Source organism: Haloflavibacter putidus (assembly GCF_006546625.1).
Lineage (GTDB): Bacteria > Bacteroidota > Bacteroidia > Flavobacteriales > Flavobacteriaceae > Mesonia > Mesonia putida.
Map to the genome: position 1 here is coordinate 57672 of NZ_VIAR01000010.1, position 57671 is coordinate 115342.

Genomic DNA, 57671 nt, shown 5'->3' on the forward strand with positions numbered 1-57671 from the left:
ATTATTACTTTTTACAAGACGAAGGCTTTCAGCTTTTTGGTTTGGCTGGTATAAATTACAGTCAAATAGAGGTAAAATCTGATGTGGATTTTGGCCCTTACGGGGGAAGTTATGAAGCTAGCGATGGTAAAATAGGCCTAAACTTAGGTGCAGGAGTAAACCTAGACTTAGGAGACAACATCATGCCTTTTGCCAATCTTAAATATGTAATAATAGATGATGGCCAGTTGGTAATTGGTGCCGGTGTGAAGTTTAAAATTTAAACTTCCTTTTAGAAAAAATAGAAACTATAAACACATAAAAACAAATACGATGAAATTTATTCGACAAAATTTAAAAATACTGCTTCTAGCCTTTAGTTTTACTTTTGTAGCTTGTAGCAGTGACGACGATGGTGGCCCTTCCGGACCGGGAGATCCAAATAATGCGGTAAGCTCTTATGACATAACTATTGAAGGAGTTGGAGAGTACAGCAAAACCTGGAATTTAAACGAAGAATACCAAGATGGTGGTATGTCTGCCGTATATCTCAACGATCAAGAAGAAGGACAAGAGGTGATAACTGTTTATTTAAATGACCAAACAAACAATTTAAATATGTCTGGCGGTTTAGTATTATCTAACGGACAGCCGTTACCTTTAGGAGATCTTGATAATGGTTGGAACGAAACATTAGACGTATCCGGTTTGGTTTTTACTTTCGACAGTTATACAAGTGGCTACAGCTCTCTTTCCGGTACTGTAAGCATTAGCAATTTAGAAGTATTCGATGTCTCTACAGCCGGCGGCGCAGCATCTTTTGATATGCAATTAGACGGAACCTTTGATGACATTACTACTCAAGAAGTAGAGCAAATAAATATAACCGGGACATTCCGTTTTAATTCCGGACTATTTTAAACAATAATTACAAAACTAAACTTACCCGTGTCAACCAATAATCTTAGTGTTTTGGCACGGGTATTCTCTAAACCAATTTAACAACAACAATTAATTTTAAGAATGAAAAAATTAACCTTTATGAAAAGTAACATTTTTATCTTATGTATCAGTCTATTCGTTTTAACTGCCTGTAGCAGTGATGATGCTACTACTAACCCTGGACCAGACGATTTTAACCTTCTAACTCCCAACAACAGTAACAATGTAGACTTACTCCCAGAATTAACATGGGAAGCAGCAACACACCCAAATGACGATAATATTACTTACGATGTCTATTTAGGCACTCAAAATCCGCCACAAAATATAATTGCTACTAATCATACTTTTAATTTTTTAGATCTAGAAGAAGAGCTAGAGCCAGAAACTACTTATTATTGGCAAGTTGTAGCTAAAGATAGTAATGACAATACCAGTACAAGTAACTTGGCGTCTTTTACCGTTAGAGAAAAAACTACCGAAGAATTACTAAGAGGCAAATGGTTTTACGACAGTATAGAAGGAGAAGAACCCTTAAACACCTGTCAAAAAAATAGCTTTTTAAACTTCAAAGAAAATGGATCTTTAGAAATAAAGCGCTTTAACATAAATAACAATCAAGAATGTGTTTTTGACACCTCCATTTTAATGTATCAAACTACAAATGAAATACAGATAGAAGTTTCAATGGGTGAAGTTTCAGAAACCTGGAACATTGTTAATCTGGATGCTGGAAATTTAAGTATTGATGCTGAAGGTATCCTTTTAAATTTAGTAAAAGAATAACTAAAAGGTCATTAAAATAAAGCTTTATAATGAAATATATGCTAATGCTAAGCACTTTTTGTTTGCTATTTATCAGTCAGTTTTCATACACACAAGACTTACAAGGAAAATGGATTATGGCTAAGAAAAATAATAAGAACTCTTTTTTAAACGTGCACGTTATGCAGTTTACTAAAGACAGTCTTACGCATTATAATTTTGATCAAAAATTTTCGGCAACACGGTATTCCGTAAAGCAAAACCGTATAGAAGTAGATACTGCTGCTATTGGAGGTTTTAGATTTTTAGATGCAGATAGGTTCCGTTTAAAGCCGGAGAGAATAAGTGATTCTATAGATTTTGTGAGAATAAAACCTACAGAAACCAATTTGTCTTTCGAACAAATTAAAAAAAAGCACTATGCTATAAATTATAGAGGAAGAACGCTTATCACAGATTTTAATGATACTCTAGAAAATAACGGACCAAGCACTCGCTTAGAAAAAATAAGTGACACTTATTTTCTTTCAATTTACAGAAACGCAAGAAGATTAGGCGCAATACCTATAAAGAAAGCTACTAAACAAGAAATAGTAGTTTACGGTTTCCCCGAAATACCGTATCAAATTTTGGGAGAAGAGAAACCATAAATTGGCTCTAAAAATTTATTTAACAAGGCTTAATTAACCAAAACTTTTTGCCAAAAAAATATTAAGCACTCCATTACAAGTGAAAGCAAGGAATTTGTGTTTTATGTTAGGGAGTATAGTTAGTAATTTGCAATACCTTCGCAATAACTTGGGAGTGCTTTTTAATTATTTGTAAAAAATGCTTCAAGCTTAATATGTTTGAAATAAAAAAATATTTTAAAATACAAACTTCATAATTTCTTAAAAAAAAGCTTAGAGCGTAAATTTCATATAAACAGTTTATATTATTTTAGTTCTTCTTCGGTATAGATAAGTTTTTCTGTACAGAATTTTCATCCCTAAATAGTTTTGGGCTTGCTTCGTTTTAACCTGTATCTTACGAGCGGTAACCAGAGGAATACACAGTAAAGAAAATGAACAAAGAGTTTATTGGAACGCAAGTTTTCTATTGTCTTATAAATTTTTCAATTAAAAAGCTTATTACTTTTCTAACAATTATTAACTAAGTCCTTTCTTACTATTCATAGCCAAAAATTTCGACAAGTTTAGTATTTTTACGCACAAAAATAAGCTATGAATTGGCAACAACTTCTCTCTTTAAACCGTTACGGAGATACACAACCGCGTTTACGAAAAGATCAAGACGATACCCGCTTGGGTTTTGAAGTAGATTATGACCGTGTTATTTTTTCTTCGGCTTTTAGAAGCCTGCAAGATAAAACGCAGGTTATTCCGCTTTCTAAAACAGACTTTGTACATACGCGTTTAACACATAGCTTAGAAGTTTCTGTGGTGGGCAGATCTTTAGGAAGAAATGTTGGAAAGAAAATCATTGAAAAATATCCTGAACTTTCTAAAACTTACGCCTATAAATTTAACGATTTTGGTGCTATTGTAGCAGCTGCTGCTCTAGCACACGATATTGGCAACCCTCCTTTTGGGCATTCTGGAGAGAAAGCAATTGGAGAATATTTTAAATCCGGAAACGGCAAACGTTTTAAAGAACAACTTACCGAAAAACAATACCAAGACCTCACTAATTTTGAAGGCAACGCCAACGGTTTTAAACTCTTAACCCAAACCAAAGATGGTATAAAAGATGGTTTGAGACTTTCATATGCTACTTTGGGGGCTTTTACAAAATATCCTAAAGAATCTCTACCGCATAAACCAACCAAAATGGTAAGCGACAAGAAGTTTGGTTTTTTTCAAAGCGAAAAAGATATTTTTGATACCGTTGCCACGGAATTGGGAATGAAAAATGTTTCTAAAGATAACAACATTAGATACGCTCGGCATCCATTGGCATTTTTGGTAGAAGCCGCAGACGACATTTGCTACACCATTATAGATTTTGAAGACGGCATTAATTTAGGTCTAATTGAAGAAGATGTAGCTTTAGAGTTTTTAATAAAACTTGTAAAAGACAAAATTTATACAGAAAAATACAACCAATTAACCACCACTAATAGCAGATTAGGTTATCTACGATCTCTTGCCATTAGCACTTTAATAGAGGAAGCAGAAAGAGTCTTTATGGAAAATGAAACTGCTATCTTAAATGGTAATTTTGATACTGCTCTTTTAAAGAAGACAAGATTTACCGCGCAAATAGATGACATTCTCAGCATTAGCAGACAAAAAATCTATGAAAGCAAAGAAGTAACAGAAAAAGAAATTGCCGGTTATAAAATAATTGCTACCCTCTTAGATGCCTACACCAAAGCTATAGAAAACAGCATCAATCAAAATTCTGGAAATTACGACAAATTGCTTTATAAAAATTTTCTAAAAGACATTCCTTTAGAAAAAACAGATACTTATACTTGGTTAATATCTTTGTGTAGTCAAGTCGCCGCTTTAACAGATGGCAATGCGTTACGAGATTACAAAAAATTATCTGGATTACACGTTTTTTAAAAAAGTGTAGTAAAAAAAACATTTTTAACAATTGTTAAGTAGGAATACCATATTTATTTGTATATTTTTAGCGAAAATTTAACATTTCAAAACTTAAATTATGTTGAAAAAGTATTTTTCAAGCCTTTTAATTGCGCTAATGCTCGTCCCCATGGGTGTTATAGCCCAAGATATAGAAATTAGTACTATTCAGGGCTATTTATCTTCTAACTCCTCGTTAAAACAAAGTGATATTGCCGGTATAAAAATTAAAGACCAGCATTTCTCTAAAAGTCTTAACGGCCAAATGGTTTATGTACAACAGCACCATCAAAATGTACCGGTATTTAATGCTATGGGTAGTTTTTTGGTAAAGAATGGTCGTGTAACCCAAGCAAAAAATAATTTTATATCAGATTTAAGCACGAAAGCAAATACTACGCAAACCGCTTTTGGCCCCACACAAGCAGTAAATAAAGTTGCTGCTGCTTTAAACCTTAATCCAACAGGTTTAGAACTTCTCTCTTCTGAAGAAGGCATTTATGAATTTAACAATGCAGGAATTTCCGCTACAAATATCCAAGCAACTAAAGTTTATTACCCTTCCGGGGAAAATATGCGCCTGGCTTGGGAAGTTAGTTTACAATTAAAAGACGGTTCGCATTGGTGGAATATTCGCTTAGATGCAAGTAATGGAACAATTCTGCACCGCGATGATTGGATTGTTTCCTGTAATTTCGATACAGAAAAGCACAGTACACTAGCACATCGTATGCACGCAAATGCGGCTAATCAATTTGGTTTTAAAGCGGCAAGTTCTCCACAAGATGGTTCTATCTATAATGTTTTTCCTATGGCTGCTCAATCTCCAAATTTTGGTACGCGCACTTTAGAAAACAATCCAGCAAACGCTTTAGGTTCTCCTTACGGATGGCATGATACAGACCAAGTTGTTGGTCCAGAATATACAATCACACGCGGTAACAATGTTTTTGCATATGAAAACAGAGACGGCGATAACGCAACAGGATATGCTCCCGATGGCGGAAGCAACCTAAATTTTGATTTTGCCTTAAACTTACAACAAGATCCAGATGGTTACATAGACGCCTCGGTAACTAATTTATTTTACTGGAATAATATCGTACATGATTTATGGTATAACTATGGTTTTGACGAACCCAGCGGTAATTTTCAGCAAAATAACTATGGAAGAGGTGCTACATTTACAGCTAACGATCCTGTTTATGCTAGAGGTCAAGATGGCGCAAACCAAGGCCCCGGAAATAATGCCACTTTTGGAACACCTCCAGATGGTCAAAGTCCGGTTATGCGCATGTTTACTTGGGCACCAACTGGTGCTCCGCAAGTTTTAACCGTAAATTCGCCTTCTAACTTTGCAGGTAGTTATACAGGAACCACAGCCAATTTTGGTCCGTCAATTCCGGTAACCGGAATTACCGGAGACTTTGTAATTGCAGAAGATGATAATGCAGGCAACTCGATAGACCCTTATGATGCTTGTGATAATATTACCAATGCAAGTGCAATAGATGGTAACATAGCTATAATACGCAGAGGAGAATGCTCTTTTGTTGATAAAGTAAATGCAATGCAACAAGCCGGCGCCATTGCTGTAATTATTGTAAATAACGAGTCTGGACCTCCAATTAATATGGGTGGAAACTCTGGAACCATCACAATTCCATCAATTATGCTTACTTTATCAGATGGTTTACCAATGATAAATGCTATTGAAGCTGGAAATACTATCAATGGTACTATTATAGAAAGCGGACCTTATCAAAAAGACGGTTCTTTAGACGGTACAATTATAGCACACGAATATGGCCACGGAGTTTCTAACAGATTAACCGGCGGTAGCGCTAATGCCAGCTGTCTTTATTCTTGCGAAGAAGTAGACGAAGACGGCAATTGTATACAATATACAGAACAAATGGGCGAAGGCTGGAGCGATTACATAAGCTTAACTATGACTATGAAGTCTGGTGATCAAGCTACAGACCCTAGAAGTATTGCTACTTATGCAATTGGACAAGATGCTAACGGTACAGGACTTAGAAATGCTCCGTACTCAACAGATTTCTCTATCAACGACTTTACTTATGGAGACACAAACAATAGTTTCCAATTAAGCGCTCCGCACGGGGTCGGTTTTGTTTGGGCTACTATGTTATGGGATATGACTTGGGGTTTAATAGACGAACACGGTTTTGATCCGGATATTTATAATGGTACAGGAGGTAATAATATTGCTATGCAATTGGTTATAGATGGTATGAAATTACAAGCTTGCAACCCTGGATTTATAGATGGGAGAGATGCTATTTTACAAGCCGACATGGAAGCTAATAATGGAGAAAATCAATGTATAATCTGGACCGCTTTTGCCAATAGAGGTCTAGGTTACAGTGCAGATCAAGGCAATCCTTTAGATCGTGCAGATCAAACCGAAGCTTTTGATATGCCACCGGCTAATGTATTAGATTGTAGTATGGCTGCACAAAGTTATAATAACGAGCAGTTTATTATTTATCCTAACCCGGCAAGCAATTTGGTTAATATTAAAACCAAAGCTGCTGCAGGAAATACTAAAGTGCAGATTTTTGATATCAATGGGCGTTCGGTAATGCAGCGCGATTTGGGTGCAGAACAAACCCAAATAAATGTTTCTAACCTTACGACAGGAGTATATATCTTAAAGATAGCTAACGATACAGCTTCACAAACTGAAAAATTGATTATAGAATAATTGAGTTAGAAGCTTATTTAAAAAAACCGAGGCGGTATTTCTACTGCCTCGGTTTTTTTATGGAATTGGTAAAGACTATATTAAGTAAGTAAGAAAAAATTCTTTATTCTCATGCTACAAAATAGCTATAAGCCAACAATCTTTCTCCCAGAGACCCAACCAGAAATTATTTTACGGAAGAATTTTATTTAACCGATTTAGAGACTTAGGTTTTACCTTTCGTTGAAATATTAAAGTGAGTTCGGCAGAAAATTCAAATTATTTTCTTCTTTTTCTCCAACCTTATTCCTTCAACAGGTCTTGAAACAACTCTAATAACTTTTGTGTAGAAATTCCGCACAAAGCGTGCAGCTCTTCTACTTTACCGTGCTGCACAAAGGCATCGGGCACACCCAAATTAATGATTTGATGCAAATGCGGGCCGCTGTTTAAAAAACTGCCAATTGCCTCGCCAACACCGCCAGCAATAACGCCTTCCTCTATAGTGATAACAGTAGAAAATTTTTGCTTAACGTAATCTAGCATTTCCTTATCTAAAGGTTTAATGCTTCGCATATCTATAATTTCAATTAAAGAAGGATTCTCTAATTGTTTGCGAGCTTCTAAAGCATTTTCTACAATAGTGCCAACGCTTACTACTGCTATTTTTGTTCCTTTCTTAATAACCTTTGCTTCCCCAAAAGAGAAAACCTCAAAAGACTTCCGCCAATTCAAAAGTTTACCCCTGCCCCGCGGATATCTTATACAAATTGGGCCATTACTATAAGTAGAAGCAGTGTATAAAGCATTTCTTAATTCTATAGCATTAGAGGGAGCCAAAATTATAAGGTTGGGTATAGAGCGCAAATATGCAATATCAAAAACCCCGTGGTGCGTTGCGCCGTCTTGGCCAACCAACCCGGCACGATCTATGCAAAAAACAACCGGTAAGTTTTGCAAGGCTACGTCGTGAATTACTTGATCGTAGGCGCGTTGTAAAAAAGTAGAGTAAATGGCGCAAAACACTTTAAAACCCTGCGTGGCCATTCCTGCAGATAAGGTTACTGCGTGTTGTTCTGCTATACCCACATCTAAAGCCCGCTCAGGAAAAACTTGCATCATATATTTTAAAGAGCTTCCGGTAGGCATAGCGGGAGTAATGCCAATTATTTTTTTATTTTCTTTTGCCAAATCTACCAAAGTCAAGCCAAAAACATCCTGAAATTTGGGTGGCAGATTTTTATTGGGCGTTTCTATAATTGCGCCGGTGGTTTTATCAAACTTCCCCGGTGCGTGATAACGCACTTGATCTTCTTCGGCTTTTTGTAAGCCTTTACCTTTTTTGGTAATTACATGTAAAAATTTAGGACCATCCTTATCTTTTAATTCCGCGAAAGCGTTAATAATAGCATCTATAGAATGCCCGTCTATTGGTCCGGAATAATTAAAATTTAATGCTTCTATAATATTGGCTTGACGTGGCTTTTTACCAATTCCGGCTTTGGTTAAATAATCTTTTAAAGCGCCAACACTGGGGTCTATTCCTATTGCATTATCGTTTAAAACAATCCATAAATTAGCTTTGGTTACCCCGGCGTGGTTTAAACCTTCAAAAGCCATTCCGCTGGCAATAGAAGCATCGCCAATAATGGCAATATGATTTTTTCTATAATCGCCTTTTAATTGCGAAGCCAAGGCCATTCCTAAAGCCGCAGAAATACTGGTAGAACTGTGGCCAACCCCAAAAGTATCGTAAATACTTTCTTCTGGTTTAGGAAAGCCACTTATGCCATTAAGTTGTCTGTTGCTGCCAAAAACATCTCGTCTTCCGGTTAATATTTTATGGCCATAAGCTTGGTGACCAACGTCCCAAACCAACAAATCTTTGGGCGTATCAAAAAAGTAATGTAACGCAATGCTAAGTTCTACAACCCCTAAACTGGCGCCCAAATGCCCTTCTTTTGTAGAAACTATATCTATGATATATTCGCGTAGTTCTTTTGCTAGCTGCGGAAGTTTCTCTTGTTTGAGCTTTCGTAAATCTGCTGGTATGTTTATCGTATGTAAAATAGCATCGTTCATGCTTACAAAGGTAAAGTTTGAATTTGTATTTTTGCTAAATGTTACAAGCTTTTGACGATTCTTATTTTATGAAAAAAGCGCTTGAAGAAGCGCAACGCGCTTACGAACGTGACGAAATTCCTGTTGGAGCCGTTATTGTGCACCAGCAAAATATTATTGGCCGGGCGCATAACTTAACCGAGTTGCTAAACGATGTTACCGCTCATGCCGAAATGCAGGCTATAACCGCAGCTGCAAATTACTTGGGTGGTAAATACTTGCGCGATTGTACAATGTATGTAACCCTAGAGCCTTGCCAAATGTGCGCCGGCGCTTTGTATTGGAGTCAGTTAAGTAAATTGGTAATTGCCGCTCCAGATAAAAATCGCGGCTTTAAAGCAATGGGCGCAAAATTACATCCTAAAACCAAGGTGATTGAAGGTCTTATGGAAGAAGAGGCCGCGCGTTTACTGAAATCTTTCTTTATTGAAAAAAGAAATTTAAACTAAGCCTAATAGCAGTGCTTTACGGAATTTTTTGAGTCTTTATTTTACCGGCAATCAAGCTCTTAACTACCTACTCGTTTTTTAGTAAAGTTTTAGCAAACAGCGTTAAACTATAACTAAAAAGCTTTTTTAAAAGGTGCCCACTCCCTACTTTAGAGAAACCAAACCACTAACACCATTATCATGACGGCCTATCTAACTACAAAGGAAATTCAGACTTCCTTACAGACCTTAATTAAAGAATATATTAGACAATGTAAAGAAGATTCAGAGTTATGCGAAGATTTTAAAACCTTGCTTAAACATTGCTTTAAAGCAAAATATGCCCTAATTAATAAAGAAGGAAAAATAGAAATTGGGATTAAAAACCCCGACTCTAATGCTTTGTATAACAACTTCAGACAAGAAGATTATGCATTAGATGAAATAGAAAAAGTCTTAAACCGTAAGGTTCAATCGGCTCCAGAGCAGCAGATAAAATATTATGGTAATTTTATTAATGCTACGAAAAAAAGCCCTGCTAAAGAGGTTATTTTTATAGGTTGATTTTTTATAAATAAAACGAAAAAAACTCTGACTCTCTCTTGGCTGTCGGAGTTTTTTAATGTTTCTTGATGGAAGAATATTTACACTTTACGGAAATAATTTTGGTCGTCAACTTGGTAAGAAATTTTCTGGCTTTGAAACTTAGAATTAGAAACCTACTTAAGAAAACAGTGTATAAACCATAACTACTTTTTCCATAATTTAATACTCCAAAAAGTGACATTTGTCATATATCTATTAAGAGCGATACTTTACTTTTAACCCAATTTTAGCAAAAGATATTGCTAATCAATTTTATACCGTATCTATTAATTTAAGTTGCTCGTTTATTTTATCTACAACTTGCGTTTGTGCGAAATTTATGTTGGTAAAAAACACTTTCTTAATTCCGAAAAGAGATTTTTATTTCTTACATACTGTATTGTTATTTTTCTACTTAAACATTTTATTCTTCAACCTATTTATTTAAAAAATTAAATTAAAAGCACGATGAACTTGCATCAAGAAATAACTCAACTAAAGAAGCAGAAAAACGCTGTTATATTAGCACACTATTACCAAGTTCCGGAAATTCAAGAAGTAGCAGATTATGTTGGCGATAGTCTTGGTCTGGCGCAAAAAGCAGCAGAAACTAATGCAGAAATTATTGTTTTTGCAGGTGTGCACTTTATGGCCGAAACCGCAAAAATATTAAACCCTAACAAAAAAGTTTTGTTACCAGATTTGATGGCAGGTTGTTCTCTTGCAGATTCTTGCCCTCCGGAAGCATTTAAAAAATTGGTAGACGCCCACCCAAATCACGTAGTTATTACTTACGTAAATTGTTCGGCAGAAGTAAAGGCTTTAAGCGATATTATTTGCACCTCTTCTAATGCCGAAAAAATTGTAAACTCTGTACCAAAAGACGTTCCTATTATTTTTGCCCCCGATAAGAATTTAGGAAAATACATACAAAAACAAACTGGCAGGGAAATGCTGCTGTGGGATGGCGCTTGCATCGTGCACGAAGCTTTTTCTTTAGACAAGCTTTTAAAACTGCACCAAGAGCATCCGGAGGCAAAAATAATTGCTCACCCCGAGAGTGAAAGCCACATCTTACAAACCGCCTCTTACGTTGGCTCTACTGCCGGGATGATAAAGCACGTAAAAACAAATCCTGCAAAATCTTATATAGTTGCTACAGAAGCAGGAATTCTTCATAAAATGCAACAAGAAGTGCCGCAAACTACACTTATTCCTGCCCCGGCAGAAGAAGATAATACTTGTGCGTGTAGCGAATGTGCTTTTATGAAAATGAACACCTTACAGAAATTATACGACTGTTTGGCAACCGAAACGCCAAAAATTGAAGTTTCTAAAACAATTAGAGAAAAAGCTATTTTGCCAATAGAGCACATGCTCGAATTATCAAAATAATGATTAAAACTAATTTTTTAATTATAGGGTCCGGTGCTGCAGGATTAACGCTAGCAGTAAAACTCGCTGCTAAATTTTCGCATAAAAAAGTAATGGTGGTTACCAAAGCCAGTCAAGCAGAAAGTAACACCAAATACGCACAAGGCGGTATAGCGGCAGTTTTCAATTTAAAAAAAGATTCCTACCAACAACACATTCAAGATACACTAAAGGCCGGCGATGGACTCTGTGATAAAACAGTAGTAGAAATGGTCATTAAAAATGGTCCGCTACGATTAAACGAATTGATCTCGTGGGGCGCTAATTTTGACACCAACCCTAATGGTAAACTTAATTTAGGTAAGGAAGGCGGACATTCAAAATACAGGATAATTCACCACAAAGACGCAACCGGTAACGAGATAGAACATACACTGCTTAAACGCATCAAAAAGTTTAAAAATATACAAGTCTTGCCCCATCATTTTGCTATAGATTTACTTACCAATCGTTTAGTAAACAAAAAAGACCGTAAAGAAATAGCTTGCCAAGGCGCTTATATAGCAGATCAAATTTCTGGCGATTTTTTTACTATTCAAGCAGATTTTACCACTTTGGCTTCGGGTGGCATAGGACAAGTATATGGCCACACTACAAATCCTAAAGTTGCTACCGGAGATGGGATTGCAATGGCTTACCGAGCGAAAGCTAAAGTAAAAGATATGGAATTTATACAATTTCATCCCACAGCTTTTTACGATGGTAAAAATGGTGTTTCTTTTTTAATTTCGGAAGCTTTACGCGGCTATGGTGCCTATTTAAGAAATAAAAACGGAGAGCGTTTTATGCTAAATTACGATACGCGCGCAGAACTAGCCTCCCGCGACATTGTTTCCCGGGCTATTCATTCTGAAATGAAAAAACTTAAGCATAATAATGTTTACCTAGATTGTACACATCTTTCTATAGATGATTTAAGGCTAAAATTCCCAACTATCTATAGAACTTGTATTTCCAAAAATATAGATTTAAAAAAAGATTGGATACCCGTAGTACCCGCAGCTCATTACTTGTGCGGAGGCATAATGGTAGATATTAATGGTAAAACCTCTTTAAAAAATCTTTTTGCTTGTGGCGAATGTGCCCGCACCGGGTTGCATGGTGCAAACAGGTTAGCTTCTAACTCTCTATTAGAAGCCCTGGTTTATGCCGACAGAATATTTAAGTATATAAATAAAAAAGCTGTTATACCTCATCCTGTTTCTGTGGAAGTTATAAGCAACGATTTACCCATATATGGGAATTTAGAGAGTATTATGCAAAAAAGAATAGAATTGCAGTATATAATGCGAAATTATGCAGGTGTGGTTAGAAATTATTACGATTTGAAAATAGCTGCGCTTCAAGTAGAAAAGCTACATAAAACTACAGAAAAACTCTTTCAAGAATATAAGTTTAACGCAGCTTTATATGAATTTCGTAATATGATAGAAGTAGCACGTTTAATAATAGAGCATTCCCTAAATAGAAATGAGAATAAAGGCGGTTACTTTAATAAAGATAATGCCATAGATTCTCCTATAAAAACTGAAAGTAGTATTGAATAAATAAGCACTTCATTTCTTTCTAAAGTTGTACACCAAAATTATCTGGTAGCTATTAAAACCTATCTATTTAGAAACCTAAAAAATACCCCTTAAGGCTAAGAACCAGTAACTTAAATATTTATTTTTAAAAATCTTCTTTTAATATCATTAATTTAGTTATCTTTGTTAACCAAATGGTTAAACCAAAAAGTTAATAATGCCAAAACAGAAGACTGAAAATACCGAAAAGCAAATTTTAGATGCCGCTGAAAATATCTTTCAAACCAAAGGGATGAGTGGCGCGAGAATGCAGGAAATTGCCGATAAGGCAGGAATAAATAAAGCGATGCTGCATTATTACTACCGCAGCAAACAATCGCTGTTTGAAGCGGTTTTTAAGAAAGCTTTTTCTTTATTGGCACCTCAACTCAACGCCATTCTAAATGACGATTCTTCTATAGAAAATAAAATCACCAATTTTACCCATAACTATATTACGTTTATTTCCAAACATCCCTATATCCCAAATTTTATCATTCAGGAATTAAACCGTAACCCCGGCTTTATTGAAAAGATTCAGGAAAACAGCGCTTTTCCGTCTTTGGATAAATTCAATGCGCAGGTAGAAAAGGAAGTAAAAGACGGTGTTTTAAAACCTACCGACGGAAAACAGCTTTTTATTCATATTCTCTCGCTCAATATTTTCCCTTTCGTTGCCACACCCCTGGTAAAAGGCTTTTTAAAATTAAATGACAAAGAGTTCAAAAAATTGATGGAACAACGTAAAACCGAAGTTTCAGAATTTATTATTAATTCCATTAAAAAATAAGCGATGAAGAAGTTGGTGTTCATACTAATTGGTGTTTTGTCTATTAAGGCTTCTGCCCAGCAAACATTGAGCTTACAAGAATGTTATGCGCTTGTCGAAAAGAACTATCCGCTGGCATCTAATGCCAATTTACTGGAAGAAAAAGCAAATTTCGATATAGAAGTATTGAAAAAAAACCGTTTACCCAAATTGGATATCAATGCTCAGGCTACTTACCAGTCAGAGGTGATCGAATTTCCCGGCGATATCCCAAATGCCAATTTTGAAACACCGAATAAAGATCAATACCGCGCCACACTGGATGCGAACCAACTTATCTACAACGGCGGAAGCATTGCGGCAAGAGCCAGTTTAAAAAATGCCGAAATGAAAACCCTTCAACAAGAAGTTGCGGTTAATCTATACGGATTAAAAGGCCGTATCAATAAAAATTACTTCAACGTCTTGCTATTTCAGGAACAAATAAACTTGTTGCAGTCTAAGATGGAACAACTGAAAGCACGTGCAAAAGAAGTGGAGAGCGGCGTGAAATATGGTGTCGTTTTGGTTTCTTCCCAACAGGTGCTGCAAGCCGAAATATTAAAGTTGGAACAACAAGTTACCGAAGCAGATTTTGCCAGGAAAAAGTCCCTAGAACATTTGTCGCAACTTCTGGCAACCAATTTAAACGAGCGTACAAATTTGGTTAAACCGAATATATTAATCAACGCTGCTAATAATTCGGCTCGACCGGAAGTAAAACTTTTTGACTTGCAACAACAGCAACTGGAAACCTCGAAAACAGTGCTTGAAAAAGCCAACTACCCCAATTTATTTGGGTTTGCCCAGGCCGGTTATGGCAATCCGGGCCTCAATATGTTAGAAAATTCGTTTGAGGATTTTTATATGGTGGGTCTAAAAGTGAACTGGAACATCTTTGATTGGGGCAAGACAAAACAACAGAAAAAAGCGGTGGACGTTTCAAAAGAAATGATAGCAACCGAAAAAGAAACCTTTGAGTTGAACAATAACATTGAAGTTAAGGGAGCTATGAGCGAGATTAATAAATACCAGGAATTGCTGCAAAGCGACTCCGGCATCATAGAAATGCGCAAAAAAGTACTGGAAGCTACCACTGTGCAATTTCAAAACGGGGCGATCACTTCTTCGGAATATATTACTGAATTGAACAATCTTTATGAAGCAGAGATTAACCAGGATTTACACGAAGTGCAGTTATTACTCGCAAAAGCGAATTACAAGGTAATAAAAGGAGATTTAAATTAAATAGAAGAAATGAAAAGTGTAAAAATAATAATTGCAGTAAATATTTTTAGCGTACTGATTTCCTGTTCAGATACTGAAAAAGCCGATGGTTATGGCAATTTTGAAGCTACTGAAATCACGGTTTCTGCTGAAGCAAACGGCAAACTTCAATTTTTAAATGTGGATGAAGGTCAAGTTTTAGAAAAAGGACTGCTTGTAGGTTTGGTAGATACGCTTCAGCTTTATTTAAACAAACAGCAGTTACTGGCTTCAAAAGAAACAGTTGCTTCAAAATCTGGCGGAGTTTGGTCACAAATAAGTGTCTTGCAGGAGCAATTGCAAACCGCAAAAACGGAACAAGAACGGGTTAAAAATATGTTTGATGAAAGCGCTGCAACCCAACGCCAAATGGACCAAGCTAATAGTCAGGTAGATGTGCTAAAAAAGCAAATAGAAAATGTGGAAACGCAAAATTCGCCTATTGTAAACGAGGTGAAAGCCATCGACGCCAAAATAGCGCAAATCAACGATCAGATTGAAAAATCTAAAATAGAAAATCCCGTAAACGGTACAGTTTTAACCCAATATGCCGAACCAAGTGAAGTTGTTTCGTTTGCAAGACCGCTTTATAAAATTGCCAATTTAGATGTCATGACTTTGCGCGTATATGTAAGTCAACCGCAATTGGCCAATATTAAAATTGGTCAGGAAGTTACCGTAAAAATTGATGATGGGGAAGAACTAAAGTCTTATTCAGGTAAAATTGATTGGATTTCAGATACGGCAGAGTTTACCCCTAAAATCATTCAAACAAAAGAAGAACGCGCAAATCTTGTATATGCGGTCACCATTAAAGTTAAAAACGACGGCAGCCTGAAAATAGGAATGCCGGCAGAAATGTGGATAAATTAATAATAAAAATCAAACACTATGAAAAAAACAATTTTAACAACGCTATTTCTTTCAGCTTTAATGATAGGCTGTCAAGATAACAAAACTAAAAACAACGAAACTTCGGAAACTACAGAGGAGGTTCAAAATCATAAAGAGAAGAAGATCACTAAAGACGCTAAAGGTCAGGCAGCAGTCTATAAAAACGCCTGGGTAAACGAAATTGAACTCGACAGCGGTGCCAAATGGGAAGCTAATTTAGAAACCAATGAAGGTGTAGAAAAAATGCTGAAATTGGTAGAAGCCAGTGATCCCACAAGCGTGGAAGACTATCACAGCTTGGCTTCAGAATTAAATGAAGAAAACAATTATGTAATTAAAAAATGTACAATGACACGACCTTCTCACGATAACCTGCACGTTTTCCTGCATCCACTTATCGAGAAAATCGCGGCCCTGGGAGAAGTTTCCTCTACAGAAAAAGGAGCTAAAATCACAGCGGGTATCAAAAAAAACCTGGAAGGTTATTACGATTATTTTAAATAGTAAAACAAGGAAAAAAGACAATTAGACTCCGAGAAACGCTTTAAAAGCCAGCTTTTTGCCTAATTACATTTCTTAAAACAAGAAACGAGTTTAAATCGAATATTAGTAATTAATTAAAATCAAATATTATGAGCAATTTAAATGAAATTGGTTTAAATACCGAAAAGTCAAAAAACAATGCCGAAAAATTAAATAAGCTTTTGGCCAATTATTCCATTTTTTACCAAAATACCAGAGGTTTTCACTGGAATATAAAAGGCGATAAATTCTTTGAACTTCACGTAAAGTTTGAAGAGTTGTACAACGATTTAAAAATAAAAATCGATGAAGTTGCCGAACGTATTTTAACCCTTGGATTTACGCCAGAGCATAGGTATTCAAAATATGACACAGTATCCATTATAGACGAAAGTGAATTAATTTCTGATGGTTTGGAAGCTGTAGAAAATATTTTGAATTCTTATTCTACTATTTTAACGATGCAACGGGAAATCCTCGATACGGCAACCGATGCCAACGATGAAGGAACCGTGGCCTTGATGAGCGATTACATTCAGCAGCAAGAAAAAGAAGTTTGGATGTATTCTTCCTTATTAAATAAATAGAAATATGGGTATTTCCCTGCGCAACATCGACAAATCCTATAAAAAGGTAAAAGCCGTTGAGGACATTTCGTTCGAGGTGAAACCGGGCGAATTGTTTGGGCTGATTGGGCCCGATGGCGCGGGGAAAACTACCATTTTTAGAATACTCACCACCCTTTTAATTCCGGATAACGGCAGCGCAAAAGTAGCAGGATATGATATTATAGACGATTATAAAGCCATACGGAAATCGGTTGGCTATATGCCGGGGCGCTTTTCACTTTATCAAGATTTGACGGTAGAAGAAAACCTAAATTTTTTCGCCACCATTTTCGGGACGACCATTGAAGAAAACTACGATTTGATCGAGGATATTTACGTGCAAATTGAACCTTTTAAAGACCGCCGCGCCGGAAAGCTTTCAGGAGGAATGAAACAAAAATTGGCTTTGTCCTGTGCTTTAATACACAAACCAAAAGTGCTTTTTTTGGATGAACCCACCACGGGCGTAGATCCGGTTTCACGGAAAGAATTTTGGGAAATGCTTAAGCGTTTACAGAAAAAAGGGATTACCATTCTGGTCTCCACTCCCTATATGGACGAGGCGGCTTTATGCGATCGGATTGCCTTGATTCAGGATGGGGGAATATTGGAAATTGACAGTCCGGAAAACATAGTAGATAAATTTCCAAAGACCATTTACAATGTGGGTGCCGACAATATGTATAAATTGATACAAAGCCTTCAACATTATGAACACGTGTACAGCGTATTTCCTTTTGGGGAATTTGTGCACTACACCGATAAACGGGATGCATTTGAAACAGAAGATTTAAAATCATATCTAAAAAAAGAAGGTCTCACGCAAATAAACATAGAAGCCACCCAACCCAATATTGAGGATGCCTTTATGGAATTAGCCAAATAATGAAAAATAAAAACGTCATAGAAGCTGAAGAGTTGACCAAAACCTTTGGTGATTTTAAAGCTGTAAATGCCATTGGCTTTGAAGTAAAAAAAGGGGAGATTTTTGGTTTTCTAGGAGCCAACGGTGCAGGAAAAACCACAGCCATGAAAATGCTGATAGGAATTTCTAAACCTACTTCAGGCAAGGCAAAGGTTGCAGGATATGACGTGTATTCCCAAACCGAAGCCATTAAGAGAAATATTGGCTATATGAGCCAAAAATTTGCGCTTTATGACGACTTAACGGTAAAAGAAAACATTACATTTTTTGGGGGTATTTATGGTTTATCGAGAAAAAGAATAAAGGAGAAGAGAGCACAATTGATCGCCGAATTGGGTCTGGAAGAAATCAGCAATAAATTGGTGGGATCGCTGCCCTTAGGCTGGAAACAAAAGTTAGCTTTTTCGGTATCGCTATTACACGAGCCCAAAATTGTTTTTCTGGATGAACCCACCGGTGGTGTTGACCCTATTACCCGCCGACAGTTTTGGGAAATGATCTATAAAGCAGCCCACGGAGGCACCACCATTTTCGTAACTACCCATTATATGGATGAAGCCGAATATTGCGACCGGGTTTCCATAATGGTAGAAGGCAAAATAGAAGCGCTGGACACGCCCAAAAAACTAAAAGAGCAATTTGAAGTTGATTCTATGAACGATGTGTTTTTAAAATTGGCAAGGAATATTGAATAACCCAAACCTCACAGGTATCAGAGACCTATGAGGTCTATTGATCACAAGTAATGAAAAGATTTACAGGTTTTATAAAAAAAGAATTCTACCATATCTTTCGGGATAGGCGATCGCTGTTTATCCTTTTTGGGATGCCAATTGCTCAAATCTTGCTTTTCGGATTTGCCATTACCAACGAGATCAATAATGTGGATATTGCCATCTTAGACCATTCCAAAGATGCTACCACAGAAGAAATTATCAATAAGATTTCAGCATCAAAATATTTCAGTATAAAACAGATGATTGCCCGCGAAGCGGAGATTGAACCCGCTTTCAAAAATGGAAAAATTAAAGCGGTATTAAATTTTGAAAATGATTTCAGTAAAAATCTCATCAAAGAAAGACAAGCGAAAATTCAAATAATAACCGATGCCACCGACCCAAATACAGCCAATTCCATCACTAACTATATCAATGCCATACTTCAAAACTACCAGCAATCAGAAAACAAGGGAATTCAAATAGAATATCAGATTATCCCTAAAACCAGAATGGTTTACAACCCCGAACTTAAAAGTGTATTTATGTTCGTGCCCGGAGTAATGACCATTATTTTAATGCTGGTTTCGGCAATGATGACTTCCATCTCTATTACTCGGGAAAAAGAATTGGGAACGATGGAAATTTTATTGGTCTCGCCGCTAAAGCCTTTCCAAGTAATTATCGGAAAAGTAGTGCCATATATCTTTCTATCAATTATCAACGCTGCCGTAATTGTACTCTTGAGCATTTTTGTATTTGGGATGCCGGTTCAGGGTAGCTTGTTTTTATTGGGTGCGGAAAGCGTGCTATTTATCATTACGTCATTGGCGCTAGGAATTTTAATCTCAACCATAGCAGAAACCCAGCAAGCAGCAATGATGATTTCCCTTATGGGCTTAATGCTGCCCGTAATCCTGTTATCGGGATTTATTTTTCCGATTACGAGTATGCCGCAACCCCTTCAAATAATTAGCAACATTATTCCCGCCAAATGGTTCATTATCATCATTAAAGGAATTATGCTAAAAGGAATTGGAATAGCCTATATCTGGAAAGAAACACTGATTTTAATTGCAATGACGGTGTTTTTTATTGGGTTAAGTGTGAAAAAATATAAAATACGGCTGGAGTAATGAAGATCATAGGCTATATCATACAAAAAGAGTTTAGGCAAATCTTTAGGAATAAAGGGATGTTGCCCATTATTTTTATCCTGCCCATATTGCAGTTGCTCATCCTATCGAATGCGGCTACTTATGAAGTGAAAAATATAAAATTCGCTTATATTGATAACGATCATACCTCCACCTCCCGCGCTCTGGTCGAGAAATTTAGCGCTTCTACCTATTTTGATGTGTTGACTGATTTCCCTTCCAACGAAAAAGCCAGTTCGGCAATGTTGGCAGGAGAGGTTGACGTGATACTAGAAATCCCCAATAATTTTGAACGTAACTTACTTACGGAGAAATCGGGTGAATTATCAATTATTATCAATGCGATTGATGGTGCTGCAGCTGGGGTGGAAAGTGGCTATATAAACCAAATTGTGCAAAATTTTAACCAGGAGGTTAGATTGAACATAATGCAAAGGTCCGAAAAAGGAATACAACCAGTACAAATACAAGCTATTCCTTCTTTTTGGTACAACATCACTTTAGATTATAAAACTTTTATGGTGCCGGGCATCCTGGTTTTATTGGTAACGATGATCACTTTATTCCTTTCCGGAATGAACATTGTACGCGAAAAAGAAATAGGCACCTTAGAACAAATAAACGTAACACCAATTGGCAAAGGCCAGTTTATTATCGGGAAATTATTTCCGTTTTGGGTTATTGGTATGGGCTTATTGACCATTGGTTTAATCCTCGCAAAAATCATTTTCAACACGCCAATGCTAGGTAGTTTATTACTGCTTTATGCCTACACTTCGGTTTATATTTTAGTGATTTTGGGAATGGGCTTGTTTATTTCCAATTTTACTGATACGCAACAACAGGCTATGTTCATCGCCTGGTTTTTTGTAGTGATTTTTATTTTGATGAGCGGTTTGTTCACGCCCATAGAAAGTATGCCCAAATGGGCACAGATCATTACCGAATTCAATCCCATTAAATACTTTGTAGAAATTGTACGAATGGTATTGCTGAAGGGTTCCGGTTTAAAGGATATTTTTCCACAGTTGTGGAAAACAGTTTTATACGCTATTTTAATGAATGGGTTGGCAGTATGGAGTTATAAAAAAACAAACTAATGGAAAGAAAAAAAGTAATTAGAATAATCATCGCATTGGTGTTATTTCTTTTCGCAGCTGTAACCTTATTTATGAGCAGTGCTGTTTTATTCGATTGGTTTGGTATTCGTGCAAAACAAGGAAATTTTGTGCCTTTTATAGTCAAAACCAATCTAACAGCAGGGGTCTTGTATTTACTTGTTCTTTATGGTTTTTTAAAATCAGAAAAGTGGGCGTTTTGGGTTATGCTTACCGTAGCCTTAATCCTTCTTTACGCTTTTGGCCTGTTTTACATCCATATTCATACCGGCGGCTTATATGAAAATAAAACTATTGCAGCGATGGCTTTTAGGATTTTGCTCACGCTAATCATTAGTGGATTTATTTACATAAACCTTAATAAAAGAACTTAAAAAAGGCGAAATTCTACGATTTTAAAATACACAAAATGGAAAAAGACAGCATAGCAATTGTAAAATCTAGTGGAGATAGTGAAAGTTTTAACGTTGAAAAACTAAAAACTTCCCTTAGGAGAAGCATGGCTTCGGAAGAAGAAATAGAATTAATTGCAGCCGAAATAGAGTCGATGCTCTACAACGGTATGTCAACAAAAAAGATCTACCGAAAAGCTTTTTCACTTTTAAAAAAATACAACCGCATTTCGGCTTCCAAATATAGTTTAAAACGTGCTATTTTGGATTTGGGTCCCACCGGTTTTCCTTTTGAACGCCTAATTGGCGCACTTTTAAGCCATAAAGGTTTTAAGACAACTGTGGGTGTCATTCTGCAAGGTAAATGTGTTACACACGAAGTGGATGTTTTGGCAGAAAAAGAAGGAAACACCTATGCCATTGAATGTAAATTTCATTCAGACCCCAAAGCTGTTAGCAATGTAAAAGTGCCTCTTTATATAAATTCCAGATTTTTAGATATTCAAGAGCATTGGAACAATAAACCCGAAAAAGAATCGCATTTAAAACAAGGCTGGCTAGTAACCAACACTCGCTTTTCTAAAGATGCTATTGATTATGCCACCTGCGTAGGCTTGCATTTATTAAGTTGGAATTATCCTAAAAACAATGGTATAAAACACAACGTGGATGAGTTTGCACTCTATCCCATAACTACCTTGACCACCTTGACAAAACGGGAAAAAGATCTCATTATAGAAAACAATATTATTCTCACGGAAGAGTTGTTCGAGTCAAAATTTATACTAAAAAAAATAGGTGTTTCAGAGTTACGCCAAAAAAGAATATTAGATGAAATAAAAAACCTCTGTAATTTGTAGACGATTAAGTAAATCATTTAGGAGCCATCTATTTTTGAAGGCTTCTTAGTCGATTTTTTTCCTGTCCAATCCTTCACTTTTATATGGACAAGCGGCAGCATTCTTAAAGTGTTTATCTTTTTTCTGTTAAAAAATTTTTTACGAAAAGTGCGGGAGGAGCATCGCAAAATCCGCAAAGATTATAAAATTTTAATAATCAAAACTCTGCGATTCTTTGCGTTTTTTACTTTGCGAGCTTCGCGTGAAACAACTCTATGTTAATCAATAAATCAAACACACTGATTAGTTCCTCTAAATCATAATCTCCCTAACGGTATTTAACTTCGGGATACTCACCTTCCAGTTATTTTCATCCTGCAATTTCACACGCAAAGCATCTTGCGCCGTAGGTTCGCCGTGAATAAGGAAAGTTTCTTCCGGAATGTTCTTGATTTCGCTTACCCAATCTAAAAGTCCGTGTTGATCGGCGTGCGCCGACAGGCTTTCTATATGATGTATTTCTGCTTTCACAGCATGATACTTTCCGAAAAACTTTAACTCCTGCGCGCCTTCCAACAACTGTCTTCCACGTGTTCCTTCTGCCTGATAGCCTACCAGCAAAACCGTAGTGTTCGGCTTGTCTATCATTTGTTTTAAATAGGTTAACACCCTTCCCCCGGTTACCATACCGCTTCCGGCAATAACCACTTTTGGCTGCGAATTGTCTATGGTTTCCCAAGTTTCTTTATAGGAAGTAATAATATTCATCCTGTTGTTCATCGCCCTAAAATCTCGCATTGGTATTTTATGCCAATCGGGAAAGCTATCAAAAACAGAAAGAACATTATTACCCATAGGGCTATCTATAAAAATTGGGATATTCGGAATTCGGTTTTCATTGTAGAGTTTCCAAAACAAAAACATTAAAGTTTGCAAGCGTTCTACTGCGAATGACGGAATTATTAAATTGCCGCGGTTATGGATGGTTTTATTAATAAGCGAGACTAGTTTTTCTGAAACGCTTTCTTCTGGATGGCATTTCCCGCCGTAAGTGCTTTCCATAAAGAGATAATCTGCCCATTCTGGTTTCTGTGGCGGGTAAAGTAATAGGTCTTCTTCCCGACCAATATCCCCTGAAAAAACAAAGATTTTACCGAAGATCTCCAACTCGATAAAAGTCGCTCCAATAATATGCCCGTTATAACGGAATCGGTATCTGATATTTTCCGATAGTTTTAGCCACTTATCTTTTTCTTCATACTGAAAAAAACCTAGACTAAACTCGGCGTCTTTAATGGTATAGAAAGGCTCTGCGGGATGATGTTTAGAATAGCCTTCTTTATTGGCACGTTCAGCTTCTTCTTCGTGAATTTTAGCACTATCCAACAATATAATTTTAGTTATTGCTAGCGTAGGCGAGGTGCCGATAATTTTTCCGCGAAAACCCTGTTTTACCAATCGTGGTAAATAACCCGTATGGTCTAAATGACCGTGCGTCAATAAAACCACATCTATTGCCGAAACATCTATTGGCAGGTCTTCCCAATTTTTTTCACGCAGTTCTTTTAAGCCCTGAAACATTCCGCAATCTATCAAAATGTTCTGCTCCGGTGTTTCCAGATAGAATTTAGAACCAGTCACTGTTCCCGCAGCTCCCAGAAAATGGATTTTTATGTTTTTCATATCAATAGCTTTTATATAAAGGCGTTGTTTTCACCATAGACTACATTGATTATTTTAATTTATTAGTAGAACCCCGAACTATCCTTGAAATAATTCCGCTTTGATTTGTGAATTCTGCCATGACTACACCTCCAATGTGTAATGCAATAAATGCTAGGAGATAGTAAATGCCAAGAACATGGATTTCTTCCATAGGTTTTTTCAAATCTTTTGGCCCCAATTCTATAATAAGCCCTGTAACTAATGACACTACCACACATACATAAAAAATGATGTACGTCCATTTCTGAAACTGCTGTTTAAAGGATAGATTTTTATCCAGTGGGTTTTGAAACTTCATAGTTCCGAAAAAAGGTAAAATAAAGCGCAAACTGAATAAACCCACCAAAACATATCCTAAATAAATATGCCAATCCCACATTGGTGCTCTTATCTGTTTTGCAAGAACAATAAGCTGATCACGGGAGAGTGATTGGTCGGTACTAGCTAGATAAGTCTGAATAATATCTGCCATATTGTATTTATTCATCCAGGTCAACCTTAGAAAAATAGTCACCAACAAAAGCAAAAAAGTAATTGCTATTGTCCAATGGATAATTCGGTAGATTCTAGAATATTTCACCGTTTCCATACTATTTTATTTAAGTTTAAGCTATAGAGCTTTTATATACTTTGAATAATTTTAGCCAATTTCTCTTGGACGTCTTTGGCAATTTCTCCCAACTCATCATTTTCTACAGCCGTCATAGAAGCTGCAGGATCTACAGCCGAAACCTCAACGGTACCGAGTTCTTTTTCCTGTACTATTACATTACAAGGCAGCATTGTTCCTATCTTATCTTCGGCTTTTAGGGCTTCATACGCCATTTTCGGATTGCAGGCGCCTAGAATCGTATAGTTATAAAAATCGGCATCCAATTTCTTTTTCAGGGTTGCTTTTAGATCTATTTCGGTCAATACGCCAAAACCTTCTTTTTTTAAAGCTTCGGTAGTTTTTTCAATAGCTTCTTTAAAACTTGCGTTTTTTAACGTTGTGCTTATATAATATTTCATAATTCAATAATTTTAATAGTTAAGTTTAAGATACAAATAAAAACCTGTTTTTCTGTAACTTACATCACAAAAGAACGTCTTAATGGCAAAGTTTATTCCTGGAGCAAAATAAATGCGCCCTTGGTCAAAAAGTTGGCCTCTGAGTTTAGGTTTTTATTGGTTTTAAATGCGGTAAAACCCTGGTAATTTCCTATAATTTTTACTTCTACGGAATTAAATTCAATGCCTTTGTTATCTTCAGCAGTAACTTGTAAAACATATTTTTTTCCATCCAATTCTACCACAGCATTTTCCGGCAGTGCCATATACTCCGATTCTCCGGTAATAATTTTGGCATCCACAAACATTCCGGCCGTAAAATTATAAGCGTCTTTTTCAGCAATATGACCGTGAACCATAGCAATACGTCTATTTTGCTCAATGGTAGTTCCTACCAAATGAACTTCGCCCTTAAATTCTTGTTTGGAAGCTTCCGGAATCGTAAAGCTTATTTGCTGTCCTTTTTTAAGGTGCAGCAAATCTTTTTCAAAAACCTTCAATTCTAAGTGAATGTGGTCGCTGTTCATAATTTCCATAATCTTATCTGCCGGGGAAACATAGGTTCCCATATTCACGAAAACCCGGGTTACATTGCCATCAATTGGACTATAAATAGCTACTTGCGAAACAATAGTTCCAGCTTCCACCAAAGCAGGATTGATATTCAGCATTTCAAGGTTTTTCTTTAAACTGTTCTTTCTTGCCAAATTAGATTTATAGTCACTTTCAGCTTTTAAAAAACTTTTTTGGGAAGTGATTTTTTCCTCCAGCATAATTTTCTGTCGCTCATATTCGGCTTTGAGGTACGAAAGCTGTTCCACCACCTCCAGATAGTTTTGTTGCATCGTGATAAACTCGGGGTTTTCCAGAGTTACCAAGCGCTGCCCTTTTTTAACTTGATCACCTACCAACAAAGGAGTGTCCTTAATATAACCGCCGGAGAAAGCACTTATTATTGCTTTACTCTGCGGCGGCACATCTATAACACCGGTAGTTTGTACAGTTTCAGCAAAGCGTTTTTTAGTAAGTTTTCCCAACGCCATTTTTTCGCCTTCAAATTGTGCTTTAGAAAGATAAATGCGCTCTTTTTGGGTTTCTTCGGAAGTTGTTTCGGTAAGATTTATCTCTTTTTCTGAATTGTTGCAAGACCCTAATAATAGGATTAAAAGCAACGGGATAGATTTTATAAATTTCATAGCTAATAAGTTTAAAGGGTTAGGTAATTGATGGCGATTACAGCCTGGTTGTAATTGTTGAGATTTTCAAGGTATTGTAGTTCTATCTCATAGGCATTTTCAAGACTTTGTATGTACTGAAAAAAGTCTATTTCGCCATTTTTATAACTGATAGTTGCCGTGTTTAAGATTTCTTCGGAAAGGGATTTTCCATCGGTTTCATAATACTCAAGGGCTTCTTCGTATTTTGAAACTTCGTTTAGCAGCTGTATTTTTCTAGAATTCAACTGCACTTTATAATCGATAGCTTGTTGCTTGCTCATTTCCACAGCAATTTTTGAAGCTTTTATTTTTGAAGCATTTCCGCTGAAAAGCAACGGAATTTTAAGACCAACCTGGTAAGCATACAAATTTTGGTTCAAGCCAGAATTACTCCCCAGCGAATAAGAAAAACTAATATCGGGAAGTAAATTTTGCTTTTCCAAACTGCGTTTTGCTTTAAAGAAAGCACTTCTTTCTTCATAATAACTTAAAGCAGGATGTTCTTCCAGGCTTGGCAGTAATAGTTGCAATTTTTGCAAAGGTTCTTCAGCAATAGTCAAACTATCTTTAGGTTGTACGATCTGTTTTAAACGGTTTCGTGCAATTTGCACATCTTCCTTGCTTTGCTTATAATTGGTTTCCAGTTGCCGCTGTTTGGCACGGGCGGTAATTTTTTCTAGATAATTGGTTTCGCCAAGTTCAAACCGACGCGTCGCGGCTTGCGAAAAGTCTTTGTAAAGACTGTCCAAACTTTGAAAAACGCGCTCCTTGTTTTTTTCAAATTGAAACTGGTAAAATGCAGCAGCAACCATACCTTTGGTTGTTCGGCTTTGAAGTGCATATTGGCTCGTTTGCATTTCAAACAGACGTTGGTTTACATTTTTTTGAGCAAAATAAACCGTAGGAAAAAGAAAGTTCTGTTGCACTCCAAAAACCTGTAAAGGCTCATTGTTAAGCGCCAGGTTGTTTTGGTCGTACTCATAAAATACGCTGGTTTTTTCAAAAGTGAAAGCGCTCCCAATCAATGCTGCTGCTTCCTCTTTTTGAAATTCGGTAGCCTTTAAACCTGCATTGTTCTCCAAAGCCATTTCTTGTAAATCCATCAGGTTTTTAGGGCTTTCCTGCGCCATTCCCGAAAACCCGAGAAAGAATACTAGGAGAATTGCGGGCAGGATTTTTCCGTTAGATTTGAGTTTTTTTTCTTTTTTATCCGAATCAAAAATTGAAAATAAAACGGGCAGCACGATCAAGGTTAATATAGTTGCTGTGACCAAACCACCAATAACTACCGTGGCCAGAGGGCGTTGAACCTCAGCACCGGCACTGGTTGAAACGGCCATTGGCAGAAATCCGAGAGCAGCCGCAGAAGCTGTTAACAGTACCGCTCGAAGTCGGTCTTTGGTACCTTGTACAATAAGTTCGGTTTTATTTTTCATTCCTTCTTTTTTAAGTTCTTTAAAATGTTCTATCAAAACGATTCCGTTGAGCACCGCGATTCCAAAAAGGGCGATAAACCCGACGCCCGCCGAAATGCTAAACGGCATATCCCGAAGCCACAACAACAAAACGCCCCCAACGGCCGCCAACGGGATTGCTGAATAAATCATTAAAGCTTCCTTTACGGAACGAAAGGCGAAGTAAAGCAGTACAAAAATGAGTAACAAAGCAACCGGAACTGCTATGAGGAGTCGGTCTTTTGCACTTTGCAGATTTTCGAACTGCCCGCCATAATCTATAGTGTAGCCAACGGGAAGTTTTATATTCTCAGCAATTAGTTTTTGTACATCGTCCACCACGCTTTGTAAATCGCGATTACGTACATTAATGCCCACCACAATACGGCGTTTGGTATCGTCGCGTGAGATTTTTGCTGCACCTTTGGTGTATTTTATTTCGGCCAGTTCCCGCAGCGGCACTTTTTCCCCGGAAGGGGTATCTACATATAAGTTTTGCAGGTTCGAAAGGTCGCGACGCTCATCCTCATTTAGTCGAACCACTAAATCAAAACGTTTTTCGCCCTCAAAAATGCTACCCGAAGATTTGCCGGCAAACCCCATAGCTATCATTTCATTTAAATCGGCAATGTTCAATCCGTACCGGGCAATTTTAGCACGGTCAAATTTCACGTTCATTTGTGGCAGGCCTACTACCTTTTCGATAATAATATCTGCGGCGCCATCAACGTCTTCGACAAGGCCTTTTATTTCATTGGCCTTTTTGTTCAGTATATCCAGGTCTTCCCCAAATATTTTAATAGCAATATCTGCCCGTACCCCGGTAATCAATTCGTTAAAGCGCATCTCGATGGGCTGGGTAAATTCTACTTCCATCCCCGGAATTACGGCGAGTGCTTCCTTGAATTTATCGGCCAATTCATCTTTGCTTTCTGCCGAAACCCATTCACTCTTTGGTTTTAAGGTGATAATCACATCGCTTTCTTCCATAGACATCGGGTCTGTGGGAACTTCGGCAGCACCAATACGACTTACCACCTGATCTACTTCCGGGAATTTTTCAATCAGAATATTTTCAATTTTGGTGGTGGCTTCAATGGTTTTGCTAAGGGAAGTCCCCGTTTTTAACACCGGCTGAATTACAAAATCCCCTTCATCTAAAGTGGGCACAAATTCTCCGCCCATTGTGGTAAAGAGATAAATGGTGGCCGCTAAAAGTAAAACTGCAATGCCCAAAACAAGTTTTTTCGCACCCAGAGCCCAACGAATCGAGGGTTCGTAAAAGCGATTTAGAAATGCCATAATACGCACAGAAATGTTTTTCTTAGAGGGAACGGAAGGTTTTAAAAACACAGAGGCTGCCACAGGTACATAGGTAAAACAAAGTAGCATTGCTCCAATTAGCGCAAAGCTGAATGTCTGCGCCATTGGCCGAAACATTTTGCCCTCTACCCCACTAAGGGAAAGGATTGGGATAAAAACAATTAAAATAATCAATTGACCAAAAATGGCCGAATTCATCATTTTTGAAGCACTAGTTACGGTGAGTTTATCCTTTGTAAGTTGTTTTTCTTCGGAAGAAAGTTTATTTAAGTGCGAAGCGTTTTTAGTAACCTGAAAAGCTACAAATTCAACTATAATTACAGCCCCGTCAATGATAATTCCAAAATCTATGGCACCAAGGCTCATCAAATTGGCATCGATGCCAAAAATATTCATCATAGAAAGCGTAAAAAGCAGCGATAAAGGAATTACGGAAGCCACAACCAGCCCAGACCGGATATTACCCAATAGAAGTACCACCACAAATATTACAATGAGAACCCCGAGAATCAGGTTTTCTGCAATGGTAAAGGTAGTTTTGCCAATGAGTACACTACGGTCTAAAAATGGATTGATATAAACACCTTCTGGCAGGGAGCCGGAAATTTCGGCTACTCGGTCTTTTACCGCTTCAATTACCTTGTTGGAATTGCCGTCTTTTAACATCATTACCTGGCCAAGGATTTTTTCTCCTTCGCCATTTCCGGTAATCGCGCCAAAACGCAGCGCACTTCCAAATTTAACTTCAGCAACATCTTTTATATAAATGGGGAAGCCATTTTCGGTTTTCACCACAATATTCCGGATATCTTCCAGCGAAGATGCTAAACCTTCCCCGCGAATAAAATAGGCCTGGTTTTCTTTTTCAATATAACCGCCACCAGAAACACTATTGTTTTTTTCCAGAGCTGTAAAAACCTCTTGGGCAGTTATATTCATGGCGTTTAGCTTGTTGCTGTTTATGGCAACTTCATATTGTTTTAAGTGGCCGCCCCAGGTATTTACTTCTACCACGCCGGGAATTCCGGACAATTGCCTTTTTACAATCCAATCCTGAATGGTACGAAGATCGGTGGTGGAATAAGTGTCTTCATAGCCCGGTTTTACATCGAGGACATATTGGTAGATTTCGCCCAAACCGGTGGTTATTGGCCCCATTTCGGGAGAACCAAAGCCTTCCGGTATATTTTCGGTAGCCGATTTAATTTTCTCGGCAATAAGCTGGCGCGGCAAATAGGTTCCTAAGTCTTCCTCAAAAACGATGGTTACCACCGAAAGTCCAAATTTTGAAGTAGAACGTATTTCTTTTACCCCTGGTAAATTGGCCATTTCCAACTCTACAGGATAGGTAATAAACTGCTCCATATCTTGCGTAGAAAGGTTACGGGAAGTGGTAATTACCTGCACCTGGTTGTTGGTGACATCTGGCACCGCACCTATGGGTAATTGGGTGAGAGAATAGACTCCAAAGCCCATCAACACGACCGTAAACAAGCCGATGATGAGTTTGTTATTTATACTGAATTGAATGATTTTTGATAGCATAACTAACTAAAAGTTTGCTTTTCGATAACAAAGGATCGAAAAATTAAATAATAGAAATGAATTGTAAGCACTTTAAAAAAGCGGAATAGGATCTTTCCAGAATAGATTTTTTAGGCTATGCTAACTTCGGCGGTTGAAAAATGGAGGGTTTTTCAATAAAAGAGTAGAGATTCTTATAGTGAAAATTAGAAGTAGTTGAAGAGGGAATTATGGATTTAGAAAGAGGGACTTCAAAAGTTACCAGTACCACATCTGTCATCAAATGATTACTTGAATTATGCTGGAAAGGAAGTTTTTCGTGGTCAGATTTCTCTTCTTTATCGTTTTTTTGATGCTCGGCTTTTAACGAACCATAATGTTTCTCAAAAAAATTAAAAAAGTTGTCGCCGTGTGTTTCAGCGTGGTATTTTGCGTGTTCTACCAATTCATCCATTACCAGAATATCAGAAACACCAATTCCTACGCCTTGTAAAAGGACGAGGAAAGATAGCGATATGGTGATTATGGATTTCATTTGGATCAAAGTTAGATAAAAATAACGAGTTAAATTATGACTAAGGTCAGTTTATCTGCTTAGTTTTCGCGTGCCCCCGTGACCACCGGCCACAATAAGAAGCACTTTTACGCTCAAATAGATAAATTTGAAAAACTGAATGATGGGGTTCATCATAAAAAATCGCTTGGTTTTAGATATTCTACGTGTCATAATATTTTTTGTATTAAATCGTTAAATTTTATTCGGGAATCAAATACCAAAAGGGTTTCATTTTGGCTTTATATATAAAAGCGTAGTGCAACATCAGCTTGAGCCAATGGCCTGCCAGACCTATTTCTCCAAAGGTTTTTCCTAATTTTCTTCCCATGGTATCAGGGTATTTTTTATAATCAGGAACTATGGGAAAGGTAGTAATACTAACCCCACTGCCCTTTGTCATGCCAAAGCCTGCCGAGGCGATACAAGCGGCACCCATATTGCCCATAGAACCTTTGTGGTGCAAGCTTTCTTTTTTATTCTTTATGCTGTCAATAATATTATCTGCAACCAATTTGGCGGTAATTCCTGAAGGCATTCCGGTTCTTGGTGGCGCTGGGAAAATTTCAGTTCCATTCGGACTTTTACGCGGTTTGGAAATACTATGTGGTGGCGCAAAAGCTATTCCGGGCGCAAAAATATTTTTATAATTCGGATTTTGGTAAGTTTCCGGCCAATCTTGTACAGTCCAATCTTCATATGGTTTTGGCGTATAATCAGCATCCACAAGCATAAAGCCTTTAAAAAGTTTCTCGGTAATGTCTCGATGGTTTTTATCGAAAGCCTTAAAACCGTGACCAGAGAAAGATGGAATCAACATTGCAAAATCGTATGCAATTGTTTTCTGCTCTCCTTGTAAAGTTTCGTAATGTGCCAGACCGTTTTCAATTTTATTTACACCGGCACCCAAAATCCAATCTATATCGCGGTCTTCAAAAACCATTTCAATCATCTCATGCGATTTCATTATATTGCTGCCGTAGCTTAGCAGCATCCCATCCATTCCAAAATCGCCCAACTCATACTCGTTAGAAATCCAGGTTATTTTTGCTTTGTCACGTACTTTTTGACGGCGTAGTTCCTGTTCTACATTCAAAATATACTCAAAGGCAGCACCTTGACAGGTTGCCTTGGCGTGACCCGTGCCAATAACTATTCTTGCTTCTTTTCCCTTCTTCATTTCAGCAATTAAGGCTTGCAAACCTTCATTTGCGTGATTTGCGTGCGTATAAGTACAAACGGAAAATGTTTTATTGGTCCCGGGATTCAAACCTTCGGTGGCTTCAAAATTAAGTTTAGGGCCAGTGGCATTTATCAAATAATCATAAGTTATTTTTTCGGCTTCGCCTCTTTTTTCTTCGGAAACATATTCGGCTATCACAAATGGTTTCTCCGTTTCGCTATCGCCTTCGGGGTAAAAAGACGTTACTTTTGCTTGTTTAAAACCTATTCCTTTCTTCTTATATAAAGGTGCAAGCGGAAAAAGCATTTCCTTAGCTTTCATCCTACCAATACCCACCCAAATATTGCTGGGTATCCATTGGTAATTGCTATTTGGCGAAACTACAACCACCTCATGGGTTTTGTCCAGTTTTCTGCGAAGGTGTGCTGCGGCCACATGACCTGAAATTCCCGCACCCAATATTACAATTTTTGCCATGACAATGAGGTTTTAATTAATGGGTTCCTTTAAAAAATAGTAAATCATACAAATATTATGTTGAAATGTTACCCGAATTTAAGTTAATAATTATATATTATTCGTAACCTTTGTTACAGAAGCTTAAGAAAATGAAATTGACCTTTCTCTGTCTATTTTAAATCCTACAACGAATAAACCCAAAAAACCTATCTTTGTATAAAAACTAACTATTGTGTTTCAATTTACCGCCAATTATACAGATTTGTACCAAATAAGTATGGCACAAGTCTATTTTAATCAAAACAAACACGAGCATACCGCCGTATTTGATTATTTTTTCAGGAAAAACCCGTTTAAAGGCGGCTATACCATTTTTGCCGGTTTAGAAGAATTGTTAGAAGTTATAAGCAATTTACACTTTTCGGAAGAAGACTTGGCTTTCTTAAAAAAACAGGGCTTTACCGCAGATTTCTTAGAATATTTAAAGAACTTTAAGTTTAAGGGCAATATCTATTCCGTAAAGGAAGGCGATGTAGTATTTCCTACGCGACCGGTTTTGCAAGTAGAAGCCAACTTTGTAGAAGCCCAATTAGTAGAAACACTTTTGCTCAATTTACTCAACTTTCAAAGTTTAATTGCTACCAAAGCAAGCAGGATACGCTTGAGTGCCGGTAATAAGAAGATTTTAGATTTCGGATTAAGGCGTGCGCAAGGCCCCGGCGGTTATTTTGCTACAAAAGCTGCTATAATCGGTGGTGCAAATGGTAGCAGTAATGTAAAGGCTGCCCAAGATTATAATTTGCCGGTTGCCGGTACAATGGCGCATTCTTTTGTACAAAGCTATGACGATGAGCTCACCGCATTTAGAGATTTTGCAGAAGGCCGACCAAAAGATTGTGTGCTTTTGGTAGATACTTACAGTACTTTAAAAAGTGGCGTACCCAACGCCATTAAAGTAGCTAAAGAAATGGAAAAACGAGGCGAAAAATTAATGGGTATTCGCCTAGACAGTGGAGATTTGGCCTATTATGCAAAACAAAGCAGGGCCAAATTGGACGAAGCGGGATTAGAATACGTTAAAATTGCGGTTTCTAACCAATTGGACGAATATGTTATTAAAAGTTTAGAAGATCAAAATGCTCCCATTGATGTTTTTGGCGTGGGCACCAATATGGTAATCGGGAAACCGGATGCGGCTTTAGATGGCGTTTATAAATTGGCTTTTTCTAACGGAAAACCACGTATTAAAATTTCCGAAAATATCGCTAAGATCACTTTACCGCACAAAAAACAAGTCTACCGTATGAGCAAAGAAAACGGAATGTTTAGCGGTGCCGACGTGATTACGATGGCTTCAGAAAAAGAAGTAGATAAAATGTACCATCCATTTGAAGCACATAAAGAATTAAACTTAAAACCATTTAAACACGAAGCTTTATTGCAACCGGTAATGAAGGAAGGCCAAGCTATCTTAAAACATCAAAATCTTACAGAGGTAGCAGATTTTGCCAAATACCGCTTGAGTTTATTACCCTTGGAATATAAACGGTTTGATAATCCGCATATATATAAAATTGGTTTAAGCGCTGCCTTGAAACAAGAACGCGACAAACTAATAGCAACCTATAAATTGAAATAATATGAATGCTTTATTATTGATAGATATACAAAATGATTTTATGCCCGGCGGCTCGTTAGAAGTAGCAAACGGTGATAAAATTGTAGCCATCGCCAACACTTTACAACCCCAATTTGATTTGGTACTTGCTACCCAAGATTGGCACCCTAAAGACCACGCAAGTTTTGCAAGCAACCACAAAGGTCAAAAAGAATTTGAAGAAATAGACTTAGACGGACTTATACAAACTTTATGGCCGGACCATTGTGTACAAGGTACTAAAGGAGCAGAATTTCACTCTGATTTAGATACCCAGCACATTGAGGCTATTTTTAGAAAAGGCACCAATAGTACAATAGATAGTTACAGTGCTTTCTATGATAACGCCCATAAAAAAAGCACGGGTTTAAGCGGTTATCTAAAAGAAAAAGGCGTTACCACTTTATACGTTATGGGGTTAGCAGGAGATATTTGTGTTTATTATTCGGTTAAAGATGCCTTGCACGAAGGTTTTAGCTGTGTGCTGATAGAAGATGGCACCAAAGCTTTAGATCAAGAAACTTTCAGAAAACAGAAAAAAGAATTACAAGAAAAAGGCGTAGATTATGTATATGCAAAAGATGGTTTGTAAACTTTTTTGATGAAAGTTTTTAAGGCATTTTATAAGGTTTTTTTAATCCATCTCAAGTATTTTGTCAATATAACAAGCAGATTTAATCTATATGCAAAGCCTATGTAAAGGTTATGCAAAGGTTATTGGAGTGTTATAGCAAGCTTTAGGTGTTAGGAGGTAGGCTTTAGGTCTTAGGTGTTAGGCATTTTTTTTAAATAAATGAACCAATAAGCAGAAAATGAGAAACCACCGGCTGGTCAGATTTTTCAGAATTACAGTTTTTGATATTTTTTGAAGCGATAGCGAAGAAAAGGCAGTGTATCGAGACCTCTGATTGAGCAGAGTCAAAGAGCCAAGGAGAAAAAAATAGAATCAAGACCATAGAAGCTGTGTAATCAACAAAAAACGCCAAACGAAAAACCAATACTCGAATACACTCATCACAATTTAACCAATAAACTAAAAACGATAAACCAAGAGATTATGAATAAAATCTATATGAAACTAGAATCTAATGCATCGATACAAATTCAGAAACCTATAGAGGAAGTTTTTGAAGCGATTGTAAATCCAGCTAAAATGACCAACTATTTCATATCAGAAAGTAGTGGAAGACTAGAACCTGGAAAAGAAGTGGTTTGGAAATTTCCCGAATTCGATGATAGGTTTCCTATAACAGAAATTATGATTGAAACAGACCGTTCTATTTCTTTTGTTTGGGATCCGGAAACTGTTGTGAAAATTACGCTAGAAAAATTACCAGATTACAGTACCTTAGTCAAAGTAAACGAAAAGGAGAAGGAACTTAATGAAAATAACCTGAAATGGGCTTTAGAAAATTCGGGAGGCTGGGCAAATTTCCTGGCTTGTTTAAAAGCCTATTTGGAGTATGATATCAACCTGCGTAAAGGCGCATTTAAATTTATGATAAAAAAATAAACATACCATAAATACATTAGCATAACAATAAGCCCAAAAGTTTTAAACAAGAAAATAATTTTTCCATTTCCGTAAATACCATCGGTCAAGATGAAGCTACAAGAGTATTTAATGCATTAGCTGAAAACGGCAAAATAACTGTGCAACTTTTCAAAACATTTTCGGAATCTTATCTTGGTATGTTAACAGATAAATCTGGCGTTAACTGGAGGATTAATTATAATTTGCCCTAGCATAAAATCACCAAATAAAGTCTGGATATGAAAATAGCGATTGCCATAGATATAAAAGCATCAAAACAAGAGGTTTGGAATGTAATTACAAATATTGAAAATTCTGAAAAAACAATTTCTGGAATTGATAAAGTTGAGATTCTGAATAATCCTAAAGACTCTATGATTGGATTAAAATGGAAAGAAACTAGAACACTATTTGGTAAACCTTCTACTGAAACAATGTGGATAACAGAAGCCGTAGAAAACAAGTATTACAAAACAAGGGCCGAAAGTAATGGAGCTATCTATCAAACTATTTTAAAACTTTCAGAAAAAGAAAATACAACATCATTAACTATGGAATTTAATTCTGAAGCCATTTCTTTGAAAGCAAAAATCATGGCTTTTATTTTTGGCAGAATAATAGGTAAATCAATGAAAAAACTCATTAAAAAAGATTTAATCGACATAAAAACTGCATCGGAAAATAAATAATTATGAAAGTTACAGCTAAAAAAAACGAAACAATTGCCAAAATGACTTTGGCATCTGTTTATCCGCATTACATAAATAGATTAGAGAAAAATGGTAGAACGAAAGAGGAATTCCACCAAGTAATAGAATGGCTAACTGGATTTGACGAAGAAAAAATACTAGAATTGATTGAAGAAAAAGCAACTTTTGAAACATTTTTTCAAAAAGCAGAATTGAATCCTAATGCGCACCTCATTAAAGGTGTAATCTGTGGCTATCGTATTGAAGAAATACCAGACGAATTTGAATTGTATAGAAAATGTAGATATTTAGATAAGTTGTATGACGAACTAGCAAAAGGACGTAAAATGGAAAAAATTTTACGAGCAGAAAAGAAATAAAAACTTGCACTATTACCGTGGTTTTCCATTCGGGTTTTATTTGCTAAATTACGTGCTTAATCACGCAACTAATCAGGCATAAACACATTATGTGATATTGGACTATTGTCCTACGGTACCAATTAGACATTTATGGCAGCGATAAAAACAAAACAGACTAACGCAAATGTGGAAGATTTTATCAACACATTTGCCAATACACAACAAAAGCGAAAAGACGCTTTTGAATTGTTGAAAATGATGAAAGACTTTACGGGTTACGAACCTAAAATGTGGGGTCCCAGCATTATCGGATTCGGACATTATCATTACAAATCTAAAAAAAGCGCACAGGAAGGAGATTGGCCGTTGGTTGGTTTCTCGCCACGCAAAGCAGCTATTTCATTGTATGTTTACTCTGGCTGTCCCGGCCAGGAAGATTTGCTAAAAGAATTGGGGAAATTTAAAATGGGAAAAAGCTGTATTTATGTCAAAAAACTATCCGACATTAATCAGGAAACACTTAAAAAGATAATGAAATCAACTATTGACTTTCTGCAATCCAAATACAGTTAAAAAATATAGATAAGGCAACAGAACAAGGATAGAAAATCCAAGAAATCCCCTAAATAAAGAACAATGAAAAACATAAAAATAGAAATTAAATGGGCAATTATTTTTTCAATAGTAGGATTACTTTGGATGCTATTGGAAAAACTCAGCGGACTTCACAGCACTTATATTGACTACCATCTCTACTTGACCAACCTATTTGCAATTCCTGCCATTATCATGATGGTTATGGCATTAAAAGACAAAAAGAAAAACTTCTACAACGGAAAAATGAACTATAAACAAGGTTTGGTATCAGGTATTATATTATCAATAATTATTGCCTTGCTTAGCCCGTTGACCCAATGGATTACTTCTTATGTTATCACACCCGAATATTTCCCAAACGTAATAAAGCGTTCTGTTGAATTAGGTTACTACAGCAATACGGAAGAAGCTCAGGCAAATTTCAACTATAAAAATTATGCGATACAAAGTGCAGTCGGTGCATTAATAATGGGTGTTGTAACAACAGCAATTGCAATGATTTTTATACGCACAAAAAGTAAGTGAAATGCGAAACCTAAGATTCAAAATTAGAATAAGTACTTCCACAGAAAAAGTATGGAAATACCTTTGAGAATTGGAAAGTTGCACAAAATGGAATTCCGTCTTTGGTGCAGGCAATTATTATAAGACCGAAAACTTTGCACAAGGCAACAAAATACATTTACTAACGCCAAACGGGGAAGGAATGTACAGCATTTTAGACAAAATTATAGAAAACGTGTTAGTGTTTTTAAACATTTAGGAGAACCAAAAAACTTTGAAGAACAATGCATTGACGCAAAAACACAAGCATGAACAAATGTTTTTGAAAGTTATGAATTAAAACCATTAGAAAACGAAACAGAACTTATTGTACGCATTAAAACTGTAGAGCAATACGTTGGTTGACCATAGGAACAAGACATTTCCATTGGCATTGCAAAAATAAAAAAATAACAGAAAATTAAATAACATTAAAACAAACAAAAATGGCAACAGTAAACACTTATTTGAATTTCAACGGCAATTGCGAAGACGCATTTAACTTCTACAAATCAGTATTTGGAGGAGAATTCACCTACATCGGAAGATTTGGCGAAATGCCCGAAGGAGACGGCTACAAAGTCCCCGAAGCTGACAAAAACAAAATCATGCACATTAGTTTACCAATTGGAAGCTCTATTTTAATGGGAAGTGACACCGGCGGAGATTGGGCACCAACATTTGTGAAAGGGAACAATTTTTCGTTGTCAATTACTTCGGAAAGCAAAGAAGAAGCTGACAAACTATTCAACAGACTTTCAGCTGATGGACAAGTGACTATGCCAATGGAAGAAACTTTTTGGGGTGCATATTTCGGAATGTTAACCGACAAATTTGGCATCAATTGGATGGTGAGTTTTGATGCAGAACAGGAAGAAAAATAAACAACAATATATAGTATCGGTAAGCCTTGCACGAGCTCATAAAATTTTAAAATTCGCGCGGAATTAAATTGTTTTTAAGCATTTTTAAGCTTTGATTAGCTTATAGGAAAACACAGGAGCAATAAAGAGCAGGCTTACAAGCTAAGACTTGTCTGTTTTATATAAATTGTAACCTTATTAGTTAAATAATCGAGCTTAGCTAGTAACCGCCTTCTCCATCACGCCAAAAGTTTCGAGAGGGCTTCTTTTCTTCTTCCTCTCCATTTGTAGGCTTTCTAAAAAAAGGAAGTCTACAAAAGTGCTGACTGAACTCACTCAAACGTTGAAAAGCAGAAAATGAAATTAGTTGAATAATTAGAAACCTGAAAAACAACGAAATGGCAACACCATATATAATTTAGTGCTTAAAACACACAAAATACCATAAACAAAACCCGTTAAAATTCATTAGAATCTAAATTCGACAAATGACTCCAATAAAAAAATCTGAAAACCTAGATGTTCACAATTTTTTGGACAAAATAAAGAGGATCGATACTGAAAAATCTAATATCCTTATTGAAATAAGACAAATAATATTTGATTTTTTTCCAGAAGCTGACGAAAGAATAATGTATGATGGAATCGTTTTCTTTTTTAAGGATGAAATGTTTAGTGGCTTATTCTTAAATAAGAAGCATGTTACACTCGAGTTTTCTAAAGGATTTCTAATGAAAGATCCTCAAGATTTCCTTGAAGGCAGAGGAAAATATAGAAGACATTTAAAATTTAGGACAAGAGAAGCCATTGTAAATTATGACGTGCCTTTTTTCGTGCAACAAGCACTATAAATAACATTTTAATAACCTAAAAAAAGACTGAAATGAAATCAATAACACCAAATATTTTCGTTAAAAAACATTGATGAGACTATTGCATTTTAGGAGCAACTGGAATTTAAATTCTCCATAAAAGTTCCGGATGAAGAAAGTCTAGTTTGGGTCAATACGACCAAAGCAAACGAGATCATTGTCCGCAGTGCACAAATAACCCTATGCTCTTTTGTTCTTTCCGTTTTATTACCTTAAATTTAATAGCTTACTTTAGAGAAACAAACACCTTAGCTGCAAGCAGTAAAAAATGGATTTTCAACCCTTTCCCGAAATAAAATCACCAAGGCTTTTCCTTAGAAAAATTCAAGCATCAGACTCCAAAACTATCTTATACTTACGTTCTGATAAAACTATTAATAAATTTATTGAAAGGCCTGAAAATAGAAAAACTAAAAATATATCTGATGCCATAAAATTTATCAATCAACTGGATGATTATAGCACACAAAACATAGCAATTACGTGGGGAATAACTTTAAAAAATAACCCTGAAGTTATTGGGACAATTTGTTTGTGGAATTTTTCTAAGAACAATAAGACAGCAGAAGTTGGATATAATTTAAATCCTACATATCAAAAAAAAGGTATTATGAGTGAAGCCCTAAAAATGATTATTGATTATGGATTTAAAGAATTAAAGCTTCATAAAATAGAGGCATTTACACATACTGAAAATGAACGTTCTAAAAAGTTATTAGAAAACAATGGCTTTCTTTTAAATAAGAGCAGAAAAGATATAGACAATAAATTAAATATTATATTTGAACTTGAAAATGCCAACAGCTAACCCGCTCGTGGAAAATTGTATCGCTTTCCAAGCTTCAAACAGATTTTAACAAAATAGAATCATGCTCACTTCATTAAATTAAAAGCTACCACACGTTGCAATACTATGCTAGCCGGAAAAAGCAAACCAACCAATACACTAATCCCCAATTAACCAAACAACAAATATTCTGAACACTGCCAACTGAATGCTGTAAATTGTATATTAAAAAACTCTTTTTATTTAATTATAACCCCAGCCAAAAAACTTACCTCTAACCTCTCACCACTAGTCGTTGCCAACTGAACACTGCAAACTGACCACGGTCAACACCCAACGAAGAACAAATACACTATTACACGAATACAAGTTTTGCGTATTAAAATATTAATCGTAATATTGCAATGAACAAATAAATACCAATATAGCACCGGCAAAAATGAAAATATCTAACCAGCTTTTATAAAGTTTGCTTAAAGGGTTATCTATGATTGTAAAGGTTTGGTAAACAAAATTACTCTTAAAGAGAAATAATTATTTATAAAATGAGAACAAGATCATCGCTATTTTCAGAAATAGAAAAACTAATCAAAGAATTAAATCCTGAAACTATTTCAAATGAGCGAAAAGCAATTTTACAACCGCTAATTGTCTTTATTCAATCAAAGCTTTCACAAAAGCAAGAAATCCGCATTAAGTTTATCTGTACGCACAATTCACGAAGAAGTCATTTATCGCAAGTATGGGCACAAACAATGGCAAATTTCTTCACTATTAAAAACCTTTTTTGTTATTCTGGGGGCACAGAGGCTACAGCACTTTTTCCAATGGTAGCAGAAACTTTAAAAAATTCAGGTTTTAAAGTAAGTAAGATTTCAGAAAACCACAATCCTGTTTACAGCTTTAAATATGCAGATAACGAGCATCCAATAATAGGTTTTTCAAAAAAATTAGATGACGAATTCAATCCTAAATCTGAATTTGCTGCAATTATGACCTGTGATGCAGCAAATGAAGCTTGTCCTTTTGTTCCAGGTGCAGAAAAACGCATTCCAATAACTTTTAAAGACCCAAAAGCGTTTGACAATACACCTCAACAAGCAGAAAAATACAAGGAAAGAAGTTTGCAAATAGCAACTGAAATGTTTTACGTTTTCTCACAAATTAACGCTTAAAAATATGGCCTCAAAAAAATTAAGTTTTCTCGATAAAAATCTTACCCTCTGGATATTTGTTGCAATGGCATTTGGTGTTGGTCTTGGTTATTTTATTCCATCATTTCCAAATATTATAAATTCATTTAGCAGTGGAACTACAAATATTCCAATTGCAATCGGTTTGATTTTAATGATGTATCCACCTTTGGCAAAAGTGAATTATGCATTACTGCCAAAAGTTTTTAAAAATACAAAAATCCTTTCTATTTCACTTATTCTCAATTGGATAATTGGCCCCGTTTTAATGTTTATTTTGGCAATTACATTTTTACGGGATTATCCAGAATATATGGTCGGACTAATTTTAATTGGTTTGGCTCGTTGTATTGCAATGGTTTTGGTTTGGAACGATCTCGCAGAGGGAAGCAGCGAATATGGAGCCGGTTTAGTTGCCTTAAATAGCATATTTCAAGTTTTTGCATACAGTTTCTATGCTTGGCTTTTTATAACAGTACTTCCGCCCTATTTTGGATTTGAAGGAGCTATTGTAGATATTTCAATAGGAACAATTGCAGAAAGTGTCGCCATTTATTTAGGTATTCCGTTTGTAATGGGAATTTTAAGTAGATTACTACTGGTAAAACTTAAAGGCGAAGATTGGTATACAAAGAAATTTATTCCTACAATTTCACCACTAACATTAATTGCGCTTTTATTTACGATTGTGGTAATGTTCTCGCTAAAAGGAGAAGTGATTGTACAAATACCAATGGACGTTGTGATTATTGCAGTTCCTTTACTTATTTACTTTACACTAATGTTTATTGTTGGATTTTTCTTTACTAGAGCATCAGGAGCAGAATATGACAAAACAACAGCGGTAGCTTTTACAGCAGCAGGAAATAATTTTGAATTAGCCATTGCAGTTGCGATTGCAGTTTTCGGGCTAAATTCAGGTCAGGCATTTGCAGGGGTAATTGGTCCTTTGGTTGAAGTTCCTGCATTGATTTTATTGGTTCGCGTTTCCTTTTGGTTGCGGAAAAAGTATTACCAAAAAGCCACGGCATAAAAGTAAATGGAATCAAAAAAGCCAGTTGCCAACAAAATACAGCGGTAATTAATAAATATAATTAAATTAATTTTTTACTAGTGTACTTGTATATGCCGCAGCTTATATCAACCATAATCTTGCCGTTGCATAACCTGTTTAGCAACTTATTTTAAACGCCAATAAGTATCAATTTTTTGCTTTTCTCTTTGGCTATAATTCTTTTATAAAGTGCCTTGCAGACAGTGTTTAACTTTTGTGCATACCAAAAAGCTTTATGCCTTTTATTCCTTAATAAATTTTAAATAGTTGTTTTTGCCACTATCGGTGCTTGTTTTTAAGATATACAGGCCAGGAGAAAGAAAGCTTACATCAATCTTATTGGCAGGTTTTAAAGCAAATTCTCTTTTAACCAGTTTTCCGTCTACCGTAAAAATGCTTGCTTTAACAAACTGCGATTGCTCTTGTTTCAGCTGAATAAATTCTGTTGCCGGATTTGGAAAAAGTGTGCTTTCCGAATGCATAAAATTCTCAACGGCCAAATTCCCATAGGTTTGATAAGCTAATGTAGTGTTGGCGCCAGACCAAATAAATGCTTGTTGCATTGCATTATCCAAATTGGTTACCAAAACTTCATTCACAAAAATAGTTTCATTATCGTCCAAAATTATTTCATTAGCAAAAGAAAGATTACCGTCATTTAAAAATACGCGTGGTTTACCATTAAAGGCCATATAAAGGTCTACATTGCCATCATTATTTACATCGGCACTTTGTAACGCTAAAGAAGAATTCACCTCCATAAGATCTGCATGAAAATTGAAGTTCATTAAATTATTACCCGCATTTAGATATAAACTAATATCGCCGGTTGCCCGATGAAGTACCGCATCTAAAAATGTATCGTTATTGGCATCAAAAAAATCTAAAGAAGTAATGGTAGAATGACTGCCATTGGTAAACGTCTGCGGAGTAAAGTTTGCATTTCCATCGTTTATATAAATTACCCCTCCAATTGTTTCGCCCGTAATAACATCTATATTGCCGTCGTTATTTATATCGGCTTTGGTAAGCGTCCAGCATTCTAAAATAGTTGGCGAAGTTGTTGTTGTTAAAATGGCATCTTTGGTAAAATTACCCAAACCGTCATTTTCGTAAAAGTTGATAGCATGCTGCCATATTACCACTAAATCTGTGTGCGAATCGTTATTAAAATCTGCGGTAACTATACTTTTTCCAAATGAAGCTTCGTTATCTATAGCAATTGCAGACCCAAAATTTCCATTGGTATTAGGATACCATACCAAATTACCATTACTCTGCATTAAGGCAATTAAATCTTGAAAACCATTTTCGTTGAGGTCTGCCGAAGTTACATATTCTGCTTCGCTCAAAGTACCTATTATATTTTCGGTAAAATTGCCGTTACCTTGGTTTTGGTAAACAGTAATATTATCAAAATTATAAGCTTTAGCTACAATCACTTCTTTTAAACCATCATTGTTTAAATCACTAGCATAAATATGTTTAATCCCGCCGGAGGTTACGTCATTATCGATTAGCTGAATCGGATTAAATTGCGCGTAACACGTTGTGCTTGCTAAAACTGTAAGAAAAAACAATAATAACTTCATGGTATGTCATTTTAAAGGCTGCAGAAAGTTATAATTCTATGTTCTTTTCTTGACTAAATAATTTCAATTTTTCTATGGACTAATTTACTCAAAATTTTATACTTACCTGTTATACTGCCCAATACACCCAAAAAACATGTATACCTAACAATAGAAGAATAATGATTTAGCGACCCTTAGACACCAGTTAGAAGAGATCTAGCAGCGTACTTTGAAAATAAATTTTTAACAGATGACACACTTTAATGAACACTCCCCGCACCACACACCTCTCACCACTAACCACTAATCCCTGCCAACTGCCAACTGCACACTGTATACTGTATAGCGTAAATTGTATATTGAAAAAAATTTCTGCCACCTACACGCAATCTTCAATCTGTAATTCCTCATTTTGAAATTTGAAATAAAAAATTTGAAATTTGAAATTTTCATTAAACGAAAAACGAATACACTGTATAGCGTATATTGTATATTGACTCCTAATTATAATCTCAACCAAAAATTCCCCCCTAATCTCTCACCACTAATTTTCTGCCAACTGAACACTGCTAACTGCCAACAAAAAACGCTAAACGATAAACGAGTAAACCAATTAACGGTTTAACTAATTCCCAGTTAACCATTTTCTAGGCTAGTACCCGTTCAGGTTTTCCTCAATCAGCATCTCGTTATAACCTCTACATTTTGCGCATAACAAATAGGCGTAAAAAAGTAAGAAAAAAAGAAATAATATTTTCTTTTTGATTCGCATTTAATCGGTTATTTTGGTTTTTTAACGAGCAAATATAAAACAAATCTATTCATCTCTAAATTTCTTTTACACAGAAAAACCAATACATAAATCAACTAATGTCCAATTAATCAGTAAACGAAACATGAGAAACAAAAAACGCTCAACAAAGAGATTCTGAATAAAATCTTCCACTGTCAGATTTTTCCAGAATGACAATTTTCTGGTGGTTTCTTAATTTGAGATTTAAAATTCTCCCCACACACCTCTCACCTCTAACCACTAACCCCTGCCAACTGCCAACTGAACACTGCTTACTGCCAATCAACAAAAAACGCTAAACGAAAAACACTAAACAAAAAACGAATACACAAATCAACCAATCCCAAATACTCGAATACACAAATACACCTATCTCTAACCCTTAAATTTGAAATTCCACTCACAAACTCAAGAACTCAAAAACTAACCTCTCACCACTACTACCTACTACCTACCGCCTGAACACTGAATACTGAACACTGTCAAAACGCTAAACGAACAACGGTAAACAAAAAACGCCAAACGCTAAACGAACAACGGTAAACGAAAAACAAAAAACGAAAAAAAATTCCCTACCTTCGACACCATTTGACGAACCCCTTACTTTACTTTGTACCAATACCAGCAAAACTATGGCAGGATATAAACTCATAAAGCGCTTAGAAGTAATAATTCATTTATTGCAAAGCTATCCCTATGCTTCCAAAAAAATGCTCGTAAAGCGTTTGGAAGAGGATTATGACATTGTAACCACCAACCGGACAATGGAGCGCGATTTTAAAGCTTTGGAAACCGAGTTTGGGATTGGGTTAGAATACCAAGCTTCAAAAAAAGGTTATATTCTTGACCGTAAAGACGAAAAACGCATCCAATCGTTTTTTAAGTTTGTCGAGTTGGTACATCTTGGCGAATTGTTTAAAGAAAGCTTGGAAGATTTTGATTTGTTACGCGAAAAAGTAGCTTTAGAAGACAGTTCGAAATTTAAGGGCATTCAATACATCAAACCTTTGTTATTGGGCATAAAGCAGCAAAGAAGCATTGGTTTTATTCACGAAAACTACCACAACAACACCTATAAAAATTATACTATTTGTCCGTTGCAAATAAGAGAATATGCCAACCGTTGGTATGTGGTGGGCGTTCCTGTTGGTCATAAAAAGATACGTATTTTCGGTTTAGACCGAATCAGCAAATTAGAACTAAAAGATGTTTGCAGTATAAATTTAAAAGATTTTGAGGCGCAATTAGATAAGTTCCACAGCATTGTTGGCTTAAATTACGATGCTGCAGAACGAGCAGAAAAGGTAATGCTTAAACTAAGCCGTCAGCAATACAAATACTTACAAAGTTTACCCCTGCACCACAGTCAGCAATTAGAAAAAGAAACAAGCAGCGCGGTAGAAGTCTCCTATCTTTTAATCCCGAATTTCGAGTTTAAAATGCACCTTCTTAAAATGGGCAGCGCAGTAGAAGTCCTCTCCCCAAAATGGCTCCGACAAGAAATCAAAAAAGAACTAACCCAAACCCTAAAACAATATGATTTATGAAAAATACAAAAATGAATTCAAACCTTTTTCTTCAGTATAGCTAAGCTTTTCCGTAAAGAATTTTCGTCCCCAAATAGGTTTGGGGATTGGCTTGGTTTATCCTGAGCGCAGACGAAGGGTTTTCTACTGTATCCGACGAGTGTAACGAGAGGAATACAAAAGCAAAGAAAATGAACAATGTTTCTTAAAGTGTAAAATTTAATTTCCAATAATCAGATTACTAAAAAATCAACTATAAAAACTAAAAAACACAAAGAACACTTAAAGCAAGTTTAAAAACGACATACTTTTAGTCTTCGTAGCAAAACCAGAAAAAACCATAGCGGCTGGCAGCGGAGGATGGCCTAGCGCAGCGGTTGCCATCCGCAGGATATGGTTTTTTTATGGTTTTCAAGAAGAGTAAAATAAGTCTAGACTTTTTTGTTACTTTTTTCGGCAATGGAAAAAAGTAAAGAAGTCTTTAAAAAGAAAAAATCCAATTATGAAAACCACAATAAAAACACCATGAACACTTAAAGCAAGTTTAAAAACGACCTACTTTTAGTCTTGTAATGAACAAAAAGGAATTTCAATATAAATAAATGTCTGAATAGTTTCAGAAATAACGAGTGACAAGCGGAAGTGCGTTTCGCGATAGCGAAAAAAAGCATGCAGCGCAGAGAGCGAGTGATTTCTTTGTTTCGATACTATCGAAGCAAAGAAAATTTCCTTAACTATTCTTGATTTTTTGGTTTAGTTTATCCTGAGCGTAGACGAAGGATTTTTTATCAAGAAAAAATGAGCAGAACAATTATTTTAAGATATGAAAACAAAAAAACACCGAGAACACCTATGTCATTTCAAATTAAGGCTAGTTTAAAAACGACCTACTTTTAACTTTCGTAACCGGCCTATCGAAAATTGCTCGTAAAATTGGCAGTGCAGTAAGCGTAAAATTTTAGGCTGTTTGAACTCGATGATAATCGAGTGAGTTCCTAAAATTTAGCTTACAAACATACAATTTAGAGCAAGGTTCGTAAGCCTAGATTTTTTTGGTTCGTTTTTTCATCAATGGAAAAAATGAACATTAAATTCTAAAAAGACAAAGCAATTATGAAAACTACAAAAAAACACCGAGAACACCTATGTAACTTCCCCATCGCAGGTTTCACCTACTACGAAGGAGCAATTGCCTTTAAAGAATTAAGCATTGGCAGCCAATTAAGCTTAAAAGCCGAACCCGATAACCAATACGACCCACGCGCCATAGCTGTTTATTCTCAAGAATATAAACTAGGCTACGTACCTCGCAACGAAAACCGTATTATATATAAATTATTAAAGGTAGGTTTTACCGATTTCGAAGCCCGCGTACAGCAAATAGACGCCCAAGCCCACCCCGAAGAGCAATTACACGTGGTGGTACATTTGGTGGGAGAAGAAACAACCTAATCGTTATTTTTTAACGCTTATTAATATAATTTAACTATTTTTAAGGAAAATTAACAAAATACCAAAATCCTTGTGTTCATAAAATAAATTTTTGTTTCCCGAAACATCATGGAAACGCAGACGAAAGGTTAAACGCACAGCGAAAAACAAAGAAAAGAAACCAATTAATTATGCCAGTAAAACATACACCAACAGCTATAATTCACAGCGAAACCACAGGCGGGAAAACAGCCTGTGGAGAGGACACCAACAAGCATCCAAGCCATTGGGTGAATACTAATGAGAAGCTTAGTTGTAGAGAAGAATGGGTGTGGGTAAAAATGCATTTATATATTTAGAAAAAACAATAAAATGAGAATTTATTTAACCCTTAATAACAGTAATCAGATTATACCATTTAATTACCAGCCACTACTTACAGGTTGTTTACATAAATGGATTGGAGATAAAAATAAAATCCACGGTCAAACAAGCTTATATTCCTTTTCTTGGTTGCAGAACGTTAGAGCTAGCAAAAATGGCCTATCCATTAAACAGGATTCTACTTGTTTTTTTAGTTTTCACGACGATGAATTGGCAAAAAAAGTAATTCAAGGAATTATGGATGAACCAGATATGTTCAATGGTTCAGCAGTACGAGATATTTCCATAAGACCAACTCCTGATTTTCGTGAAAAAGAAACATTTGTAGCTTCCAGTCCAATTTTTATTAAACGACGCTTAGAAAACGGTAAAGAAAAACATTATTCCTATAAAGATGATGAGAGTAATCAATTAATGACACAAACATTAAAAACCAAACTAGAAACTGCCGGTATGGACAATCAAAACGTCTCGGTATATTTTGATCATAGCTATCCCGGTGCTAAAATGAAATTAGTACCCTATAATCATATAAAGAATAAAACCAATATTTGTCCGGTCATCATCGAGGGCTCACCGGAACAAATAGCCTTCGCTTGGAATGTAGGAATTGGTAATAGCACGGGAATTGGTTTCGGTTCTTTAAAATAAATAGTATGGATAATAAATTATATGTGGTAAAATATTCAGGACCGTTCGGTTTTATAAAACCTTGGACCGCCGTAAGAGACGAAGAAACCTACAGTCAACAATTTTTAACGCCTTCTATTGTTGAAGGTATTGAGAAAAAATTATTTCCCGAATTACTTGGCGAAAAAGGAATTTTTAAAATAGTTGGGCATCGTCTAAATTATAAAGGTCTAAGTATCCAGCAAGAGAGAACATGGGCGAAAGGTGGATTTAAAGTAAGTAAGAAAAAAAATACTTTAAAAACTAATTTAGGTATTTTAAAAAGAGGGGTAATGGTGGAGCCTAATCTCTATTTAGCTTTTAAAAGTGAAGAGGATTTGCTGCGCAGTAAAAATCAAACTATTTGTCTATGCCGCAATGAAGATTTGGTTTTTCCTACCAGCACTTATGCGATGAGTTTGGAGGAATTTGATGACGTGCCGGGTTATGAATTGGAATTTAATTCAGGTAATTCAAGTTTTAAAGTTGGATATAATCGTTTTAATGAAAATAAACCTATGTACGGTAAATTGAAGGTCGTTGGAAATCCCATACGAAATGAATAGTAAACTTGAAAATATCAAGGCTAAAAGTGTAGATCAAAATGATTTAAGTTTATTAGATCACACGCAACAAGTAGTGCAAACTATTAAACATATCGCCGATGGTTTTAAACGAGACTTCGATAAAGATATAGCTGCAAAAGGAGCAGTTTTACACGATTTGGGTAAAGCTCACACCTTTTTTCAACAAAACATTAATGGTTATAAACCGAAGTCGTTACGTGAAAAGAAAAAAAGAGAAAAATTTAAACATCGCCACGAAATTTCTTCTCTTGCTTATTTGCCCGCATTTTCTAAAAATGAATGGCCGTTGTTAATCGAGATGGTGGTTGCTCATCACAAATCTATTCAAGATGACCCTAGTATTCGTGGAATTGTAGATTTAGAAAAAAATAGTTTAAAAAAGTTTTCTTGGATTGAAGACCATTTGAAAGATTGGGAAGACTGGTTCCCATATGGCAAACAGATTATTGAATTATGTGGATACGATTGCCCTGACATAAAAAAAGAAGAAGCCGAAAATGCCTTGCGCTATGCTTATAAACTTAGTGAAGAAATGAAAAGTGGATGGTCTGAATGGCGTGGACTTTTAAAAGCAGCCGATCATTATGCTTCTGCCTTTAGTTATGAAATAGATAGCCGTTTAAAATATGCTTTTAGGCAGCCCGATATTTCCTTTTATACAAGCGATAAACGAAAGTCAGAGCTTTATCCGCTATCATTAGTTTCAACAAAAACTGAAAAAAAACATTCTCTTATTGTAGCGCCAACTGGTGCAGGAAAGACTGATTTTTTGCTAAAACGAACAAAGAATCGCGTTTTTTACACCCTTCCTTTTCAAGCTTCAATAAATGCGATGTACGATAGATTTAAAGAAACTATAGAGCCAAAAGAAGGAATTAGATTGCAACATGGCACCTCAAAGATTAAAGTTGGTAAAAAGATAGATGAACAAATAGAACAGTCAAAAGTAGGAGCAAGTATAAAGGTTTTAACCCCGCATCAACTGGCAGGAATAATCTTTGGAATAAAAAACTTTGAAAGCATTCTATTAGATATTGAAGGATGTGATGTGATTTTGGATGAAATACACACCTATTCTGAAACATCCCAATCTATGATCATCGAAATTGTAAAGGTTTTAGTAGATTTTAATTGTCGAATACATATTGGGACGGCTACTATGCCTACTCCTCTATACAAAAAACTATTATCTATTCTAGGCGGTAAAAAAAAGGTTTTAGAGATAAGTTTAGAAAAGGAGAAGCTTAAAGAATTTAACCGGCATCAAATTTATAAACACGAAACAGACTATGATTACAATTCTTTACTCCATAAGGCTATTAAAGAAAACGAAAAAGTATTGATTATACTCAATACTGTAAAACAAGCACAAAAAGTATTTACGGAATTACGAAAGGAATTACCCGAAATAGATATGCTTCTTATACATAGCCGTTTTAGACGTAAAGACAGAATTGCTTTAGAAAGCGAATTAACCGAGGTCTATAACAATAGTAATAAAGCTTGTATCGTTGTTTCTACTCAAGTTGTAGAGGTTAGTCTAGATATAAGTTTTGATAGAATGATTACCCAAGCAGCGCCATTGGATAGTTTAGTTCAGCGTTTCGGACGTATTCATCGTAAGCGTTCTCGTGAAACAATTTACACGTATAGGCCAATACATATTCTTGCTCCCTCAAAAAATACGCTGCCATACAATAAAGAAATAGTGGTTAAGAGCTTTGAGCAGTTGCCAAGTGAGGGCGGTATATTTCAAGAAGCTGAGCTGCAACAAAAAATGGATGCTGTTTACAAAGATTTAGAGCTTAAGTCTATTGACTTTCATTTAAAATATAAAGAGGGTCATTTTATTCAAAAGAAATTAACCGATAATTCCAAATCAATTTTAATTGAAGCATTAGAAGTAGATGGTGCCACCTGTATCCTGGAGAGCGATCGAGAGGAGTATTTGGATGCTAATTGGAAAGATCGAGTTCAGTTAGAAATCCCTATCAGCTATAGATCTTTATGGAAATATAAAGACGAATATGAACAATTGGAACAAGGCAATAAACCTTTTGTAGTACCACAATCTTTAGAAGCTTATCAAGAAATAGGTCTTGATTTGGTTGAACACGAAAATTTTTTATAAGTATGTACACAAGTTTTATAGGGAAGCAATTCCTGAAATTATACAATACAAAAACCGATTCAGATTATACGGCTGAACGTTTTTTTGAAGAAAAGTTTTTTCCAATCTTTTTTAAATATGAACGCCATTTGATGCACGTCGGGAACTCACCTTTCTTTCAAAAACCCAAAAAAGAAGATGTTACAAAACATGGTAATAAATCCTTAGCTCAATTTGAAAATCTTAAAACAAAAGTTGCGGAAGACGAACCTAATATGTCTTTTTTTGTGGGTTACGCTGCGTCAGGAACCCAAGAAACAACATCGGGTCAGGTATCCAGTTTAAAAAATCTTGAGATTGAACCAGAAGAAATTTATGCTTCTTGGATTGGACAAGCTTTAGCCGTTGGAGTCAGTGGGGGCAATGTTTTTCTTTTAAACCAAGATGAAGTTTTGTGGCAATTATATTTAGGTTGGCCTCGCTATCGAAAATATATTAATCAAACCGACAATATTAAAGATAAGCAGATAGAAACCTGGAACGGTCAATGGCTAAACTTCATACTAAGTGAAGACAAGAATAACAAAGAATTCCCTGATTTACCGACTTCAAAGGTACTGGGGAAATTAGCAATCGCTACAATATCGTGGAGTAAAATCTTATTTAGCCTATCACACCTTTTACCTCAAAAAGAAATAATAATTTATGCGTATGGTCTTTCTCAAATGAATACCACACTAGGTTTTATTCAAGTTTTTCTGCCGCAATTCAATAAACTTATAGAATATCGTCATTCCTTAATTGATTTTAAGGAGTTTAAAGAATTAGACAATAAAGATATTGAGCACTTTGAAACTTTTTACAATTTTAGAGTGGCTTGTCAACGTGGTAATATTGGCTTAAGTGCATTAGAACCTAAAGGTTTGAGACAATATATGCCAAAGGGTAGTATTTTGTATGCCCAAGGTAAAGAATTGAATTTTAAAAATGAAAACGATTATTTTTTATATGAACTATATCAAAACTGGATTATGGCAACATTAAGTAAAACAAGACTTCTTGACCTAGCATCAAATTTAGCGGGTTATTTAAAAGATATGGAAGAAGAAAAAACAAGTAGAGGTAAAGGAACAATTTCTAGGGTATCACAAGAAATTAGAGAAAGCAAAACGGTTAAGGTTTTTATTGAAAAACTTACCGAAGCCTTGCCTTTAATGGAAAATGACATTAAAGCGACTCGCGAAATTGTAAAAGAGGTATTAGAAATGCCTAGCGATAACTTTCCGTTGTTTATCACATTAGTAAGATTTGAATACAACTATTTAAAAAACTTAAAATAATCATTATGAAATCACCATTTATTTATTTACGAGGTCTGCGACACGTTGACCATACTGTTTTTGCTGTTAATGATGGTCAAAAATATTATTACGATCCGCAATTCGGAAAACGTATTGCCTACTCTAGCGGCCAACAAGTTAAAAGAGCAATTATGGAAGCATTAAATCTTCCTTTTGCTGCGATTACTTTTAACTGGGAAATTGAAAAGAAAGCAAAAAAAGGTAAGCAAAAGGCACATCAGAAAGAACCACACTCGCCTTGCGACCCCACTTATGCAGATCAGCTATTAGGTGGTTATATGAAGGCCGAGAGTGGCGAAATGACTGTAAAACGAAGAAGTCCACTTTCAATTTCTGCTATGCGTCCTGTTCATCCGCTTTTAGGTGGCATAGAAAATCCTACAGAAAATATCTCTTTTGACCGTACATCACACCCAGAGCATCATAAAGTAAATGTATATTGGTTAGATGGTAAAAAAAGAGCGGATAAATTATCTGATGAAGAACTAGAAACATGGCTAACAGACAATAAACGCTCTCTACCCAATAGAGCTTTTATTCAGGATCAAACAAGAACTTCTGGGTTGTTTGTTTACGATATTGCGATAGATTTACGTACCTTATTCTGCGTTTCAGCCAATAAATTAGAACCTGAATTATTTCCGGAAATTGAAGAGAAACTGAAAGAAGAAAATTGGGTTGAAGCTAAAAATGTTTTTGGTAAATGTTACTTATGTCCTAAAGAAAAAAGAGAAGAGATTATTCAAAATCTAGCACACGCCTTGGTTAATTGGAGGATTACTTCTAATCAATCCAGAACTTTTAGCCCAATGGAAACCTTATCTCTTGCAATTAGCGATAACGCTAATCAAATCACGTATGCTATCCGTGCTGAATTGAATGACACGGAAAGACCTTCAGCTACCCCTAAAATAGACGATACTGCAAAAGCAGAATTATTTACCACACCAGTGGCAAACTCATATATTAAAGGCGCAGTAGGTAAAGCCAATGCATTGGAAGAAGCAGAAAAATATCTGATTGATAAAATCAAAGCTTTTGATTTTGAAAATCAAATTTAAGCATATTTTTCCTTTTAAGCCATAAGTTCAAAATGCTTTTTGCAAAAAACAAAATGTAGATTTGTTTTTTGTAAAAAGCATTATCCAATTTTTAACGTTAAACTAAATTTTTGAATGAAGTGAATTTGACTGCTACCCATATCGCTTATTTACACACCTGCCACAGAAAGCTTTGGTTGTTTTCTCACGGTATCCAAATGGAACACACCTCTCAAACTGTAGCTGAAGGCAAACTTATAGGCGAAACCAGTTATCCAGAACGTGCGCAAAAATATACCGAACTGGCAATGGACGGCATCAAAATCGACTTTTACGACCCTAAAGAAAATGTAGTGCACGAGGTGAAAAAATCAGACAAAGTGGAAGAAGCGCATATTGCCCAAGTAAAATATTACCTCTACGTACTGCGAAAAAACGGCATTGAAGAACCTTCTGCGATTATTGAATACCCCAAATTACGACAACGCCAAGCGGTGGAGTGGGAAGAAGGCGATACTGAAAAGATTGAAAGCTGGAAAACAATGATAGAGGAAATCGTAACTAAAGACGAATGTCCGCCACTTCTACACGCCCGAATTTGCCGGAGCTGTAGTTATTTTGATTTCTGTTATGCAGAGGAGAAAGATTGAAGGGAAAAAAAGATTGAAGGAGATTGAAAGGAAAAAATTAATTTGAAAAAATTGAAATAAGGCGACGAGAGAGTTTGATTTAAAATAATTGGTATGAAACAAAATAATTGGATTGCGTATAAAGAAGAAATACGAGAACGCTTGCGGTTGTTTGCGCTTGAAATATTGAATTTATCCGAAAAACTACCTAATTCAACCCGGGCTAAAGTTATAAACTATCAATTAACTAAATCTGGTACATCAGTATATGCCAATTATAGAGCAGCTCTACGTTCGCGTTCAAAAGCCGAGTTTTTTAGTAAAATGTCTATCGTTGTCGAAGAAAGCGATGAAACAGAAATGTGGTTGGAATTACTAATTGCGACGAAAATTTCGAATAATAATCTCACAAACGCCTTGCATTCAGAAAGTTTAGAATTATTAAAAATCCTCTCTTCAATGCGAAAAAAATTATCAAAGTAACCCAATCTTTATCAATCTCAACCAATCTACATCAATCTCAGTAAAAAATGAAAAAAGCTTACTACCTATTCAATCCTGGTCGGTTAAGCCGTAAAGACAACACGCTTAAATTTACCCCTGTTGACGAAGCCGGGAAAGAAAAAAAGCCAAAATTCTTACCCGTAGAAGGAGTTTCTAATTTGTTTTGTTTCGGCTCTTTAGATGCCAATAGTGCTATGTATAATTTTTTGGGCAAAAATCAAATCAGTGTACATTTTTTTGATTATTATGAGCACTACACCGGTAGTTTTCAGCCCAAGGAATATTTATTGGCCGGTAAAATGCAGATTGAACAAACCCAGCATTACCGTTCCAATAGAAAACGTCAAGTTATTGCCAAAAAGTTTGTGGAGGGTGCGGCATTTAATATTCGAAAAAACCTGACTTATTATAAAAATAGGGAAAAGCAGGTAGAGCCATATATAGAAAGCATAGAAGAGTACATAAAGCTAATCGATAAAACAACAGATGTAGAAACCTTAATGGGCATAGAGGGTAACATTCGCCATACTTATTACGGTGCATTTGATGAGATTCTTACAGATTTTAAAATGAAAGGTCGCAGTAAACAACCGCCCAAAAATGAAGTAAACGCTTTGATCTCTTTTGGTAATATGATGTGTTACACCTTGTGTTTAGATCAAATTTATCACACCCAACTTAATCCGACTATCAGCTTTTTACACGAACCTGGTTACAGACGCTATTCTTTAGCCCTCGATTTGGCCGAAATTTTCAAACCCATTTTAGTAGATCGAACTATATTTAAGGTATTGAATAAAAAACAGCTACAAGAAAAGCATTTTGATGTGAAGGTAAATCGAGTTGTCTTAAAAGAAGGTGGCAAAAAGATTTTCATCAAAGCTTTTGAAGATCGCTTAAACGAAACCATAAAACATCGAACTCTTAAAAAGCACGTAAGTTATAAACATTTAGTTAAATTGGAATGTTACAAATTAAGCAAGCATATTTTAGGAATAAACACCTATAAACCTTTTAAAATTTGGTGGTAATCAATCTTACTCAATCTCAATCAATCTCACTCAACCTCAATTAAAAATATGTATATTATCTTAGTTTATGACATCGGCCAAAAACGTGTAGGTAAAATGCTTAAATTATGCCGCCAATATTTAAATTGGATTAAAATTCAGTTTTTGAAGGAGAAATTACACCGGTAAAATTAAAAAGTTTAATTGTTGAGGCCAAGCAAATAATGGATGAAGAACATGATAGTTTAATTCTTTTTAAAAGCCGCAGCGAAAAATGGTTAGAAAAAGAAGTAGTGGGTAAAGAAAAAAATGATTTAGACACGTTTTTATAGTCGTCGTTCTCAACCTAAAATTTTTAAAAACAGCAGTTCTTTGACATATTGAACTTAAAATACTTTAAATGAGTATGTTACGATGTTGTCGTACCCAGGGTAAAAATCGGTTATTAAAGGTTGACGCTTTTTGCAGCCTAAATTAGAAAGTAGTAAGTTTGTAAGGTCTTGAAAACAGGCATTTTTTGTCGTCGATTGCGACGGCTTTCAATCGCACCTCATTGGAATTGAAATAAGTTTCAAATGCTTTTTTTAGCCATATGGGGCAAAACCTTTCAATCGCACCTCATTGGAATTGAAATGTACAAAATACTGCTATTCCTGCTACCCAATGTAATTCTTTCAATCGCACCTCATTGGAATTGAAATAAACCTCCAGTGCTATGATGCAGCGCATTGGTATAATCTTTCAATCGCACCTCATTGGAATTGAAATAGATAGTTGGATGGCTAAAAAATATGGCGTTTTATTGCTTTCAATCGCACCTCATTGGAATTGAAATGAGTTTGGCGCTTTGACAAAACCTAAAATAACCGGCCTTTCAATCGCACCTCATTGGAATTGAAATTATGTAAATTATTAATTAACCCCTCATAGAAAAATACTTTCAATCGCACCTCATTGGAATTGAAATAAAAAAGAAGTTTACGACAAAATAAACGAGATATACTTTCAATCGCACCTCATTGGAATTGAAATTTTTTTATTAGTTTGTT

General features: G+C 35.8%; 57 protein-coding genes, 1 pseudogene and 1 CRISPR repeat array (2 of these 59 cut by a window edge). Of the genes and pseudogenes, 48 read left to right on the forward strand and 10 right to left on the reverse strand.

All coding sequences use genetic code 11. The features are described from left to right. The 6 genes from FKR84_RS10145 to FKR84_RS10170 all read left to right on the forward strand — a co-directional run. A protein-coding gene (locus tag FKR84_RS10145) for an outer membrane protein (RefSeq protein WP_141422199.1) crosses the window boundary here: on the forward strand, nt 1-263 show its 3' portion. It extends 250 nt beyond the left edge of the window; the window shows 263 of its 513 coding nt (coding positions 251-513); its start codon lies beyond the left edge, outside the window; its stop codon occupies nt 261-263. Between the two features lie 49 nt (nt 264-312). Beyond that, nucleotides 313-900, forward strand: coding sequence for a hypothetical protein (locus FKR84_RS10150; protein ID WP_141422200.1), 588 nt, complete (start codon nt 313-315; stop codon nt 898-900). 120 nt (nt 901-1020) lie between these two features. Continuing rightward, nucleotides 1021-1707 carry a hypothetical protein gene (locus FKR84_RS10155; RefSeq protein WP_141422201.1) on the forward strand — a complete coding sequence of 229 codons (687 nt, stop codon included), beginning with the start codon at nt 1021-1023 and terminating at the stop codon, nt 1705-1707. A 29-nt stretch (nt 1708-1736) separates the two neighbouring features. Further along, nucleotides 1737-2336 carry a hypothetical protein gene (locus tag FKR84_RS10160; protein WP_141422202.1) on the forward strand — a complete coding sequence of 200 codons (600 nt, stop codon included), beginning with the start codon at nt 1737-1739 and terminating at the stop codon, nt 2334-2336. Between the two features lie 573 nt (nt 2337-2909). Further along, complete coding sequence (dgt, locus tag FKR84_RS10165) at nt 2910-4256, forward strand: dGTP triphosphohydrolase (RefSeq protein WP_141422203.1); 1347 nt, start codon at nt 2910-2912, stop codon at nt 4254-4256. 100 nt (nt 4257-4356) lie between these two features. Next, nucleotides 4357-7008, forward strand: coding sequence for a T9SS-dependent M36 family metallopeptidase (locus tag FKR84_RS10170; protein WP_233357736.1), 2652 nt, complete (start codon nt 4357-4359; stop codon nt 7006-7008). A gap of 282 nt (nt 7009-7290) precedes the next feature. Here the strand turns inward: FKR84_RS10170 and FKR84_RS10175 are convergent, their stop codons facing one another. Then, on the reverse strand, nt 7291-9069 hold the full coding sequence (locus FKR84_RS10175; RefSeq protein ID WP_141422204.1) for a 1-deoxy-D-xylulose-5-phosphate synthase: 1779 nt from the start codon (nt 9067-9069) through the stop codon (nt 7291-7293). A 38-nt stretch (nt 9070-9107) separates the two neighbouring features. Between FKR84_RS10175 and FKR84_RS10180 the strand changes: the two genes are divergently transcribed. The 15 genes from FKR84_RS10180 to FKR84_RS10250 all read left to right on the forward strand — a co-directional run bounded on the left by FKR84_RS10180 (nt 9108) and on the right by FKR84_RS10250 (nt 22386). Then, nucleotides 9108-9557, forward strand: coding sequence for a nucleoside deaminase (locus FKR84_RS10180; RefSeq protein WP_141422205.1), 450 nt, complete (start codon nt 9108-9110; stop codon nt 9555-9557). A 180-nt stretch (nt 9558-9737) separates the two neighbouring features. Then, nucleotides 9738-10100, forward strand: coding sequence for a hypothetical protein (locus tag FKR84_RS10185; RefSeq protein WP_141422206.1), 363 nt, complete (start codon nt 9738-9740; stop codon nt 10098-10100). Between the two features lie 489 nt (nt 10101-10589). Beyond that, a complete protein-coding gene (gene nadA, locus FKR84_RS10190) occupies nt 10590-11516 on the forward strand; it encodes a quinolinate synthase NadA (protein ID WP_141422207.1) in 927 nt (308 codons plus the stop codon). Further along, a complete protein-coding gene (gene nadB, locus FKR84_RS10195) occupies nt 11516-13102 on the forward strand; it encodes an L-aspartate oxidase (protein ID WP_141422208.1) in 1587 nt (528 codons plus the stop codon). Before nadA ends, nadB begins: the two co-directional genes overlap by 1 nt. Nucleotides 13103-13298: 196 nt before the next feature. Then, entirely contained in the window at nt 13299-13910 is a 612-nt protein-coding gene (locus FKR84_RS10200) for a TetR/AcrR family transcriptional regulator (RefSeq protein ID WP_141422209.1), read from the forward strand. Between the two features lie 3 nt (nt 13911-13913). Continuing rightward, nucleotides 13914-15176 (forward strand): TolC family protein, encoded by a 1263-nt coding sequence (locus tag FKR84_RS10205; RefSeq protein WP_141422210.1) that lies wholly within the window; start codon nt 13914-13916, stop codon nt 15174-15176. Nucleotides 15177-15185: 9 nt separating this feature from the next. Next, nucleotides 15186-16067 (forward strand): HlyD family secretion protein, encoded by an 882-nt coding sequence (locus FKR84_RS10210; protein ID WP_141422211.1) that lies wholly within the window; start codon nt 15186-15188, stop codon nt 16065-16067. An 18-nt stretch (nt 16068-16085) separates the two neighbouring features. Further along, nucleotides 16086-16592, forward strand: a complete 507-nt coding sequence (locus FKR84_RS10215) for a hypothetical protein (protein WP_141422212.1) — start codon at nt 16086-16088, stop codon at nt 16590-16592. Between the two features lie 128 nt (nt 16593-16720). Next, nucleotides 16721-17197, forward strand: a complete 477-nt coding sequence (locus FKR84_RS10220) for a Dps family protein (protein ID WP_141422213.1) — start codon at nt 16721-16723, stop codon at nt 17195-17197. A gap of 4 nt (nt 17198-17201) precedes the next feature. Continuing rightward, complete coding sequence (locus FKR84_RS10225) at nt 17202-18104, forward strand: ABC transporter ATP-binding protein (RefSeq protein WP_141422214.1); 903 nt, start codon at nt 17202-17204, stop codon at nt 18102-18104. Then, nucleotides 18104-18838: an ABC transporter ATP-binding protein gene (locus FKR84_RS10230; RefSeq protein ID WP_141422215.1), complete on the forward strand. Its 735-nt coding sequence runs from the start codon at nt 18104-18106 to the stop codon at nt 18836-18838. The genes FKR84_RS10225 and FKR84_RS10230 overlap by 1 nt, the downstream gene beginning before the upstream one ends. A gap of 50 nt (nt 18839-18888) precedes the next feature. Further along, on the forward strand, nt 18889-19995 hold the full coding sequence (locus tag FKR84_RS10235; RefSeq protein WP_141422216.1) for an ABC transporter permease: 1107 nt from the start codon (nt 18889-18891) through the stop codon (nt 19993-19995). Beyond that, on the forward strand, nt 19995-21116 hold the full coding sequence (locus FKR84_RS10240; RefSeq protein ID WP_141422217.1) for an ABC transporter permease: 1122 nt from the start codon (nt 19995-19997) through the stop codon (nt 21114-21116). The genes FKR84_RS10235 and FKR84_RS10240 overlap by 1 nt, the downstream gene beginning before the upstream one ends. Continuing rightward, entirely contained in the window at nt 21116-21508 is a 393-nt protein-coding gene (locus FKR84_RS10245; RefSeq protein WP_141422218.1) for a hypothetical protein, read from the forward strand. The genes FKR84_RS10240 and FKR84_RS10245 overlap by 1 nt, the downstream gene beginning before the upstream one ends. A 35-nt stretch (nt 21509-21543) precedes the next feature. Beyond that, nucleotides 21544-22386 (forward strand): restriction endonuclease, encoded by an 843-nt coding sequence (locus FKR84_RS10250; protein WP_141422219.1) that lies wholly within the window; start codon nt 21544-21546, stop codon nt 22384-22386. A 291-nt stretch (nt 22387-22677) separates the two neighbouring features. Here the strand turns inward: FKR84_RS10250 and FKR84_RS10255 are convergent, their stop codons facing one another. From FKR84_RS10255 to FKR84_RS10285, 8 genes are all read right to left on the reverse strand, one after another. Beyond that, nucleotides 22678-24048: an MBL fold metallo-hydrolase RNA specificity domain-containing protein gene (locus FKR84_RS10255; RefSeq protein WP_141422220.1), complete on the reverse strand. Its 1371-nt coding sequence runs from the start codon at nt 24046-24048 to the stop codon at nt 22678-22680. Between the two features lie 49 nt (nt 24049-24097). Continuing rightward, a complete protein-coding gene (locus FKR84_RS10260; protein WP_141422221.1) occupies nt 24098-24679 on the reverse strand; it encodes a cytochrome b/b6 domain-containing protein in 582 nt (193 codons plus the stop codon). A 32-nt stretch (nt 24680-24711) separates the two neighbouring features. Continuing rightward, nucleotides 24712-25101: a DUF302 domain-containing protein gene (locus FKR84_RS10265; protein WP_141422222.1), complete on the reverse strand. Its 390-nt coding sequence runs from the start codon at nt 25099-25101 to the stop codon at nt 24712-24714. Between the two features lie 92 nt (nt 25102-25193). Then, on the reverse strand, nt 25194-26336 hold the full coding sequence (locus tag FKR84_RS10270; protein ID WP_141422223.1) for an efflux RND transporter periplasmic adaptor subunit: 1143 nt from the start codon (nt 26334-26336) through the stop codon (nt 25194-25196). Between the two features lie 11 nt (nt 26337-26347). Next, a complete protein-coding gene (locus FKR84_RS10275) occupies nt 26348-30679 on the reverse strand; it encodes a CusA/CzcA family heavy metal efflux RND transporter (protein ID WP_141422224.1) in 4332 nt (1443 codons plus the stop codon). Nucleotides 30680-30794: 115 nt separating this feature from the next. After that, nucleotides 30795-31193, reverse strand: a complete 399-nt coding sequence (locus FKR84_RS10280; protein ID WP_141422225.1) for a hypothetical protein — start codon at nt 31191-31193, stop codon at nt 30795-30797. Nucleotides 31194-31244: 51 nt separating this feature from the next. Further along, nucleotides 31245-31385, reverse strand: coding sequence for a hypothetical protein (locus FKR84_RS13385; RefSeq protein WP_233357737.1), 141 nt, complete (start codon nt 31383-31385; stop codon nt 31245-31247). A gap of 28 nt (nt 31386-31413) precedes the next feature. Next, nucleotides 31414-32871: an NAD(P)/FAD-dependent oxidoreductase gene (locus FKR84_RS10285; RefSeq protein ID WP_141422226.1), complete on the reverse strand. Its 1458-nt coding sequence runs from the start codon at nt 32869-32871 to the stop codon at nt 31414-31416. Nucleotides 32872-33085: 214 nt separating this feature from the next. Between FKR84_RS10285 and FKR84_RS10290 the strand changes: the two genes are divergently transcribed. The 14 genes and pseudogenes from FKR84_RS10290 (at nt 33086) to arsB (ending at nt 42983) form a co-directional block, all read left to right on the forward strand. After that, on the forward strand, nt 33086-34492 hold the full coding sequence (locus tag FKR84_RS10290; protein WP_141422227.1) for a nicotinate phosphoribosyltransferase: 1407 nt from the start codon (nt 33086-33088) through the stop codon (nt 34490-34492). Nucleotide 34493: 1 nt separating this feature from the next. Next, nucleotides 34494-35102 (forward strand): bifunctional nicotinamidase/pyrazinamidase, encoded by a 609-nt coding sequence (gene pncA / locus FKR84_RS10295; RefSeq protein ID WP_141422228.1) that lies wholly within the window; start codon nt 34494-34496, stop codon nt 35100-35102. Nucleotides 35103-35567: 465 nt separating this feature from the next. Next, complete coding sequence (locus tag FKR84_RS10300) at nt 35568-36023, forward strand: SRPBCC domain-containing protein (protein WP_233357738.1); 456 nt, start codon at nt 35568-35570, stop codon at nt 36021-36023. 47 nt (nt 36024-36070) lie between these two features. Beyond that, a pseudogene (locus tag FKR84_RS13560) lies at nt 36071-36256 on the forward strand (VOC family protein); the annotation flags it as partial. A 27-nt stretch (nt 36257-36283) separates the two neighbouring features. Further along, the gene (locus FKR84_RS10310) at nt 36284-36733 is read left to right on the forward strand and encodes an SRPBCC family protein (RefSeq protein ID WP_141422229.1); all 450 of its coding nucleotides are present in this window, start codon (nt 36284-36286) and stop codon (nt 36731-36733) included. Between the two features lie 2 nt (nt 36734-36735). Beyond that, nucleotides 36736-37113 carry a DUF2200 domain-containing protein gene (locus tag FKR84_RS10315; protein ID WP_141422230.1) on the forward strand — a complete coding sequence of 126 codons (378 nt, stop codon included), beginning with the start codon at nt 36736-36738 and terminating at the stop codon, nt 37111-37113. 132 nt (nt 37114-37245) lie between these two features. Continuing rightward, nucleotides 37246-37668 carry a DUF1801 domain-containing protein gene (locus FKR84_RS10320; protein ID WP_141422231.1) on the forward strand — a complete coding sequence of 141 codons (423 nt, stop codon included), beginning with the start codon at nt 37246-37248 and terminating at the stop codon, nt 37666-37668. 63 nt (nt 37669-37731) lie between these two features. Further along, a complete protein-coding gene (locus FKR84_RS10325) occupies nt 37732-38217 on the forward strand; it encodes a DUF4199 domain-containing protein (RefSeq protein WP_141422232.1) in 486 nt (161 codons plus the stop codon). Nucleotides 38218-38287: 70 nt separating this feature from the next. Next, the gene (locus FKR84_RS13390; protein ID WP_233357739.1) at nt 38288-38455 is read left to right on the forward strand and encodes a hypothetical protein; all 168 of its coding nucleotides are present in this window, start codon (nt 38288-38290) and stop codon (nt 38453-38455) included. Nucleotides 38456-38681: 226 nt separating this feature from the next. After that, nucleotides 38682-39119, forward strand: coding sequence for a VOC family protein (locus FKR84_RS10330; RefSeq protein ID WP_141422233.1), 438 nt, complete (start codon nt 38682-38684; stop codon nt 39117-39119). A 467-nt stretch (nt 39120-39586) separates the two neighbouring features. Beyond that, entirely contained in the window at nt 39587-39949 is a 363-nt protein-coding gene (locus tag FKR84_RS10335) for a DUF1801 domain-containing protein (protein WP_233357740.1), read from the forward strand. Nucleotides 39950-40238: 289 nt separating this feature from the next. Next, nucleotides 40239-40778, forward strand: a complete 540-nt coding sequence (locus FKR84_RS10340) for a GNAT family N-acetyltransferase (protein ID WP_141422234.1) — start codon at nt 40239-40241, stop codon at nt 40776-40778. Between the two features lie 524 nt (nt 40779-41302). Continuing rightward, complete coding sequence (locus tag FKR84_RS10345) at nt 41303-41932, forward strand: arsenate-mycothiol transferase ArsC (protein WP_141422235.1); 630 nt, start codon at nt 41303-41305, stop codon at nt 41930-41932. 4 nt (nt 41933-41936) lie between these two features. Next, entirely contained in the window at nt 41937-42983 is a 1047-nt protein-coding gene (gene arsB / locus FKR84_RS10350) for an ACR3 family arsenite efflux transporter (protein WP_141422236.1), read from the forward strand. 263 nt (nt 42984-43246) lie between these two features. Here arsB and FKR84_RS10355 read toward each other — a convergent pair whose 3' ends face one another. Then, a complete protein-coding gene (locus FKR84_RS10355) occupies nt 43247-44596 on the reverse strand; it encodes a T9SS type A sorting domain-containing protein (protein WP_141422237.1) in 1350 nt (449 codons plus the stop codon). 1407 nt (nt 44597-46003) lie between these two features. Here FKR84_RS10355 and FKR84_RS10360 point away from each other — a divergent pair. The 13 genes from FKR84_RS10360 (at nt 46004) to FKR84_RS13405 (ending at nt 56954) form a co-directional block, all read left to right on the forward strand. Next, on the forward strand, nt 46004-46918 hold the full coding sequence (locus FKR84_RS10360; protein ID WP_141422238.1) for a helix-turn-helix transcriptional regulator: 915 nt from the start codon (nt 46004-46006) through the stop codon (nt 46916-46918). A 1092-nt stretch (nt 46919-48010) separates the two neighbouring features. After that, the gene (locus tag FKR84_RS10365) at nt 48011-48349 is read left to right on the forward strand and encodes an HIRAN domain-containing protein (protein ID WP_141422239.1); all 339 of its coding nucleotides are present in this window, start codon (nt 48011-48013) and stop codon (nt 48347-48349) included. 170 nt (nt 48350-48519) lie between these two features. Next, entirely contained in the window at nt 48520-48687 is a 168-nt protein-coding gene (locus FKR84_RS13395) for a hypothetical protein (RefSeq protein ID WP_233357741.1), read from the forward strand. A 13-nt stretch (nt 48688-48700) separates the two neighbouring features. Then, nucleotides 48701-49363: a CRISPR-associated endoribonuclease Cas6 gene (gene cas6, locus FKR84_RS10370; RefSeq protein ID WP_141422240.1), complete on the forward strand. Its 663-nt coding sequence runs from the start codon at nt 48701-48703 to the stop codon at nt 49361-49363. Between the two features lie 5 nt (nt 49364-49368). Further along, a complete protein-coding gene (locus tag FKR84_RS10375) occupies nt 49369-49947 on the forward strand; it encodes a hypothetical protein (protein WP_141422241.1) in 579 nt (192 codons plus the stop codon). Then, nucleotides 49940-52099 carry a CRISPR-associated helicase Cas3' gene (gene cas3 / locus FKR84_RS10380; protein WP_141422242.1) on the forward strand — a complete coding sequence of 720 codons (2160 nt, stop codon included), beginning with the start codon at nt 49940-49942 and terminating at the stop codon, nt 52097-52099. The genes FKR84_RS10375 and cas3 overlap by 8 nt, the downstream gene beginning before the upstream one ends. 2 nt (nt 52100-52101) lie before the next feature. Beyond that, the gene (locus FKR84_RS10385) at nt 52102-53418 is read left to right on the forward strand and encodes a hypothetical protein (protein WP_141422243.1); all 1317 of its coding nucleotides are present in this window, start codon (nt 52102-52104) and stop codon (nt 53416-53418) included. A gap of 5 nt (nt 53419-53423) precedes the next feature. Further along, nucleotides 53424-54500 (forward strand): CRISPR-associated protein Cas7, encoded by a 1077-nt coding sequence (locus FKR84_RS10390; protein WP_141422244.1) that lies wholly within the window; start codon nt 53424-53426, stop codon nt 54498-54500. A 119-nt stretch (nt 54501-54619) separates the two neighbouring features. Further along, the gene (gene cas4, locus FKR84_RS10395; protein ID WP_141422253.1) at nt 54620-55129 is read left to right on the forward strand and encodes a CRISPR-associated protein Cas4; all 510 of its coding nucleotides are present in this window, start codon (nt 54620-54622) and stop codon (nt 55127-55129) included. A gap of 93 nt (nt 55130-55222) precedes the next feature. Further along, on the forward strand, nt 55223-55591 hold the full coding sequence (locus FKR84_RS10400) for a four helix bundle protein (protein ID WP_141422245.1): 369 nt from the start codon (nt 55223-55225) through the stop codon (nt 55589-55591). Nucleotides 55592-55638: 47 nt separating this feature from the next. Then, complete coding sequence (gene cas1b / locus FKR84_RS10405; RefSeq protein ID WP_141422246.1) at nt 55639-56643, forward strand: type I-B CRISPR-associated endonuclease Cas1b; 1005 nt, start codon at nt 55639-55641, stop codon at nt 56641-56643. 48 nt (nt 56644-56691) lie between these two features. Next, a complete protein-coding gene (locus FKR84_RS13510; RefSeq protein WP_262710721.1) occupies nt 56692-56811 on the forward strand; it encodes a CRISPR-associated endonuclease Cas2 in 120 nt (39 codons plus the stop codon). A 35-nt stretch (nt 56812-56846) separates the two neighbouring features. After that, entirely contained in the window at nt 56847-56954 is a 108-nt protein-coding gene (locus FKR84_RS13405) for a CRISPR-associated endonuclease Cas2 (protein ID WP_233357743.1), read from the forward strand. A 204-nt stretch (nt 56955-57158) separates the two neighbouring features. Then, nucleotides 57159-57671: direct repeats of the CRISPR family, unit length 30 nt; unit sequence CTTTCAATCGCACCTCATTGGAATTGAAAT; it runs 2173 nt beyond the window's last position.

Bases quoted from the DNA above. Each gene is read 5' to 3' on its own strand.
- FKR84_RS10230 (WP_141422215.1), top strand. From the start codon at position 18,104: ATGAAAAATAAAAACGTCATAGAAGCTGAAGAGTTGACCAAAACCTTT.
- FKR84_RS10310 (WP_141422229.1), top strand. From the start codon at position 36,284: ATGAAAATAGCGATTGCCATAGATATAAAAGCATCAAAACAAGAGGTT.
- FKR84_RS10385 (WP_141422243.1), top strand. From the start codon at position 52,102: ATGTACACAAGTTTTATAGGGAAGCAATTCCTGAAATTATACAATACA.
- FKR84_RS10320 (WP_141422231.1), top strand. From the start codon at position 37,246: ATGGCAGCGATAAAAACAAAACAGACTAACGCAAATGTGGAAGATTTT.
- FKR84_RS10200 (WP_141422209.1), top strand. From the start codon at position 13,299: ATGCCAAAACAGAAGACTGAAAATACCGAAAAGCAAATTTTAGATGCC.
- FKR84_RS13405 (WP_233357743.1), top strand. From the start codon at position 56,847: ATGGATGAAGAACATGATAGTTTAATTCTTTTTAAAAGCCGCAGCGAA.
- FKR84_RS10325 (WP_141422232.1), top strand. From the start codon at position 37,732: ATGAAAAACATAAAAATAGAAATTAAATGGGCAATTATTTTTTCAATA.
- FKR84_RS10205 (WP_141422210.1), top strand. From the start codon at position 13,914: ATGAAGAAGTTGGTGTTCATACTAATTGGTGTTTTGTCTATTAAGGCT.
- FKR84_RS10265 (WP_141422222.1), bottom strand. From the start codon at position 25,101: ATGAAATATTATATAAGCACAACGTTAAAAAACGCAAGTTTTAAAGAA.
- FKR84_RS10255 (WP_141422220.1), bottom strand. From the start codon at position 24,048: ATGAAAAACATAAAAATCCATTTTCTGGGAGCTGCGGGAACAGTGACT.
- FKR84_RS10390 (WP_141422244.1), top strand. From the start codon at position 53,424: ATGAAATCACCATTTATTTATTTACGAGGTCTGCGACACGTTGACCAT.
- FKR84_RS10300 (WP_233357738.1), top strand. From the start codon at position 35,568: ATGAATAAAATCTATATGAAACTAGAATCTAATGCATCGATACAAATT.
- dgt (WP_141422203.1), top strand. From the start codon at position 2,910: ATGAATTGGCAACAACTTCTCTCTTTAAACCGTTACGGAGATACACAA.
- FKR84_RS13510 (WP_262710721.1), top strand. From the start codon at position 56,692: ATGTATATTATCTTAGTTTATGACATCGGCCAAAAACGTGTAGGTAAA.
- cas1b (WP_141422246.1), top strand. From the start codon at position 55,639: ATGAAAAAAGCTTACTACCTATTCAATCCTGGTCGGTTAAGCCGTAAA.
- FKR84_RS10335 (WP_233357740.1), top strand. From the start codon at position 39,587: ATGACTCCAATAAAAAAATCTGAAAACCTAGATGTTCACAATTTTTTG.
- FKR84_RS10365 (WP_141422239.1), top strand. From the start codon at position 48,011: ATGAAAACTACAAAAAAACACCGAGAACACCTATGTAACTTCCCCATC.
- FKR84_RS10185 (WP_141422206.1), top strand. From the start codon at position 9,738: ATGACGGCCTATCTAACTACAAAGGAAATTCAGACTTCCTTACAGACC.
- FKR84_RS10280 (WP_141422225.1), bottom strand. From the start codon at position 31,193: ATGAAATCCATAATCACCATATCGCTATCTTTCCTCGTCCTTTTACAA.
- FKR84_RS10345 (WP_141422235.1), top strand. From the start codon at position 41,303: ATGAGAACAAGATCATCGCTATTTTCAGAAATAGAAAAACTAATCAAA.
- FKR84_RS13385 (WP_233357737.1), bottom strand. From the start codon at position 31,385: ATGACACGTAGAATATCTAAAACCAAGCGATTTTTTATGATGAACCCC.
- FKR84_RS10240 (WP_141422217.1), top strand. From the start codon at position 19,995: ATGAAGATCATAGGCTATATCATACAAAAAGAGTTTAGGCAAATCTTT.
- FKR84_RS10180 (WP_141422205.1), top strand. From the start codon at position 9,108: ATGTTACAAGCTTTTGACGATTCTTATTTTATGAAAAAAGCGCTTGAA.
- FKR84_RS10235 (WP_141422216.1), top strand. From the start codon at position 18,889: ATGAAAAGATTTACAGGTTTTATAAAAAAAGAATTCTACCATATCTTT.
- FKR84_RS10150 (WP_141422200.1), top strand. From the start codon at position 313: ATGAAATTTATTCGACAAAATTTAAAAATACTGCTTCTAGCCTTTAGT.
- nadB (WP_141422208.1), top strand. From the start codon at position 11,516: ATGATTAAAACTAATTTTTTAATTATAGGGTCCGGTGCTGCAGGATTA.
- FKR84_RS10225 (WP_141422214.1), top strand. From the start codon at position 17,202: ATGGGTATTTCCCTGCGCAACATCGACAAATCCTATAAAAAGGTAAAA.
- FKR84_RS10250 (WP_141422219.1), top strand. From the start codon at position 21,544: ATGGAAAAAGACAGCATAGCAATTGTAAAATCTAGTGGAGATAGTGAA.
- FKR84_RS10285 (WP_141422226.1), bottom strand. From the start codon at position 32,871: ATGGCAAAAATTGTAATATTGGGTGCGGGAATTTCAGGTCATGTGGCC.
- FKR84_RS10270 (WP_141422223.1), bottom strand. From the start codon at position 26,336: ATGAAATTTATAAAATCTATCCCGTTGCTTTTAATCCTATTATTAGGG.
- nadA (WP_141422207.1), top strand. From the start codon at position 10,590: ATGAACTTGCATCAAGAAATAACTCAACTAAAGAAGCAGAAAAACGCT.
- FKR84_RS13395 (WP_233357741.1), top strand. From the start codon at position 48,520: ATGCCAGTAAAACATACACCAACAGCTATAATTCACAGCGAAACCACA.
- FKR84_RS10155 (WP_141422201.1), top strand. From the start codon at position 1,021: ATGAAAAGTAACATTTTTATCTTATGTATCAGTCTATTCGTTTTAACT.
- FKR84_RS10360 (WP_141422238.1), top strand. From the start codon at position 46,004: ATGGCAGGATATAAACTCATAAAGCGCTTAGAAGTAATAATTCATTTA.
- FKR84_RS10175 (WP_141422204.1), bottom strand. From the start codon at position 9,069: ATGAACGATGCTATTTTACATACGATAAACATACCAGCAGATTTACGA.
- FKR84_RS10260 (WP_141422221.1), bottom strand. From the start codon at position 24,679: ATGGAAACGGTGAAATATTCTAGAATCTACCGAATTATCCATTGGACA.
- FKR84_RS10170 (WP_233357736.1), top strand. From the start codon at position 4,357: ATGTTGAAAAAGTATTTTTCAAGCCTTTTAATTGCGCTAATGCTCGTC.
- cas3 (WP_141422242.1), top strand. From the start codon at position 49,940: ATGAATAGTAAACTTGAAAATATCAAGGCTAAAAGTGTAGATCAAAAT.
- FKR84_RS10330 (WP_141422233.1), top strand. From the start codon at position 38,682: ATGGCAACAGTAAACACTTATTTGAATTTCAACGGCAATTGCGAAGAC.
- FKR84_RS10215 (WP_141422212.1), top strand. From the start codon at position 16,086: ATGAAAAAAACAATTTTAACAACGCTATTTCTTTCAGCTTTAATGATA.
- FKR84_RS10340 (WP_141422234.1), top strand. From the start codon at position 40,239: ATGGATTTTCAACCCTTTCCCGAAATAAAATCACCAAGGCTTTTCCTT.
- FKR84_RS10220 (WP_141422213.1), top strand. From the start codon at position 16,721: ATGAGCAATTTAAATGAAATTGGTTTAAATACCGAAAAGTCAAAAAAC.
- arsB (WP_141422236.1), top strand. From the start codon at position 41,937: ATGGCCTCAAAAAAATTAAGTTTTCTCGATAAAAATCTTACCCTCTGG.
- FKR84_RS10275 (WP_141422224.1), bottom strand. From the start codon at position 30,679: ATGCTATCAAAAATCATTCAATTCAGTATAAATAACAAACTCATCATC.
- FKR84_RS10315 (WP_141422230.1), top strand. From the start codon at position 36,736: ATGAAAGTTACAGCTAAAAAAAACGAAACAATTGCCAAAATGACTTTG.
- FKR84_RS10355 (WP_141422237.1), bottom strand. From the start codon at position 44,596: ATGAAGTTATTATTGTTTTTTCTTACAGTTTTAGCAAGCACAACGTGT.
- FKR84_RS10245 (WP_141422218.1), top strand. From the start codon at position 21,116: ATGGAAAGAAAAAAAGTAATTAGAATAATCATCGCATTGGTGTTATTT.
- FKR84_RS10160 (WP_141422202.1), top strand. From the start codon at position 1,737: ATGAAATATATGCTAATGCTAAGCACTTTTTGTTTGCTATTTATCAGT.
- cas6 (WP_141422240.1), top strand. From the start codon at position 48,701: ATGAGAATTTATTTAACCCTTAATAACAGTAATCAGATTATACCATTT.
- FKR84_RS10210 (WP_141422211.1), top strand. From the start codon at position 15,186: ATGAAAAGTGTAAAAATAATAATTGCAGTAAATATTTTTAGCGTACTG.
- FKR84_RS10375 (WP_141422241.1), top strand. From the start codon at position 49,369: ATGGATAATAAATTATATGTGGTAAAATATTCAGGACCGTTCGGTTTT.
- pncA (WP_141422228.1), top strand. From the start codon at position 34,494: ATGAATGCTTTATTATTGATAGATATACAAAATGATTTTATGCCCGGC.
- FKR84_RS10400 (WP_141422245.1), top strand. From the start codon at position 55,223: ATGAAACAAAATAATTGGATTGCGTATAAAGAAGAAATACGAGAACGC.